37 protein-coding genes (1 of these 37 only partly in view) are annotated in these 57,671 nt (G+C 45.0%); 17 read left to right on the top strand and 20 right to left on the bottom strand.

Annotation, left to right across the window (positions count from 1 at the left end; translation table 11 throughout):
- The 7 genes from HMPREF2794_RS25455 to HMPREF2794_RS25425 all read right to left on the bottom strand — a co-directional run.
- Positions 1 to 334, bottom strand: the beginning of a protein-coding gene (locus HMPREF2794_RS25455) for a DUF4836 family protein (protein WP_029425354.1). Its footprint begins 1,214 nt before the window's first position; only the first 334 of its 1,548 coding nucleotides appear in the window; its start codon is at positions 332 to 334; its stop codon lies beyond the left edge, outside the window.
- A gap of 21 nt (positions 335 to 355) precedes the next feature.
- On the bottom strand, positions 356 to 1,054 hold the full coding sequence (locus tag HMPREF2794_RS25450) for a 16S rRNA (uracil(1498)-N(3))-methyltransferase (protein WP_010536924.1): 699 nt from the start codon (positions 1,052 to 1,054) through the stop codon (positions 356 to 358).
- A 6-nt stretch (positions 1,055 to 1,060) separates the two neighbouring features.
- Positions 1,061 to 1,672, bottom strand: a complete 612-nt coding sequence (locus tag HMPREF2794_RS25445) for a bifunctional nuclease family protein (protein WP_010536925.1) — start codon at positions 1,670 to 1,672, stop codon at positions 1,061 to 1,063.
- A gap of 13 nt (positions 1,673 to 1,685) precedes the next feature.
- Complete coding sequence (locus tag HMPREF2794_RS25440) at positions 1,686 to 2,936, bottom strand: nucleoside permease (protein ID WP_010536926.1); 1,251 nt, start codon at positions 2,934 to 2,936, stop codon at positions 1,686 to 1,688.
- Between the two features lie 378 nt (positions 2,937 to 3,314).
- Entirely contained in the window at positions 3,315 to 4,493 is a 1,179-nt protein-coding gene (locus HMPREF2794_RS25435) for a class I SAM-dependent rRNA methyltransferase (protein WP_070753045.1), read from the bottom strand.
- Positions 4,494 to 4,590: 97 nt separating this feature from the next.
- On the bottom strand, positions 4,591 to 5,241 hold the full coding sequence (locus HMPREF2794_RS25430) for a 3'-5' exonuclease (RefSeq protein ID WP_010536928.1): 651 nt from the start codon (positions 5,239 to 5,241) through the stop codon (positions 4,591 to 4,593).
- A 6-nt stretch (positions 5,242 to 5,247) separates the two neighbouring features.
- Positions 5,248 to 5,940, bottom strand: a complete 693-nt coding sequence (locus HMPREF2794_RS25425) for a DUF5063 domain-containing protein (protein ID WP_055270161.1) — start codon at positions 5,938 to 5,940, stop codon at positions 5,248 to 5,250.
- A gap of 121 nt (positions 5,941 to 6,061) precedes the next feature.
- Between HMPREF2794_RS25425 and HMPREF2794_RS25420 the strand changes: the two genes are divergently transcribed.
- Genes HMPREF2794_RS25420 through trxB form a run of 3 tightly spaced genes read left to right on the top strand, consistent with a single transcriptional unit; the run spans position 6,062 to position 10,235 of the window.
- Positions 6,062 to 8,557 carry a DNA translocase FtsK gene (locus HMPREF2794_RS25420; protein WP_055270159.1) on the top strand — a complete coding sequence of 832 codons (2,496 nt, stop codon included), beginning with the start codon at positions 6,062 to 6,064 and terminating at the stop codon, positions 8,555 to 8,557.
- Positions 8,558 to 8,576: 19 nt separating this feature from the next.
- A complete protein-coding gene (locus HMPREF2794_RS25415; protein ID WP_070753043.1) occupies positions 8,577 to 9,224 on the top strand; it encodes an outer membrane lipoprotein periplasmic chaperone LolA1 in 648 nt (215 codons plus the stop codon).
- A gap of 60 nt (positions 9,225 to 9,284) precedes the next feature.
- On the top strand, positions 9,285 to 10,235 hold the full coding sequence (trxB, locus tag HMPREF2794_RS25410; RefSeq protein WP_010536932.1) for a thioredoxin-disulfide reductase: 951 nt from the start codon (positions 9,285 to 9,287) through the stop codon (positions 10,233 to 10,235).
- A 132-nt stretch (positions 10,236 to 10,367) separates the two neighbouring features.
- Here the strand turns inward: trxB and HMPREF2794_RS25405 are convergent, their stop codons facing one another.
- The 4 genes from HMPREF2794_RS25405 to HMPREF2794_RS29180 all read right to left on the bottom strand — a co-directional run bounded on the left by HMPREF2794_RS25405 (position 10,368) and on the right by HMPREF2794_RS29180 (position 16,653).
- On the bottom strand, positions 10,368 to 12,797 hold the full coding sequence (locus HMPREF2794_RS25405; RefSeq protein WP_055270155.1) for a beta-N-acetylhexosaminidase: 2,430 nt from the start codon (positions 12,795 to 12,797) through the stop codon (positions 10,368 to 10,370).
- A 157-nt stretch (positions 12,798 to 12,954) separates the two neighbouring features.
- A complete protein-coding gene (locus HMPREF2794_RS25400; RefSeq protein WP_010536934.1) occupies positions 12,955 to 13,656 on the bottom strand; it encodes a Crp/Fnr family transcriptional regulator in 702 nt (233 codons plus the stop codon).
- A 117-nt stretch (positions 13,657 to 13,773) separates the two neighbouring features.
- Entirely contained in the window at positions 13,774 to 15,963 is a 2,190-nt protein-coding gene (locus HMPREF2794_RS25395; protein ID WP_010536935.1) for a glutamine synthetase III family protein, read from the bottom strand.
- Between the two features lie 180 nt (positions 15,964 to 16,143).
- Positions 16,144 to 16,653: a hypothetical protein gene (locus HMPREF2794_RS29180; protein WP_070753041.1), complete on the bottom strand. Its 510-nt coding sequence runs from the start codon at positions 16,651 to 16,653 to the stop codon at positions 16,144 to 16,146.
- 930 nt (positions 16,654 to 17,583) lie between these two features.
- On the opposite strand from HMPREF2794_RS29180, the gene HMPREF2794_RS25385 reads away from it, so the two are divergent.
- Both HMPREF2794_RS25385 and HMPREF2794_RS25380 read left to right on the top strand, forming a co-directional pair.
- Positions 17,584 to 19,743 (top strand): DUF5686 family protein, encoded by a 2,160-nt coding sequence (locus tag HMPREF2794_RS25385; protein ID WP_070753055.1) that lies wholly within the window; start codon positions 17,584 to 17,586, stop codon positions 19,741 to 19,743.
- A 204-nt stretch (positions 19,744 to 19,947) separates the two neighbouring features.
- Entirely contained in the window at positions 19,948 to 21,081 is a 1,134-nt protein-coding gene (locus tag HMPREF2794_RS25380; RefSeq protein ID WP_070753039.1) for a retron St85 family RNA-directed DNA polymerase, read from the top strand.
- Positions 21,082 to 21,122: 41 nt separating this feature from the next.
- Here the strand turns inward: HMPREF2794_RS25380 and HMPREF2794_RS25375 are convergent, their stop codons facing one another.
- Positions 21,123 to 26,996: a DUF3320 domain-containing protein gene (locus HMPREF2794_RS25375; RefSeq protein ID WP_070753037.1), complete on the bottom strand. Its 5,874-nt coding sequence runs from the start codon at positions 26,994 to 26,996 to the stop codon at positions 21,123 to 21,125.
- A gap of 168 nt (positions 26,997 to 27,164) precedes the next feature.
- Between HMPREF2794_RS25375 and rpsA the strand changes: the two genes are divergently transcribed.
- From rpsA to HMPREF2794_RS25350, 5 genes are all read left to right on the top strand, one after another.
- The gene (rpsA, locus tag HMPREF2794_RS25370) at positions 27,165 to 28,961 is read left to right on the top strand and encodes a 30S ribosomal protein S1 (RefSeq protein WP_010536940.1); all 1,797 of its coding nucleotides are present in this window, start codon (positions 27,165 to 27,167) and stop codon (positions 28,959 to 28,961) included.
- A gap of 106 nt (positions 28,962 to 29,067) precedes the next feature.
- Positions 29,068 to 30,006 carry a ribonuclease Z gene (locus tag HMPREF2794_RS25365; protein ID WP_029425355.1) on the top strand — a complete coding sequence of 313 codons (939 nt, stop codon included), beginning with the start codon at positions 29,068 to 29,070 and terminating at the stop codon, positions 30,004 to 30,006.
- A gap of 38 nt (positions 30,007 to 30,044) precedes the next feature.
- The gene (locus HMPREF2794_RS25360) at positions 30,045 to 30,596 is read left to right on the top strand and encodes an RNA polymerase sigma factor (protein WP_010536942.1); all 552 of its coding nucleotides are present in this window, start codon (positions 30,045 to 30,047) and stop codon (positions 30,594 to 30,596) included.
- Positions 30,597 to 30,643: 47 nt separating this feature from the next.
- Positions 30,644 to 31,030, top strand: a complete 387-nt coding sequence (locus tag HMPREF2794_RS25355) for a hypothetical protein (RefSeq protein WP_029425356.1) — start codon at positions 30,644 to 30,646, stop codon at positions 31,028 to 31,030.
- A 28-nt stretch (positions 31,031 to 31,058) separates the two neighbouring features.
- Positions 31,059 to 31,526: a hypothetical protein gene (locus HMPREF2794_RS25350; RefSeq protein ID WP_029425358.1), complete on the top strand. Its 468-nt coding sequence runs from the start codon at positions 31,059 to 31,061 to the stop codon at positions 31,524 to 31,526.
- Positions 31,527 to 31,730: 204 nt separating this feature from the next.
- Here the strand turns inward: HMPREF2794_RS25350 and mazG are convergent, their stop codons facing one another.
- Together mazG and HMPREF2794_RS25340 are read right to left on the bottom strand one after the other, a co-directional pair.
- Entirely contained in the window at positions 31,731 to 32,519 is a 789-nt protein-coding gene (gene mazG / locus HMPREF2794_RS25345) for a nucleoside triphosphate pyrophosphohydrolase (protein ID WP_008764515.1), read from the bottom strand.
- 104 nt (positions 32,520 to 32,623) lie between these two features.
- A complete protein-coding gene (locus tag HMPREF2794_RS25340) occupies positions 32,624 to 33,691 on the bottom strand; it encodes a DUF3810 domain-containing protein (protein ID WP_010536945.1) in 1,068 nt (355 codons plus the stop codon).
- A 91-nt stretch (positions 33,692 to 33,782) separates the two neighbouring features.
- Here HMPREF2794_RS25340 and HMPREF2794_RS25335 point away from each other — a divergent pair, with 91 nt between their 5' ends.
- The 3 genes from HMPREF2794_RS25335 (at position 33,783) to HMPREF2794_RS25325 (ending at position 39,137) form a co-directional block, all read left to right on the top strand.
- Positions 33,783 to 34,421: a hypothetical protein gene (locus HMPREF2794_RS25335; protein WP_070753035.1), complete on the top strand. Its 639-nt coding sequence runs from the start codon at positions 33,783 to 33,785 to the stop codon at positions 34,419 to 34,421.
- A 64-nt stretch (positions 34,422 to 34,485) separates the two neighbouring features.
- Positions 34,486 to 37,125: a valine--tRNA ligase gene (locus HMPREF2794_RS25330; protein ID WP_055270149.1), complete on the top strand. Its 2,640-nt coding sequence runs from the start codon at positions 34,486 to 34,488 to the stop codon at positions 37,123 to 37,125.
- Between the two features lie 116 nt (positions 37,126 to 37,241).
- Complete coding sequence (locus HMPREF2794_RS25325; RefSeq protein WP_070753033.1) at positions 37,242 to 39,137, top strand: sensor histidine kinase; 1,896 nt, start codon at positions 37,242 to 37,244, stop codon at positions 39,135 to 39,137.
- A gap of 367 nt (positions 39,138 to 39,504) precedes the next feature.
- Here the strand turns inward: HMPREF2794_RS25325 and HMPREF2794_RS25320 are convergent, their stop codons facing one another.
- The gene (locus tag HMPREF2794_RS25320) at positions 39,505 to 40,080 is read right to left on the bottom strand and encodes an RNA polymerase sigma-70 factor (protein WP_010536949.1); all 576 of its coding nucleotides are present in this window, start codon (positions 40,078 to 40,080) and stop codon (positions 39,505 to 39,507) included.
- A gap of 129 nt (positions 40,081 to 40,209) precedes the next feature.
- Between HMPREF2794_RS25320 and HMPREF2794_RS25315 the strand changes: the two genes are divergently transcribed.
- The 4 genes from HMPREF2794_RS25315 to HMPREF2794_RS25300 all read left to right on the top strand — a co-directional run bounded on the left by HMPREF2794_RS25315 (position 40,210) and on the right by HMPREF2794_RS25300 (position 49,290).
- Positions 40,210 to 41,238, top strand: coding sequence for a FecR family protein (locus HMPREF2794_RS25315; RefSeq protein WP_010536950.1), 1,029 nt, complete (start codon positions 40,210 to 40,212; stop codon positions 41,236 to 41,238).
- 237 nt (positions 41,239 to 41,475) lie between these two features.
- Positions 41,476 to 44,934 carry a TonB-dependent receptor gene (locus HMPREF2794_RS25310; RefSeq protein ID WP_010536951.1) on the top strand — a complete coding sequence of 1,153 codons (3,459 nt, stop codon included), beginning with the start codon at positions 41,476 to 41,478 and terminating at the stop codon, positions 44,932 to 44,934.
- A 13-nt stretch (positions 44,935 to 44,947) separates the two neighbouring features.
- Entirely contained in the window at positions 44,948 to 46,855 is a 1,908-nt protein-coding gene (locus tag HMPREF2794_RS25305) for a RagB/SusD family nutrient uptake outer membrane protein (RefSeq protein WP_055270181.1), read from the top strand.
- A 230-nt stretch (positions 46,856 to 47,085) separates the two neighbouring features.
- Complete coding sequence (locus tag HMPREF2794_RS25300; protein ID WP_070753053.1) at positions 47,086 to 49,290, top strand: alpha-N-acetylglucosaminidase; 2,205 nt, start codon at positions 47,086 to 47,088, stop codon at positions 49,288 to 49,290.
- A 101-nt stretch (positions 49,291 to 49,391) separates the two neighbouring features.
- On the opposite strand, the gene HMPREF2794_RS25295 is transcribed toward HMPREF2794_RS25300, so the two are convergent.
- The 5 genes from HMPREF2794_RS25295 to HMPREF2794_RS25275 all read right to left on the bottom strand — a co-directional run bounded on the left by HMPREF2794_RS25295 (position 49,392) and on the right by HMPREF2794_RS25275 (position 57,398).
- Complete coding sequence (locus HMPREF2794_RS25295; RefSeq protein WP_010536954.1) at positions 49,392 to 49,838, bottom strand: hypothetical protein; 447 nt, start codon at positions 49,836 to 49,838, stop codon at positions 49,392 to 49,394.
- A gap of 61 nt (positions 49,839 to 49,899) precedes the next feature.
- Positions 49,900 to 51,009 (bottom strand): DUF6340 family protein, encoded by a 1,110-nt coding sequence (locus HMPREF2794_RS25290; protein WP_010536955.1) that lies wholly within the window; start codon positions 51,007 to 51,009, stop codon positions 49,900 to 49,902.
- Between the two features lie 121 nt (positions 51,010 to 51,130).
- The gene (gene secA, locus HMPREF2794_RS25285) at positions 51,131 to 54,454 is read right to left on the bottom strand and encodes a preprotein translocase subunit SecA (protein ID WP_010536956.1); all 3,324 of its coding nucleotides are present in this window, start codon (positions 54,452 to 54,454) and stop codon (positions 51,131 to 51,133) included.
- A 182-nt stretch (positions 54,455 to 54,636) separates the two neighbouring features.
- Entirely contained in the window at positions 54,637 to 56,211 is a 1,575-nt protein-coding gene (locus HMPREF2794_RS25280; protein WP_070753031.1) for an alkaline phosphatase family protein, read from the bottom strand.
- On the bottom strand, positions 56,211 to 57,398 hold the full coding sequence (locus HMPREF2794_RS25275) for a lipoprotein N-acyltransferase Lnb (protein ID WP_055270139.1): 1,188 nt from the start codon (positions 57,396 to 57,398) through the stop codon (positions 56,211 to 56,213). The genes HMPREF2794_RS25280 and HMPREF2794_RS25275 overlap by 1 nt, the downstream gene beginning before the upstream one ends.
- Positions 57,399 to 57,671: the final 273 nt, after the last annotated feature.

Genomic DNA, 57,671 nt, shown 5'->3' with positions numbered 1-57,671 from the left:
ATACGCCACCGGAAATCTGGGGAGAGCTAAAGATATAGATCGGTGCTTCCGGATCTAAACCGGATGCTCCCGGGTTGTTTATCACTTTCTCCAGTTGTTGGAAAGTTGCGGCATTCATTCCGCTCTTCAGTGCTTCCAGCAGTTTCTGTTTAGCAGCTTCATTCTCTTTGTCATTCATCCCCGCCTTATTGGCCAGCGATTTCAAATCAATAGAGGCAACAGCCGTAGCATCTGCCGGTATTACGTTCGTATATTCCGTTTGTTTGGAACATGCTGCCAAAAACACCATCAGTACTGCCAGTACCGAGAGCCGTGAAATCATTTTCTTTGCCATACTCATACTATTTAAAAGTTATTATTGATTCAATAAGTTGATTGTGTGGCAAGCCACCAACGCTGCTGTCTCTGTTCGAAGCCGTGATTTTCCCAAGCTAATGGGAGTGAATCCGCATTCGATAGCTTTTTTCACTTCCTCTTCACTGAAGTCTCCTTCGGGACCGATCAGAACGAGAGCGTCTTCTCCTGCTTTCAGTATATTTTTCAGCAGAGGTTTTTCACCTTCATAACAGTGTGCAATGAATTTCTGTCCTTTGAACTCTTGTGTGATGAATTTGTCGAAATCCGTCATTTCGTTGAGCTTAGGCAGGCGGGCCTTGAGCGACTGTTTGATGGCCGATATCAGAATCTTTTCGATTCGTTCGGCTTTAATCACTTTGCGTTCGGAGAAACGGCAGTTGAGAAATGTCAGTTCATCAAATCCGATTTCCGTAGCTTTCTCTGCAAACCATTCATTGCGATCCATATTTTTGGTTGGTGCCATAGCAATGTGCAGATGGCATGGCCAAAGCGGTTCCTGAAATATTGTTTCTTTGATGGCTACAAGGCAACGCTTGTTGGTTGCAACCGTGATTTCGGCTTGATAGAAATACCCCTTACCGTCAGTGAGAGTGATTTCGTCTCCGATACCCAACCGCAGTACACGGGTACAGTGTTGTGCTTCCTCTTCCGGAAGTTCGTTGCTTATCTGTATATCGGGAGTATAAAATACGTGCATAATTGATTACTGGTTTTGATTTCTGGAATTGATCCGGTCGCGTATTTTGGCGGCCAGTTCATAATTCTCGTCTTTTATCGCTTGCTCCAAGGCTTCTTCGAGTGACATGGAAGTGACGTTGCGAGGCAGGTTCCGCTTTTTTTCATCTTCCGGTTCTCCCTCATCGTCTTCATCGTCAAATTCCTCCGGGTGCCTTCTTTCTTCGTTTGAGATGTGCAGACATTCCTGTTCAAGAATAGACTCATAAATGAGGATTGGGCATTCGGCACGGACAGCCAGAGCTACAGCATCTGAGGTACGCGTGTCAATACGTATAATTTCTTCGTCTTTTTTTAAGTAGATGTAAGAGTAGAAAATACCATCTTTTGCTTTGTAAATCAATACGCGAAGCAAACTGGCTCCCAGCACACCAAGAGTTGTCATAAACAGATCGTGTGTCAGGGGGCGGGGAGTTTTAATTCTTTTCAGATACAAGGCGGTTGCCTGAGCTTCGGCGGGACCGATGATGATAGGCAATTGCCGTTCACCGTCCACTTCGCCCAACAGCATGGCAAAGGCACCTACTTGCGCTTGGCTATTTGTGATATTTAAAACTTGTAATTCTACTTTTTTGTCCATTGTTCTTTATTACTTAATTTACTTTACTCTCTCGTTGGTGTTTGTACTTGAATACCAGAGCAAACAGGATGCCGATCACCAGTGCATATGCCGCAAAGATAAACCAGATGTCCGGCCATTCACGACTTATCAGTTTACCATCAGCATATACTGAGAAAGCGTCTACGACAGCACCGCTGGCATATCCTCCGATGATAGCGCCCAGTCCGTTGGTCATCATAAAGAATAATCCCTGAGCACTGGCACGTATGGAGGAGCTGGTTTCTTGTTCAACAAACAACGAACCGGAAATATTGAAGAAGTCGAACGCCATTCCATACACGATCATGGAAAGAATCAGCATCCACAGACCGGAGCCCGGATCACCGAAGCCGAACAGTCCGAAACGGAATACCCAGGCAAACATACTGATCAGCATCACTTGCTTGATACCAAAATGTCTCAGGAAGAATGGTATAGCGAGAATAAATAATGTTTCAGACATTTGTGAGATGGACAATAGGATCACCGAATGTTTCACTCCGAAGGAATCTGCAAACTCCGGAATATTGGCAAAACTGCCCAGGAAAAGGTCACCATATGTATTGGTGATTTGCAATGCTGCTCCTAAAAGCATGGAGAACAGGAAGAAAATAGCCATTTTCTTTCTTTTGAATAATACGAAAGCATCCAGCCCGAAGGAAGAGAGCAATGTTTTCTTTTCTGTTTTGGCAGGCTTGCATGCTGGCAGGGTAAAAGCATACAATCCCAGTAATAGTGCCGACGCACCGCCTACATAGAGTTGTGCGCTGGAGTTCTTGAATCCGGTAAGGTCTACTGCCCACATGGCGCAGATGAAACCGATGGTTCCCCATACGCGGATGGGAGGGAAGTCCTTGATCAGGTCACATTTATATTGTTCCAGTGCATTATACGAAACGGTATTAGCTAACGATAAGGTAGGCATATATACCAATAAGTTGAGCAGCATCGCCCAATACATCTGGTCGTAACTTGTAGCGGTGGAGGCGTAGAAAAGGCAGGCAGCCCCTGCGATGTGGCAAAGTCCGTATAAACGTTCAGCATTGAACCACTTATCGGCGATGATACCAATGATGCCGGGCATAACTAAAGAGGCAATACCCATGGTGGCGAAGATGGCACCGATCTGCCCTCCTTCGAAGTGGAGTTCTCGTCCCATGTAACCTCCCAGTGAAATTAACCATGAACCCCATACAAAGAATTGCAGGAAGTTCATAATGATCAAACGAACTTTTATACTCATGACTTTTCTAATTTGTGTTTCTCTTTTTCGTTAATAATAGATGCAAATATAATATTTTCGTTGATTGGGTGAGCAAGTTAATCGATAAAAAGGGGATAAAAAAGCCATAAATGCGAAGAATGATGAGGAATTGCCGGTAAAAAGTGGAAAGGGAGTAGGTATATAAAAAAAAGAAGGCTATCTATCCCAGACAGCCAATCTTTATTAACCTTAAATCTAATACCATGAAAAACACAGTGCAAATATAGAGCATTTTATGTTATAAAACATAATGAATTGCCGAAAATCTTCTATTTGTTAACTCTAATTAACTTTGAAGCTATTCTTTTTCTGTTATTCGCTCCTGAATAAGTAAGTTTCATGGCATTTATATCTGCATTACTCTACATAGAGTACCAGTCCCTTCAGGTATTCTCCTTCCGGGTGGTATATGTTAACCGGATGGTCGGCAGGTTGTGTGAGTTGGTGCAGGATACGTACGCTACGTCCTGACATGGCAGCGGCAGTAAATACTGCTGTGCGGAAATTGTCCTTGGTCACTACCTGTGAACAGGAGAATGTAAACAGGATGCCGCCCGGTTTGATTTTCTCGAATGCTTTGGTATTCAGTTTCCGGTAACCTTGCAAGGCATTCCGCAAAGCATCTTTATGCTTGGCAAATGCAGGAGGGTCGAGAATTATCAAATTATATTGGTCGCCCATACGGTCGAGATACTTGAAGGCATCTTCGGCAAAAGCTTCGTGGCGAAGATCACCGGGGAAGTTCAGTTCTACGTTCTTGTTAGTCAGATCGATTGCTTTGGCGGAGCTGTCCACGGAATGTACCAGTTTCGCGCCTCCACGCATGGCGTAGAAAGAAAAGCCACCGGTATAGCAGAACATATTCAGTACTGAACGGTCTTTAGCATAATGCTCCAGCAGTGAGCGGTTTTCGCGTTGGTCTACGAAGAATCCCGTTTTCTGCCCTTTCAGCCAGTCTACGTGGAATTTCAAACCATACTCTTGTGCGATATTATCACTGCTTCCTCCTTTAAGGAAACCGTTTTCGGGGAAAAGGTCTGCCTTGAAAGGTAGTGTGGTTTCTGATTTATAATAGATATTCTCAATCTTGTCACCCATTACTTCCGACAGGGCTTCGGCGATAGTCATGCGGTCTACATGCATTCCTGCGGAGTGCGCTTGCATGACGGCAGTCCGGGCATAAATGTCGATGACCAGTCCGGGCAGGTTATCTCCTTCACCATGTACGAGACGATAGGTGTTATTGGTCGGATTGACTGCGATACCGATACCGCAGCGCATCTCGTAGGCGATCTGTAGTTTACGTTTCCAGAAATCGTGGTCGATAGGTTCCTGACGGAAAGAAAGCACACGTACGGCAATACTTCCGATCTGAAAATGTCCTTCGGCTATAAATTCCTTTTTTGAAGTGTATACTTCTACAACTTCACCTTCTTCGGGTTCTCCATCGAAACGAGCGATTGCTCCGGAGAAAATCCAGGGGTGAAATCTTTTTAAAGACTCTTCTTTGCCGGGTTTGAGGTATACTTTATGCATGTTATTAAAATTTCAGTTTTCTCTCCGGTCCTCGAAAAAAAGGAGTGGAGATAGTGCTATTTGATCAGTTATTAATTAGTCTTCTATCGGTTATTTATCAGCGATTGGCGAGGGAGCTTGCGTTAACCTCTTCTTCTGCAGGGAGGCTTTCGACCTCATAGTTGCCGGTTCGTTTCAGTTCCTGCAGCAGATTATAGATATTGAGGCAGGCCCAGGCGTCGGTCGCTGCATATTGTTTCTGTCCGTCACTTAGTACGTCTGCTTCCCAGTTGGACAGCCGTTGTGATTTGGAAATCTTTTCTTTAAACAGGATTGCGTAAATCTTTTGCAGGCTTTTGTCCTGTATGCCGAACTGGCGGACATAGTCCTGCAGTTCGATGCAGCTCTGTTGGGTGAAAGGCGCACGTTTGTGCAGCATCATAAAATCATCTTTGAGTGACAATCCTACTTTAATGACAGCCGGATTCTCCAGCAGGTCAACCAAAGGTTGGGTAAGTCCCGTCATGTTGAGGCGGAACAGGAAACAGCATTCGTCCGAGGAAATCTGGAGGAGTGCTACCTTATGACTTTGCCCTTTGGTGAAGGATGGACGCGTTTCGCTATCGATACCCAGTATTGGTTGGGATTTCAGGTAGGCTACCGCTTTTTCTGTTTCCGCTTCCGACTGGATAACATGGATCCGTCCCGGAAAAACAGTTTTCGGGAGTTCCTTTAGTTCGTCTTTATTTATACTTCTTCTTACTATCATTTTCGTTTATTCGTCATCACGACAATGGCAGCTGTCGTCATGACAGTGGCATTCGTCGTCGTGGCAGTGACAACCGTCTTCGTGACTGTGGTCGTGACAATGACATCCGTCTTCTTCACAACAATAGTCGTCATCGCTTAGTTCGTTATTCTCTTCTTCGTTGTCCTCTTCGTCATTTTCATCCTGCTGGTTATATTTCACATCGTGAAGGGCGCGCAGGGTGTTTACCAGTTTCTGTCCCCACAGCAGACCGAAGTTTTCCTGGCAGATGGCCAACGAGTCGTTCATGGTTTCGTTCAGTCCCAGTTGGAAGACGAAAATAAAATCTTTGATATCCTGATAGATATCTGCCAAATCTTCCGAGATGGATTTCTTGATAGGCTGGTCGCTGTATACCATATCCTGTACGAAAACATCCAGATAATCATCCTTCTCTCCCATCAGTCCTGCCAGATTTATGCGTAGAATCTCATACGTTTCCTCCGTTACATACGTTTCGGGTGCCTCGTCTCCGATTGTTTCACACTTCGGAAGCAAGGATGCTTTGAGATAGAGCAAGGGAAGTATTTTTAAAGACGTGTCGACAAAAGCTTTGCGCTTCATGTGTTCGGCACGTTCGAGGAATGCGCAAAATTCGGCGGCTACCGTTACGAACTCGATCACATTCTTTTCAAATATCGTTTGGCTTTCTTTTTCCATAATCAGATTGATTTGAATCGCAAAGGTAAGAAAAAGGATTGAATGAGAGTAGCGCTCGTTATTTTTTTATTATTTTTGCGGCTTATAATACGGATTCCAATTTATTAAAGAATAAAGACTCATGGCAAAAAAGAAAATAGATAAGGAGGCTGAACGCGCTCCGTCTTCTCCAGGAAAGATTGTATCAATTTTTAAGAATGAAACCATTCATTTTGTAATTGGATTGATGCTGGTGATCTTTTCTGTTTATCTTTTGTTGGCTTTTTCTTCCTTCTTCTTTACGGGGGCAGCCGACCAAAGTATTATCGACAGCGGCAATTCTGCAGACCTGGCAGCTGTTAATAACAATGTAAAAAACTATGCTGGATCTCGTGGAGCACAGTTGGCTAGTTATCTGATCAATGACTGCTTTGGCATATCTTCATTCTTTATCCTTGTCTTTCTGGCAGTGGCAGGATTGAAGTTGATGCGGGTACGCATTGTCCGCTTATGGAAATGGTTTATCGGTTGTACATTATTATTGGTGTGGTTCTCCGTGTTTTTCGGGTTCGCCCTGATGGATCATTATCAGGATTCTTTCATCTATCTGGGAGGTATGCACGGTTATAATGTAAGCCGTTGGTTGGTTTCGCAGGTGGGAGTTCCCGGTGTGTGGATGATTTTGCTGATAACGGCAGTCTGCTTCTTTATATATGTAAGTGCACGAACGGTTATCTGGCTGCGCAAGCTCTTTGCTTTGAGTTTCTTGAAACGTCAGAAGAAAGAAGAGGAAAAAGTGGCAGCGACAGAAGGAACGCAGGAATTTACAACCTCGCAACCACAGGAAGTTGAATTCAATCTGAAACGTACTTATAAACAAACACCTCCTCCTGCTCCTGTGATGGACATACAGGCAGAGGAACCGAAAGAAGAATCTCCGGTGAACGAACCGGAACCGGACGAGGAACTTCCTTCTGCTGATGAAGGGGAAGGAGTGACTATGGTCTTTGAACCGACTGTGGCTGATACGGTTACTCCTGCGCCTCAGGACGAATTGCCGGGTGAGGATGAACCCGGGTTTCAGGTAGAGACGGCTGCGACCGAAGAAGAATATCAGGGACCGGAACAGGAACCTTATAATCCGATGAAGGATCTGGAAAACTATCGTTTCCCGACAATCGATCTGATGAAGCATTTTGAGAATGACGATCCGACGATTGATATGGACGAACAGAATGCGAATAAAGACCGTATCATTAATACTTTGCGCAGCTTTGGTATTGAAATCAGTACGATCAAGGCAACGGTAGGGCCTACGGTGACTCTGTATGAAATTACCCCCGAACAAGGAGTACGTATTTCGAAGATTCGTGGTTTGGAAGATGATATCGCATTGAGTCTGTCGGCAGATGGCATTCGTATCATTGCTCCGATACCGGGTAAGGGAACCATCGGTATTGAAGTACCGAACAAGAATCCGAAGATTGTATCCGGTCAAAGCGTGATCGGAAGCAAGAAGTTTCAGGAATCCAAGTTCGATTTGCCGATTGTACTGGGTAAGACGATTACAAACGAAGTCTTTATGTTCGACCTTTGCAAGATGCCGCATGTATTGGTGGCAGGTGCTACCGGTCAGGGTAAGTCTGTTGGTTTGAATGCAATCATTACCTCCTTATTATATAAGAAGCATCCGGCTGAACTGAAATTTGTCCTGGTCGATCCGAAGAAGGTGGAGTTCAGCATTTACTCTGTCATTGAAAATCATTTCCTGGCCAAACTTCCCGATGGAGGTGAGCCAATTATTACCGACGTAACGAAGGTAGTGCAAACGCTGAATTCGGTTTGTGTGGAGATGGATACACGCTATGACCTCTTGAAGATGGCTCATGTGCGTAATGTCAAGGAATATAATGAGAAGTTTATCAACCGTCGCCTGAATCCGGAGAAAGGACATAAGTTTATGCCATATATCGTAGTGGTAATTGACGAGTTCGGAGATTTGATTATGACTGCCGGTAAGGAAGTCGAACTTCCGATTGCACGTATCGCTCAGTTAGCACGTGCGGTCGGCATTCACATGATCATCGCTACGCAGCGCCCGACGACGAATATCATTACGGGTACGATCAAGGCGAACTTCCCGGCACGTATTGCGTTCCGTGTATCTGCCATGATGGACTCCCGTACGATTCTTGACCGTCCGGGTGCGAACCGCCTGATTGGTAAGGGCGATATGCTCTTCCTGCAAGGTGCCGATCCGGTGCGTGTGCAGTGTGCCTTTATCGATACACCGGAAGTGGAGGAGATCACGAAGTTTATTGCCCGTCAGCAGAGCTATCCTACACCGTTCTTCCTGCCCGAATATGTGACCGAAGACAGTGGCAGTGAAGTGGGGGATATTGATATGGGACGTCTCGACCCGTTGTTTGAAGATGCGGCTCGTCTGGTGGTCATCCATCAGCAAGGTTCCACTTCGTTAATTCAACGTAAATTTGCTATCGGCTACAATCGCGCCGGACGTATCATGGATCAGCTTGAAAAAGCCGGAATTGTCGGGCCTACCCAGGGGAGCAAGGCGCGTGATGTACTGTGTATCGACGAGAATGACCTCGAAATGCGTTTGAACAATTTACAATAACAGATCGTTTATTAATCAAATGAGAAAATACATTTTTAGTGTTTTAATAGCTTTACTGTCACTGCCTGTGATTGCTCAACAACAGCAGTCGCAGGCTAAAGCTGTTCTTGAGAAGACAGCCGAAGCATTTAAGAAAGCCAGTGGTGTTAGAGCTGATTTTACATTGAAGGCACTCAATGATGGTCGTCTGGAAGGACGGGAGAACGGTGTTATCCAGTTGAAAGGCGAGAAATTCATGTTGAAGACTTCCGAAACGACCACTTGGTTTGATGGAAAAACGCAGTGGAGTTATATGGTAAGGAATGATGAAGTGAATGTCAGTACCCCTACTCAGGAAGAGTTGCAGCAGATCAATCCGTATACATTTCTTTATATGTATCAGAAAGGATTCTCTTATAAGCTGGGAACAGTGAAGACGTTTCAGGGAAAAGCTGTCTGGGAAGTGGTTCTGACTGCTAATGATAAGAAGCAAGAGTTGGAAAGTATTACTCTTTATGTGACGAAGAATGCGTATGAACCTGTTTGCATCCAACTTCAGCAACGTGGCCAGAAGACACGTAATGAGATTACCGTGACGGCTTATCAGACCGGACTGGATTATGCAGACGATGTTTTCACTTTCGACAGAAAAGCGTATCCGACTGCGGAAGTGATAGACTTGAGATAATATGTTTTTTGAACAGGAGATAAGATATCTGGAATAATAAAACGATAATATAACAATAAAATGGCAGAAATAGAAAAAGTAAAATGCCTGATTATAGGCTCGGGACCTGCCGGCTATACGGCAGCGATCTATGCAGGACGTGCTAACCTTTGTCCGGTGCTTTATGAAGGATTGCAGCCCGGCGGTCAGTTGACAACTACTACGGACGTGGAGAACTTCCCCGGTTATCCGGAAGGAATCAGTGGTCCGCAGTTGATGGAAGATTTGCGTGCACAAGCCAGCCGTTTCGGAACAGATGTTCGTTTTGGTATTGCGACGGCGGCAGATTTAAGCAAAGCTCCTTATAAAATAACGATTGATGGTGACAAGGTGATTGAGACAGAAGCATTGATCATCTCCACCGGCGCTACGGCTAAATATCTGGGACTGGAAGATGAAAAGAAATATGCCGGCATGGGAGTCAGTGCTTGTGCTACGTGTGACGGATTTTTCTATCGTAAGAAAGTCGTTGCAGTCGTTGGCGGTGGCGATACAGCTTGTGAGGAAGCTATTTATCTGGCCGGTCTGGCATCCAAAGTTTATCTGGTGGTCCGCAAACCTTATTTGCGCGCATCGAAGATTATGCAGGAACGTGTGCAGAAGCACGAAAAGATTGAAGTACTTTTCGAACATAATGTAGTCGGCCTGTTTGGTGACAATGGAGTGGAAGGTATGAATGTTGTGAAGCGCTGGGGTGAAGCGGACGAAGAACGTTACAGTTTGCCTATCGACGGATTCTTCCTGGCTATTGGGCACAAACCGAATTCAGATATATTCAAAGAATACATTGATACCGATGAGGTAGGTTACATTATTACGGACGGCGACAGCCCCCGTACAAAAGTTCCCGGAGTATTTGCTGCAGGAGATGTGGCTGATCCGCATTATCGTCAGGCTATTACAGCGGCAGGAAGTGGCTGTAAGGCTGCTATTGAAGCGGAACGTTATCTTTCTGCAAAAGGAATCATCTAAAGATATCACAGGCGGAACGCGGAATGCGTTGCACTGTATAAATAAGCACTGAATAAATAAAAAAACGGTGGACATTAGCAATAAGCTGAATGTCCACCGTTTTTTTATATCATTTTATATCTATCACAAGCATTAATATGCTTCGATTTCATCTATCCACAATTCGGCAGGGATAACTTCCGGACCGTTGTTCTTTTCGAAATTGACGCCATTGCGTAACGTACCGCCATTCTTGATCTTTACTTTCAGGAAAGTGGCTTGTGCCGGTTCAAATTCAATAGAGTCGGTGAATGCGATTCTTCCTGTTTCCGGACAATCATGTTTCAAGGTCTTTTCTGCTATTTGTGTATATTGCTGGCCGTCGGCAGATACTTCTACAGCGATTCCTCCGGCAGGGAGCATTCTCATGGCAGGATTGAACAAAGAACCGAAGATGACTTTGCTTACCTCTGTCGGCTTGTCCAGATTGACGATAAATTCAAGGTCTTTTCCTTCGACGATAGCAAAGCTGGACCAAGGAGTATAAGAGGCATTGTTCCCTCTTTTTCCATTCGTCAGACCGAAAGTGGTCGGGTCGGCTCCTAATACATCGTTTTCGCCGAATATATCTCCCGTCCATCCCATTGCATAATTAACGGTAAATGGTTTTCCAGCCAGCAGATTGCCATACAATGGTTTGTGGGTTACTTTGCCCAACATCTTGCCGTCTTTGAAGGCAGCGGCTTTCAAGTCAATGTTTCCTTCAAGCACGAAAGGCTGTTCATACAGTGCAGAGCCGTTCGTCGGTTCGCTGCCGTCTGTGGTATATCTGATTTCCGCATTCGGATAGAATGTTTCCAGCAATACCATCAGAGGACCGTTTTTATCTGCATGTGTATTTACGTTTACATCGAAAAAGTTGAGACAAGGCTTGGTATCCATTACTTCCAGACGTTCAAACTCCGTGACCATGCGTTCGCAGAAGCTCTTCCAGTTTTTGTTGGCATCCAGTGTCCATCCTGTCTCTGCGATAGCCATTGCACGTGGGAATGCCTGGTAATCTACACGGTCCGAGGTCTTCATGTATTCTCTCCAGAGGTTACCTTGCATACCGATGATATGCTTCTTTACCAGTTCGTCGGCATCATCCGGAACCGGATTGTAGCTATAAGTCTTTTTCAGCGTAGTGTATCCGCCGATAGTAGTCGGGGCGATTTCCGGATCTTCCTGATAGAAGTCCAGATAAGCATAAGGCATAGGGGCCATGATTGCATTGTGTCCTGCTTTGGCAGCATTCATTCCGCCTTCCACACCGCGCCATGACAAAACGGTGGCGTTCGGTGCCAGACCACCTTCCAGAATTTCATCCCAGCCGATGATATTTCGTCCTTTACCGTTCAGGTATTTCTCCATCCGGGTGACGAAGTAACTTTGCAGTTTATCTTCTTTGCTGTGTTTCACTCCGTCCACTTTGCTGGGAGTCACATCATCTTTCAATCCCAACTGGCGAATCAGCTGCTGGCAGAAAGCACTGTTCTTCCAAGCCGTCTTGGGGCATTCGTCCCCTCCGATATGAATGTACTCACTCGGGAATAATTCGACTACCTCATCCATTACTCCTTCGAAGAATTTGAAAGTAGTCTCGCTCGGACAGAATACCTGTTCGAACACGCCCCATGTAGGACATACCTTGTAGGTCTGTGTAGAGTCGCATGACAATTCCGGATAAGCAGCGAGAGCTGCCAGTGCATGTCCCGGCATTTCTATTTCGGGAATTACATTGATATATTTGCTGGCCGCATAAGCTACGACCTCTTTAATCTGCTCCTGTGTATAATACCCTCCATGCTCTATACCGTCAAATACTTGCGGGTAGTTTACATAATAATAGTCTACCAGCGTCTTTTCCCGCTTGGAGCCGATTTCTGTCAGTTTCGGATATTTCTTGATTTCGATTCTCCATCCCTGATCGTCCGTCAGATGCCAGTGGAAGACGTTCATTTTGTTCATAGCCAACAGGTCGATAAACTTGTAGATATATTCTATCGGTGCGTAATGACGGCAGACGTCCAGCATCAGTCCGCGGTGTACAAAGCGCGGGGCGTCTTCGATTTCTACAGCAGGGACAGACCAGTCGGCCTTTTTGTTCAGTTTCTTTCCGTAGACGGCAGGAGGAAGAAGCTGATAAATAGTCTGCACACCATAGAAAAAGCCATTTGGCTGTGAAGCGGTGACCGTAATGAGGGTAGGGGTGACCGAAAGCCTGTAAGCTTCTTTGGGCATATCTTCCTGTACTACAAAGCTGATGGCAGGCTTTCCGTCTGCACTTTCCGCTTCCGTCAGAGAGATTCCGGCAGTCTGTTTCAACTGTTCGGCAAAACCGTCAGCTACCTTTTTCACTTCCGAGGCATCGGACGGTGTGACCAGCCGGACTTGCTTGTTCAGCTCAAAACGGCCTTCCTTGGGGACAAGCTGATTGGGTTGAGGAACGATGTTGTACTCGTTCGTGGTTTCTTTTGGCTTCTGACAACTGGGGGCAATCATGAGTAAGGATAAAAGAAGAAGGGAAATGCTTTTCTTCATGGTCTGAAATTTGTGTTAAGTTATTAATATATTGACAGGGCAAATGTACTTGTTTAATTGATAAGTTCCAATAATATATAAATAAAAAAGCCGGTGTGATGAACGCCGGCTTCCAGTTAAAGTTTCAGATAACTTTTATTATCGTATCAGGTTTGTTTTATCCTATTTTGCTTATTTTCTTGAGCTTTTCTTCTTCGATGATTTTGATTTTTCTTCCGTCGATGGTGATCAGGCGTTCTGTTGCAAACTGTGACAAGGTACGGATGGCGTTTGAGGTAGTCATGTTCGACAGATTGGCAAGGTCTTCACGGGAAAGATAAATACTCAGTGTCGATCCGTCTTCTTCCAGGCCATAGCTTTCTTTGAGGAAAATCAGTGATTCTGCCAGGCGTCCGCGGATATGTTTCTGTGTCAGGCTGACGGTACGTTCGTCGGAGATGCCCAGATCAATAGAAAGCTGGCGGATAAAAAACATGGCTAAATCATTGTTCTGAGCGACTAGCGTGGTAATGGCAGTCATGGGGATGAGACAGACAACAGAGGGTTCAAAAGCGGCGGCAGCAGTGACGAAGTCTTCCTTTGCGAAGTAGGCACGGTACGCAAAGTACTCCCGCTGTTTGATCATGCGGATAATCTGGCTTCTACCTCCTACACCATCTTTGAAAATTTTGACTTTGCCGGTAATGAGGCACATCAAATGAGAGGGAGTTTCCCCTTCGCAATAAATGGTTTCGTTCTTTTTGTAGGTCTGTATCGTATAATTGTTCATCAGAAACTCCCTTTGTTCATTATTCAAAGGAGCTAACAGATCGGATAACGGTTCCGAAATATCGATGTCTGACATGTTCATTTTTACCATGGGTGCTACAAAACTGTGTTATACAGCACAAAAGTAGAAAGAAAAAATGAGAAAATGAACGAAACTATAAAAAGATTGCACAAAAGCAGGTTCTTTCGTGCAATCTTGAGGACTTTTTTATTTGGTGAACAATAGTTCTCTGTACTTAGGCAGCGGCCATATTTCGTCATCCACTTCCATTTCCAGATGATCGATGTGATCGCGGATTTTATCGAGGTAAGGACGTACCTTTTCTTCGTATTCGAATGCCCTTTCTTTGTAGTTGTCTTTGTGGTTGGCTACTTTCCGGGCTTCGGTCATTTCCCGTACCAGTACTTTGATAGAGGTCACACGGTGCGAGATTTCGCGGATCAGTTCTTTGCGGTCGGCGCTCAATACTTCAAATTCTTCGGGAGAGAAGATTTCTTTCATTTTGCACAGATTTTCGAGCAGCCGGTTCTGGTAGGTGACAGCAGTCGGTACGATGTGGTTGATGGCAAGGTCGCCCAATACACGTCCCTCGATTTGTACCTTCATGGTGTATTTTTCCAGTTCCACTTCCAGTCGGCTGTTGAGTTCGGTTTCGTTGAAGATACGTTCGCCGATCAGTACAGATTTCGATTGGTTGTCTACGTAGTGCATCAAGGCTTCCGGCACGTGGCAGATGTTGGTCAGTCCGCGACGGGCGGCTTCCTGTTTCCATTCTTCGGAGTAGCCGTCTCCTTCAAAGCGGATGGCTTCGGAGGCGATGATCGTTTCTTTCAGCAGGCGGAAGATAGCCTCGTCTTTTCCTACCCCTTCTTCCATCAGTTTTTCTACTGATGCGCGGAATTCGTTCAGCTGGTTTGCCATGGCAGCGTTGATGGCGATCATGGCTGCGGCACAGTTGGAGGAAGAGCCGGCGGCACGGAACTCAAAGCGGTTTCCGGTGAAGGCAAAAGGAGAAGTACGGTTACGGTCGGTGGTATCGAGCAGAATTTCCGGGATACGTCCGATTCCCAGTTTCAGCGTTGTCTTTTCTTCCGGTGTCATCTTCTCGTTACCTACCTGACGCACGATTTCGTCGAGTGTTGCTGAGAGTTGTGAGCCCAAGAAGCAGGAAAGGATGGCGGGAGGAGCTTCGTTGGCTCCCAGGCGGTAGCTGTTGCTGGCGCTCATGATGGAGGCGCGAAGTAAATCTTGGTTCTTATATACCATCATCAGTACATTCACCAGGAAGGTGAGGAACAGCATGTTTCCTTTCGGGTTCTTTCCGGGAGCAAACAGGTTGATGCCGGTGTCTGTGCAGAGCGACCAGTTGTTATGTTTGCCTGAGCCGTTTACGCTGCTATAAGGCTTTTCGTGCAGTAGTACGTTGAAATGATGTTTGCGTGCGATACGCTTCATCAGATCCATGACAAGCTGGTTATGGTCGTTTGCCAGGTTACAGTTTTCGAAGATAGGGGCCAGTTCGAACTGGTTGGGAGCTACTTCGTTGTGACGGGTTTTGGCAGGAATACCCAGTTTGTGGCATTCGATTTCGAGTTCCTTCATGAATGCCGTGACCCGTGGAGGAATAGAGCCGAAATAGTGGTCTTCCAGCTGTTGGTCTTTGGCAGAAGAGTGTCCCATTAAAGTACGTCCGGTCAGGCAAAGGTCGGGACGTGCGTTATATAAGGAGGAGTCTACGAGAAAATATTCCTGTTCCCATCCTAAGTTGGTAAATACGCGTGTTACGTTCTTGTCGAATAGCTGGCAGACTTCCGTAGCGGCTTTGTCTACAGCGGCAAGTGCTTTCAGAAGCGGAGTTTTGTAGTCCAGTGCTTCGCCCGTATAAGAGATAAAAATCGTGGGAATACAAAGTGTGGTATCTACCACGAATGCCGGAGAAGAAACGTCCCATGCAGTGTATCCGCGAGCTTCGAAGGTATTACGGATACCGCCGTTAGGGAAAGAAGAGGCATCCGGTTCTTGCTGAATCAGCAGTTTTCCGGAGAATCGTTCGATCACTCCGCCGTCTTCGCCAAACTCGATAAATCCATCATGTTTTTCAGCTGTTCCGTCTGTCAGAGGCTGGAACCAGTGGGTGTAGTGTGTGACGTTGAGCGACTTAGCCCAGCTCTTCATGCCGTTGGCAATCAGGTCGGCTATTTCACGGCTGATCGGTGTACCTTTTTCGATCGCATCGGTAACTGCCTTATAGGCTTCTTTCGGAAGATACTCTTGCATCTTCTTGCGGTCGAATACATGGCTACCATAATAATCTGAGAGTTTGTTGGAAGGGGCACTGACTTCCAACGGCTTCCGGTTGGAAAGTTCTTGTAAAGCGTAAAATCTCATTTTTGACATAAATAGTCCTCTTTTTATCGGTTGATGGCGCAAAATTATATGTTTTTTCTGAAAGTACCCCTATTTTTAAGGGGGTATTTTCAGAAAATAGACTGTTTTCTGAAAGATACCCCCTCTTTGTTGGGTTGGTTTATCTCTGAATCACCTTTTGCTCATCACGGTTTTTTTGATTATGGCCCATTAAGGGATGGTTTTCATTATTTCCTGTTGTTCATTCTCCTTTTTCTGTCGTTCGATTTCTGTAGCCATCTGTTTGACTAAAATTTCTACCTGCATATAATGCTTGTTCATGTTTCTGTATAGTAGCTTCATTGCAGGACTGTCCATAGCCATTTGGGTGAGGAATTGTAAATGCTTTCCCATCGAGGCGTTCATTTGCATACGTGTTTTTTTGTTTAAGTCGTCTTGTAGGGAGTAAGCACCGCATGAGAGCAGGATTTCCGGTATACCATCATCCCAGGCATGCATGGTGAGGTGAGTGAGTGCTCCCACAATTTTTTTCAAGTCTTTCAGAAGAATGTTTAAGAGTTCGAATTCGGTACGGTTTGCGGAGCAGGAATTCGGGTTCAGAAGGAGGGCGAATTTGAGGTAGAAGTCCTTTAATTCTCCGTTAGGAACAACAAATGCATTTTGGGGAGTTTGTGCGATGCTTCCCACCGTTGGTTGAACGGCAACTTGTTCTGTTTCCATAATGATGATTATGAGTATGTGGTAGGCGAAGATTTTCTAAAATAATAAGAGCGGTTCCGCCTTTCCCGTTGCATTTCACCAGAAGGCAGTAGATGCATTAACATTCTACACGGGGGTACGGAACCGCCATATAGAATGAACGTAAACGGACATAAAAATGCCCGCCACGGAAATTGGCAGGTTTACCCGCCTTCTGGTATGAAATGCATTACAAAGGTACTATATTTTTCTTTTTTGGCAAGAATAAAGTGAAAAATAAGAGACAAGTAAGAGTAACTTTAATACAGTGTAGTTCCAAGACTAGTTTCAACCGATGAAACAAAGTGTTTCATGCCTTGGAACAAAGTGTTTCAAGCAATGAAACAAAGTGTTTCGTACGGTGAAACAAAGTGTTTCAAGCGTTTGAAACTATTTGAAACACCTGTCGAAGTTCTCTGAAGCACCTATCTACCTGATTAACTTGACCATAGCTACTGTTTTGCTTAACCTGTTCTTTCAGGAAGTACTAAATCATTTTTCAGTCAAGAATACATGAGTCATCAGCTATTAACGCCTGATTTTTCGATTGTTAATAACTGACATGTCAATCATTAATAGTTGACACATCAAGCGTTAACATGCTGTCAATCAATAGATAGTATAAGAAATATGTTGTAAAGTGTGATAATGCAGAGTGAGAGCAACTGCTTGCTCTCACTCTGCTACCATCGGATCTCTCATAACTGAAATACCGATGAATAAAGGAATGTAGAGCGATAGTTAGAGCATGAGAGCAAAACTCATGTTAAATTGATTGGGAGAGAAATCTGATATTTTCTCCGCTAACTCTTTTTTGCAGCTTAATTCCCTTGCTTTTCGATATTCTTTTTTATATTTGCCTACAATAAACAGGAGATACGACGATTGAAATATAAGATATTGATAGGATGTATGTTGTGCTTGTTCTCTTTTATTCCGAAGGGGGCAGCTAATCTTGTTCTCAATCCTTATACCAGTCAGGAGATATCTGCTGATTCCATCATCGAACGTGTCATGACTTTTGCCCCTTCTTATGAAAGTATCGTGAGTGACTATCGCGCGAACCTATATATAAAGGGCAAGATGAATATTCAGAAGAAGAATTTCATTCTCCGGTATGTACCTTCGATGTTTCGCTTGCAGAAAGGAGTACGCGAGTATCTGCTTGAAACGTACAGCGACCTGCATTATACAGCCCCCAATATCTATGATCAGAAAGTAAAGGCGTCGCAAGGTACCGTGAGAGGGAACAGGGGCTTGCCGGGACTGCTCGAATATTTTAATGTCAATATCTATTCGTCCTCCCTCCTCAACGATGAACGCTTGCTGTCACCGCTTGCCAAAAACGGAAAGAAGTATTATAAATACCGGATTGACAGCGTGATGGGTGACCCTAATAATCTCGATTACCGGATACGCTTCATTCCCCGTACCAAGAGCGATCAGCTGGTGGGCGGCTATATGATTGTCAGCAGCAATGTATGGAGCGTGCGGGAAATACGCTTTTCGGGACGGTCGGAACTGATCACGTTCACTTGTTGGATCAAGATGGGGGAAGTGGGAAAGAAAGACGAGTTTCTTCCGGTGCGTTATGATGTCGAAGCCCTTTTTAAGTTTCTGGGAAACAAGGTAGACGGCAACTATACCGCTTCGCTGGACTATAAATCTATCGAACTGAAAGAAAGAAAAGTACGGAAGAAAGAAAAGAAGAAGTATAATCTGTCGGAGTCGTTTTCCCTGCAATGCGATACAAATGCTTATAAGACAGATGCTTCTACATTCGGAGTGTTGCGTCCCATCCCTTTGAGTGAGGGCGAAAAGCAACTTTATAAAGACTATATGTACAGACGCGATACCGTGTCGGTACAGCGGAAATCCAAGAGTCAGGCTTTCTGGGGAACAATGGGGGACCTGATGGTGGAAGATTATAAATTCAATCTGTCCAATATCGGGAGTGTCCGTTTCTCACCGTTTATCAATCCGCTGTTGTTCAGTTATAGCGGAAGCAATGGATTATCTTACCGGCAAGACTTCCGTTACAACCGGATTTTCAGAGGAGACAAGTGGCTCCGTATCGTGCCCAAGCTGGGTTATAACTTTACACGGAAAGAATTCTACTGGTCGTTGAATGCCGACTTCGAATACTGGCCGCAGAAGCGGGGCTTCTTCCGGCTGAGTGTAGGTAATGGTAACCGCATCTATAGCAGTAAGATGCTGGATGAACTGAAAGCGATGCCGGATAGTATTTTTAATTTCGACCTCATTCATCTGGACTATTTCAAAGACTTGTATTTCAACTTCCGTCATAGTTTTGAAATAATCAACGGACTGGATATCAGTCTCGGTTTTTCGGCACATAAGAGAACAGCCGTCGAGAAGTCCCGCTTCGTGATTACGGGAGACTATCCGATGCCTCCTCCGGAATTTATGGAACGGTTCAGAAATACCTATATCAGTTTCGCCCCGCGCATCCGTGTAGAATGGACTCCGGCGCTTTATTACTATATGAACGGAAAACGTAAAATCAATCTGCGTTCTGACTATCCGACATTTTCGGTAGATTACGAACGGGGAATAGAGGGAGTATTCAAGAGTACCGGAGAGTATGAACGGGTGGAGTTCGACCTTCAACATAAGATTCAGCTGGGATTGATGCGAAATATTTATTACCGTTTCGGATTCGGAGCATTCACCAATCAGGATGAACTGTATTTTGTCGACTTTGCCAATTTTGCCCGGCACAACCTTCCTGTCGGGTGGAATGATGAAATCGGCGGTGTGTTTCAGGTGCTCGACGGACGTTGGTATAACTCCTCCCGCCGTTACGTACGCGGACACTTCACTTATGAAGCCCCTTTTCTGATTCTCCGCCATCTGATGAAATATACCCGCTATGTGCAGAACGAACGTCTTTATATCAGTGCACTGTCTATGCCGCATCTCCAGCCCTATCTGGAATTGGGGTATGGTATCGGTACGCATATCTTTGATGTGGGAGTTTTCGTCAGCAGTGAAAACTGGAAATTCAGCGGGATAGGATGTAAATTTACTTTCGAGTTGTTCAACCGATAGTTTTTCCTCTCAACTATTGCATAGTGTGCAGAAAATACATATCTTTGTAAGGAAGAGGATGAGGAAAAATTTAGCAGAAAAGAGGTGTAGTCGCCTCGCAGGCACAGGTATTTTCCTGGAAAATAAATCTCTGGTATAAATACCTCTATTTATTTTAGTAAAATCTCATCCTCTTCCTCTCCTTTTTATATATGCAGCAACAAGATGGACGGACTTCTAATTACGATACTGATTGTGACCGGTTTTCTGGTTTATAAAATGATTTCTTCGAGCCGGAAACAGGAAGGATACAAGAGATGGAAAGCAACAGGCAGCGGTGATACTGCAAACGAAGAAACTGCCGGAAACAAATGGAAACATGGTGCATGGCTCAGGCATGCTTTGGGAGTAACCACTCCTAAAGCGAGAACGTATCCTGTATTTGATGAAGAGGCGGTGGTGTGGTGTGCCGGTTTGCTGGGAGTAGAGGCGGTGAGATTGAAGGAAATACTGCAAGATGTCTCTTCCCATTATCGGGAATTCTGGATAAGAAAGCGGAAAGGGGGATACCGTATGATCTCTGCTCCGGACAAAGAACTGAAATCTATTCAGGATACTATTTATCACCGTATATTGCTGCCCGTCAATGTGCATCCCGTCGCTACCGGATTCCGGCGTCAGCATTCCATTGTCGATAATGTCCGCCCCCATCTGGGGAAACGATGTGTCCTGAAGACGGATATTCACGATTTCTTTCTTTCTATACGCAGTCCGAGGGTGAAGCAAACCTTCGAAAATATAGGTTATCCTAAGAATATATCGAAGGTGTTGGGTGAGTTGTGTTGCAGGCGCCGGCATCTGCCGCAAGGAGCGTCCACCAGTCCGGCATTGAGTAATATCATTGCTTATGAGATGGATCGGAAACTGGCGGCGATGGCAGAGGAATTCGGGCTGGCTTATACTCGCTATGCCGACGACCTTACCTTTTCGGGCGATGTTTTTCCGAAAGAACAGGTGCTTGTCCGGGTCAAAGAAATCATCAGGGAAGAGAAGTTTGAGCCGAATCACGAGAAAACCCGTTTCCTGAATGAGTATGACAGGAAGATTATCACAGGTATCTCTGTCAGTTCGGGTGTGAAGCTGACCATCCCTAAAGCCAGAAAACGGGAGATTCGCAAGAATGTCTATTTCATTCTGACAAAAGGGCTGGTAGAACATCAGCGAAGAATCGGCTCTCATGATCCTGCCTATCTGAAGCGGTTGATAGGAACGCTTTGCTATTGGCGTTCCATAGAACCGGACAATACTTATGTATCCGATTCTATTGCTGCTTTGAAACGCTTGCAAAAGGGGGATTGACAGATGGTGACGATCGGTTGTGTTTCACATGCTGTGCTGTCTTAACCGATGATTGTTATCCGTCCGCTTTCCACTTTAGCGTACTTTCTTTTCACTGCCTCCTGAATGCCTCTTTGCATGGATGCTTCGATGTTTGATCCCATACGGGGGAATCCGAATAGTTTGGCACAGGCTTTGGCCAGGTCCGGAAGGGGCAGGCTGACGGAGTCGGTCAGTACGTATTTCACTGCATTTGCGATTTCTTCCGGGGGCAGGTCTGTAGCTGCACGATTGGAATCGGTACGAAACTGTGAATAAGTTCGGTATTGTGCTTCGTCCAGCCACAGGAAGTCGATCCCGTTATGTCTGCTACGGTAAAAGTTCAGCCTGCGTATAAGGGCATCCAGGTGAGAACCGGTTTGGGACATGCGTGATATTCCCCATGCAGCGTTTATCTTTTGGCAGATCAGGGATTGGCTGATCGGGGCTTCGTTTTCCATGATTCTTTTGATTTGAGAGAGGAGTATAGGGATACTTCTTTCAAAAAAGAAATCTGTTGCCTGGTATTGCCCTGCGGTTAATTCAGTTTCCTGATACACAACTTTTCGTTTTTTGTATCTGTCTTCTTTGATGGCGGCGGCAAGACTGAATGCGAGTTGTTTTTTGGAGATGGCAGGATATGCCGCTTTGAGAATCTCCGGTTTCGCCGTGTCTTTTTGTTCTTCCGTCCGGACAGTTTCTTCTTCGTTCTCCTGATTGCTGTCCGCATGCTGTGAGATTCTTCTTCGTAGGGTTGCAATTACTTCATCTGGTTTTTCCCACCAGTCCATCGTCCATATACGGCAGATGTCCCATCCAAGCGCTTTCAGTACATTGTTTTGAACAATTTCCCGGTCGCGCGCTGTTTTGGTACGTTTGTAGTTCTTTCCGTCACAAATGATACCTAACCGGTAACTGGACGGATTTTGAGGATCGACAATACCTATATCGATCTTATATCCGGAGCAACCTATATCCGTATGTACGGTATATCCTAAAGAACGCAGCTTGTCGGCAATAATCTTCTCGATGGAAGTCTCTTCATCCGGGAGATAGATATTGCTGGAGGTATTCAGCGGGTGTTTCATCCCTTTCTCCGCATATTCAAGAAAACGTTTTAGTCCGGCTACTCCGATGGAGGAGGTCCGGTTTAAATCAATCATATCCGATCTCAGTGTGGAGAAGATGATCATTTCATATCGGGCACGGGAGACGGCTACGTTCAGTCGTCTTTCACCTCCCGCCCGGTTCAACGGACCGAAGTTCATGCTGACGCGCCCTTCGGCATCCGGGCCATAACCGACAGAGAACAGTATTACATCCCGTTCGTCTCCCTGCACATTTTCGAGGTTTTTGATAAACAGAGGCTCTTCACATTCCAGTGCAAAGGTTTCCAGTTCGGGGTGGAAGATGAAGAGATCGGATAATAAATCTTCAATCAATGCCTGCTGGACTACGCTGAAAGTGACTACGCCTATACTCTTCTTTCTTAACTCTTCGCTTCTTAGCCTCCTTGCTATTTCGTCTACTACGGCTTGTGCTTCCGCTTGGTTCTGGCGTGATTTTCCTTTGTCATAATAACCGTCGACAGCAATCCTTCTTACTTTCGACTCGATATTGTCCGGAGACGGGAAAGTCATAAGTTTATTGTCGTAGTATTCGGAGTTACTGAAAGCAATCAGGCTTTCGTGTTTGCTCCGATAATGCCACAGCAGGTATTTGGAAGGGATTGACAGGGCGAGGCAGTCGTCAAGAATACTTTCCAGATCCTCCATCTCGATATTGTCTTCGTCAACGGTATTGACGGAGAAGAAGCTGGTGGGCGGCATCTGCTTGGGGTCGCCTACGATGACCACATTCTTTCCCCGGGCGATGGCGCCTACTGCTTCGTAAGTCGGCATCTGTGAAGCTTCGTCGAAGACGATCAGATCGAACTTTTCCGCGTCGGTGTCAATATATTGGGCAACAGATATGGGACTCATCAACATGCAGGGACACATACGTGGCAATAAGGTCGGAATCTGGTCGAATAGTTTCCGGATGGATATGCCGCGCGCATTGTTGCGTATGTTCTTTTGCAATATTCCGACCTCTGAGCTCTGGATAGCTTCGTGGGTAAAGGATGGAATGTTGGACGCCAGTTTGGCAAACAACTCCTTCTTGGTAATGTTCTCAAAGTTGGCGGATACTTGTTTGTATTTGGCTATAATATCGTTGAATATCTTGCCGTTGAATAATTCCAGTGTCGGTTCTTTGCCAATGATATAGCGAGTGGCGGTTTGGTAGAAACTTTTGCGGAAGCCACTCAGGAGCAGGTTTGTAGGGATATTCTTTTCCTTATACTTTTCTGCGATGAATCCGAGGCCCAGTTCGTTCAGTTTGCCTGAAGCTTGCTGCCATTGATACCAGTCTTTGAGTTTATCCAGATTCTCTTTCCATGTTCCGGCTTTCTGCAAAGCGATGTTTGTCCAGTCGGCAGAGTTTGCGTAAAGTGACTCTGCGGCTATACCCAAAGTGCCGGAGAGCTGTTGCTCGGTGGCTGTAAGCGCTTCGGACAGCTGATACAATTCATTGAGGGAATGGGAATGAATATCTTTGAATGTCCGGATACCTTCCGTCAGTTGCAACGCTAAGTTCTGTTTGATCCGGGATGTTTTTGCCACATCTTTCGAATAACTTAGCAACAGGGAATGGAGGGAAGACATTTCACAGATAATCTGATTGATCGTTTCCCATTCTTCGTCTCTCCCGAATCTTCCGAACAGGGAAGGTAGCTTGGCGACGTATTTGTCTGTAAATTCCAGTTCCTCCCGATAACGGATGACCTGATGGAGCAGAGGGTTGACGGCCTCCGGCTTTACCGGCCTCAGAGCATACGCACGAAGCTCCTTGATAATCTTCCTTTGTCCGAAATATCTAGGGAGGAACCATTGGGCGGATACACGATTCCATTCGGCCAACATAGGACCGGCATTTATTTTTAGGATCTCTTTGGTGAATCCGTTTTCTATTGCTGCTTTGACTTCGTCGCGTTTCTTGCCGTGTTCCGCGACTTTCCGGTACTCTTCCAGTGTTTCATTCAATAAAGGAGTGGTCAGCAGTTCGGGCGTGAGTTCCGGAATATCGAGTATCTTTCGGATAATGGCGGCGATTATTTCGAAATCCTTGCGGGTAGGATGAATATCCGTGTCTTTCAGTAAAACGGAAAAGACAGATAGTTTCAATTGTATGGCAGTCAGCAAGCCGATGAAAGTCGTGAGCGTTTGTGCCGCTTCTTCTTTGAGGGCAGACGAATATTCGTGAATAGTGATTCCTGTCAGCGGATGAAGATACGGGTGTCCGCAGGCATTGGCAGTTCTTACCAAAGACTCGACGGCATCTTCCCAATGTGAGAATTTATCTTTATCCAATGTATTCAGATAAGATAATGGAATATGGAAGTAAGGCTCGGTATCTATGGACTGGTAATGGATGATAGCATCATACAGCGAAAGTCCGAAAGGATATTCCTTGTGTAAGGCTTCGATATACTTATTGAGTTCTGTCCGTAACAGAAGCAGACGTTCGGCCTCTTTCCGGAACTCTTCGGGAGCGGTTTGCCGGATGATTTCACTTGTTGCTTTGAGTTGCGAGATAACGGTGGACTTCTTCGTCTTGTTGGAGTGAATTTCCAGACAGAACGGGGCAAGTCCTATGGCTGCCAGCCTGTTTTGGACGACGGAGAGGGCTGCCATCTTTTCGGCAACAAACAATACGCGCTTCCCTTTATAAAGTGCATTGGCGATAATGTTCGTGATTGTCTGGGACTTTCCGGTTCCCGGAGGTCCGTGCAGGATAAAAGTCTTGTCGTGTACAGCCTCGTAGATTGCTTCCAGCTGAGACGAATCGGCAATGATGGGCAGTACGATATCTGCCGGAGATAACTGTCGGTCCAAGTAGGTGGCATCCATCTCCTCCGTGACTGCATCCCATTCGATCTTTCCGTTGATGAGGCTGGAGACGATTTTGTTTTGGACCAGTTTGGGAGCATTGTTGTGGATGTCGTTCCACATGATGAACTTGTTGAACGAGAAGATACCCAGAATAGCCTGTTCTTCCACATCCCATTTACGCTGATTCTTGATGCAATGCCGGATGATGGAGTAAATCAGCTTGACGTTGACTCCACTTTCGTCAGCCGGAAGCGGATCGAGTCCCGGCACGGAGATACCGAAGTTTTGGCGAAGCATTTCCAATAAGGTAATGTTCATCATCGTTTCCTCTTCCCGCGAACGAATCACATACCCTTTGGCGGCTGACTTGCGAATGATTTCAACCGGCAGCAGCAATATCGGTGCATAGCGGGGACGTTCGCTGGAGGGAGTTTCGTACCATTTCAGAAGACCGAGAGCCAGGTAAAGCGTGTTGGCCCCGTTCTCTTCGATAGAGGTACGGGACGAACGGTACAGGTGGGTCAGTGCCTTACCTAAATCATTCTCCGGTAAATAAAAACGTAACCTTTTCTGTGAAAGCTCCGAATTTACAAAATCGGTAATCGGATCAGATGCCGGTATGGATGAGTAGATGCCAAATTCCATTACCGGATTTTCCCATTCGGCTGGACGGTGGAGGATACGAAATTCATCCCCTTCCGCTAACGCATCTTCCAGACAGGCAAGGTTTGCCGGAATCAGCTGAAGCGTGTTTTTGGTAATCCGGATGTTCAGCAAGTTGTTGCGCAAACTTAGATCCAGTAGACTTCTTTCCCAAAGCAGTTGCTTGGTGAGAACCGGTTGGGTTTCGCTGCCCGACAAGTCATACGGATTCACGCTTTGCGGGGTAGCATGCGTTGTATTCCTATAAAAATTCTCTTCCTTTTCTTCTTTTATTTCCCAGATTTGTCCGTTTAACACCCGCTGGGGGATAGGGCGGATTCCCGAATGTCTGGCTCTTCTGACATCGATTGCAAGGATGAAATTTCCCGAATCGCTTAGTTTGCCGTCGGCACTTTTCACAGCATTGTCGAAACCGGTATTGTACCCCATACTCATGCAGGTGGTTTCTACCAGAGTGATGTCATAGATTCCTTCGGCTGTCCGTTTAGTCAGTAAAGATACATCATCGATGGTAGCGTCCGGAAAGGTTTCCGGCACCAGCCAGCCACCAGCAAAAGCATGTCCTTTGGTGATGACGATGAGAGCATTCAGTCCTATGGATTCGAGACAGGAAGCGTATAGCAATGCCATGTCGAGACAGGTTCCGAGCTTTTGTGCCAGTATGGAATCTGTCAGGCGGACACGCTGCCCGTGTTCTTCGAAACTGGCAGGAACAGTACTGTAGATAATCTGCTGTTCGGTGAGGGCGGTGTAGATAGCTGCCATTTGCTTTCTCACACGGTCCGGGTTACGGCTTTGATATTCGTCCAGCGACGGTGTTCCGGTCCATTGTTCCAGAATGGCGGCGGCCCTTTTGATAACAGGAGCAAGCACGGCATGATTGGGCGTGATGAATGCAGCCAGCATTTCAGGGAATATATTGATTCCGCCCCATTGGTCGTATGCCAGTATGTCGATAGGATATGTCTGGGTAAAGATCAGTTCCGCTTCGGAGCGGATTTCTATTTTCAGGCTTCCGGACATACGCTCGGTCAGTTGGGCGAAATAATTGGCGGACAGGAGAAGGCTGAATGACTGCAGGCACACGGAATCATTGGCAGGAATTGCTTCTACAGCCACAGGGGTGATATTGCCGAAGTCGGGTTCGGCAGTTATTAGCACCTGAATGTCTCTGAATGGCTCGGACGTCATGTTTTCAATCGAAAGCCGGTGGATGACCGATACTTTATTTTGCTGCATCGCGAAGTTTATAAGTGGCAGATAATCAAACTGCACCTTGATTTTGTCCAATGTTCCGTTCATGTCCGTAGTAATATAATGTTAGATTTGCAATATTACAAAAAATACGAATATGTTCCTCTTTTCTTTTGCTATTCTTTTGTCGGTCAAGAAAATATTTCTACCTTTGCGCCCGATTTATAGATAATATAATGTCTTATTCAATTAAAGTATTAAACAATTTATTTATTAATGGAAAACTTAAAGAACGTAGCTCCTATTGAAGACTTCAACTGGGATGCTTATGAAAACGGTGAAGCTGTAACAAGCGCAAGCCACGAAGAACTTGAAAAAGCTTACGACGGTACGCTTAACAAGGTGAACGACCGTGAGGTTGTTGACGGAACCGTAATCGCAATGAACAAGCGTGAAGTAGTTGTGAACATCGGTTACAAATCAGACGGTATCATTCCTTTGAATGAGTTCCGTTACAATCCGGACCTGAAGGTGGGTGATACTGTAGAAGTATACATCGAAAACCAGGAAGACAAAAAAGGACAACTCGTTCTGTCACACAGAAAAGCCCGCGCTACTCGTTCTTGGGATCGCGTTAACGCTGCTCTGGAAAATGAAGAAATTATCAAGGGATTCATCAAGTGCCGCACAAAGGGTGGTATGATCGTAGACGTATTCGGAATCGAAGCATTCTTGCCGGGTTCTCAGATCGACGTTAAACCGATCCGTGACTATGATGTATTCGTTGGCAAAACAATGGAATTCAAAGTGGTTAAGATCAACCAGGAATTCAAAAACGTTGTTGTATCTCACAAAGCTCTTATCGAAGCTGAACTGGAACAACAGAAGAAAGAAATTATCGGCAAGCTCGAAAAAGGACAGGTTCTTGAAGGAACTGTTAAGAATATCACCTCTTACGGTGTGTTCATCGACTTGGGTGGCGTAGACGGTTTGATCCACATCACAGACCTTTCTTGGGGCCGCGTTAGCGATCCGAAAGAAGTGGTTGAACTGGATCAGAAGCTCAACGTTGTTATCCTTGACTTCGATGACGAAAAGAAACGTATCGCTCTTGGCTTGAAGCAATTGACTCCGCACCCATGGGATGCACTTGACACTGACTTGAAGGTAGGTGACAAGGTGAAAGGTAAAGTTGTTGTGATGGCTGACTACGGTGCATTCATCGAAATTGCTCCAGGCGTAGAAGGTCTGATCCACGTATCAGAAATGTCTTGGAGCCAGCACCTGCGTTCTGCTCAGGACTTCATGAAGGTGGGCGACGAAGTAGAAGCTGTAGTCTTGACTTTGGACCGCGAAGAACGTAAGATGTCTTTGGGTATCAAACAACTGAAACAAGATCCATGGGAAACGATCGAAGAGAAGTATCCTGTAGGTTCCAAGCATACTGCAAAAGTACGTAACTTCACTAACTTCGGTGTATTCGTAGAAATCGAAGAAGGTGTTGACGGCTTGATCCACATCTCTGACCTTTCTTGGACTAAGAAAGTGAAACACCCGTCAGAATTTACTCAGATCGGTGCTGACATCGAAGTTCAGGTACTGGAAATCGACAAAGAAAACCGTCGTTTGAGCTTGGGTCACAAACAACTCGAAGAAAATCCTTGGGATGTATTCGAAACAGTATTCACTGTAGGCTCTGTACACGAAGGTACTATCATCGAAATGTTGGATAAGGGTGCTGTTGTAGCTCTTCCTTACGGTGTAGAAGGTTTCGCAACTCCGAAACACCTTGTAAAAGAAGACGGTTCACAAGCTCAGTTGGATGAGAAACTTGAATTCAAAGTAATCGAGTTCAACAAAGACGCTAAGAGAATCATCCTGTCTCACAGCCGTATCTTCGAAGATGTAGCTAAGGCTGAAGAAAGAGCAGAAAAGAAAGCTGCTTCTGGTGCTAAGAAGTCTTCTAACAAGAGAGAAGATGCTCCGATGATCCAGAACCAGGCTGCTTCAACTACGCTGGGCGACATCGACGCTTTGGCTGCTTTGAAGGAACAGTTGGAAGGAAAGAAATAATTCTTATTTCTATATAATGGAAAAGCGCTCCGGTGATCGGGGCGCTTTTTTTTGTTTGCCCCATGATAGCGCAAATATCAAAAAACTTGTGTACATTTGTGCCGCTATGGAGAAATTTGAACTACATATACTTGGATGCGGTTCTGCTTTGCCCACCACTCGCCATTTTGCGACATCGCAGGTTGTGAACTTGCGTGAAAAGCTTTTTATGATTGACTGTGGGGAAGGGGCTCAGATGCAGTTGCGCCGTTCTCGCCTGAAGTTTTCCCGTCTGAATCATATCTTTATTTCTCATCTTCATGGCGATCATTGTTTTGGTTTGCCGGGACTGATCTCTACCTTCGGACTGTTGGGACGAACGGCAGATTTACATATTCATTCACCTAAAGGACTGGAAGAACTGTTTGCCCCATTACTCTCTTTCTTTTGCAAAACACTGGCCTATAAAGTCTTTTTTCATGAGTTTGAGACAAAGCAACCGGCACTGATTTATGACGACCGTTCGGTGAGTGTGACTACCATCCCTCTGAAGCACCGCATTCCTTGTTGCGGCTTTCTTTTTGAGGAAAAGCAACGTCCCAATCATATAATCAGAGATATGGTAGACTTCTACAAGGTACCTGTCTACGAACTGAACCGAATTAAAAACGGAGCTGATTTTGTGACTCCCGAAGGAGAAGTCATTCCGAATCACCGCTTGACCCGTCCGTCTGCTCCCGCACGAAAATATGCGTATTGCTCCGACACAATTTACCGACCTGAGATTGTGGATCAGATAAAGGGGGTAGACCTTCTTTTTCACGAAGCAACTTTTGCGCAGACTGAGCAGGCACGGGCGAAGGAAACCCACCATACAACGGCTGCGCAAGCTGCACAGATGGCATTGAATGCCGAAGTGAAACAATTAGTAATCGGACATTTTTCCGCACGCTATGAGGATGAAACTGTGTTGTTGAATGAAGCAGCGGCCATCTTTCCCCAAACAATTTTAGCAAGAGAAAATATGTGTATTGAACTCGAAGGAGGAGCGGTACATGAGAAGTAAAAGAAAAACCATAAATAAACATACAGATACGAGAGATTATGACCCCTTATAACGAACGTGAAGTTCTGAAACTCCTTCAGGAGGAGAGTACGCAGCGGAAAGGATTTGAGTTGATTGTGGCGCAATACAGCGAGCAGTTATACTGGCAAATCCGCCGGATGGTACTATCGCATGAAGATGCGAACGATCTTCTGCAAAATACCTTCATTAAGGCATGGACGAATATTGATTATTTCCGTGCCGAGGCGAAGCTGTCTACGTGGCTCTACCGTATCGCGCTGAATGAATGTCTTACTTTTCTGAACAGGCAGCGTGCTACAACGATGGTGGCTATTGACGACCCCGAGGCAGTAGTTGTGCAGAAGCTGGAGAGTGATCCGTACTATTCGGGCGACCAGGTGCAGATGCTATTGCAGAAAGCATTGCTGACTTTGCCCGAGAAACAGCGGATGGTGTTCAACCTGAAGTATTATCAGGAAATGAAGTACGAGGATATGTCAGAGATCTTCGGGACTTCGGTCGGAGCCCTGAAAGCCTCCTATCACCATGCCGTGAAGAAAATAGAGAAGTTTTTGGAAGAAGTAGATTAAACCTTTTAAAGCAGACATTGTCTAATCAAAAGAGAGGAGAAAAACGTATGAAAGAAGAAGATACCCTATTGAAGAAAATCGGAAAGGAGCATTCCTTCAAAGTGCCCGACGGTTACTTTGAAAATCTGACTTCAGAGGTGATGAACAAACTTCCTGAAAAAGAGAAAGTCGTTTTCAAGGAAGAGCCTGTTTCGACATGGACGAGATTGAAACCATTATTCTATATGGCGGCTATGTTTGTAGGAGCTGCCCTGATTATCCGGGTGGCGTCGTCAGACCATAAACCGGCAGCAGATGATATAACGGTGGCAGTAACGGCTATGGAGACGGATACGGAACAAGTATCCGACGAGATGATTGATGTAGCGTTGGACCGTGCGATGTTGGATGATTATTCGTTATACGTCTATCTGAGTGACGCGAGTGTAGAATGATTTATTAAAACAGATTGAATAATAGAAAATGAGAAAACTAATCACTTTAATCGTTTTGTTATGTGGCTTTATGCCTGTTCTTTGGGCTGCCGATGGATGTGACCAGCATTTGTCCCGTGAGGAATTCCGGAATAAACAGAAAGCGTTTATTATTGGGCAGGCCGGATTAACAAAGGAAGAGGCTGCCAAATTCTTCCCGGTTTATTTTGAACTGCAGGAGAAGAAGAAGAAACTGAACGATGAATCGTGGAGTTTGATGCGTCAAGGTAAAGACGATAAAACAACAGAAGCCCAGTACGAAGAAATTGTAGCAAAGGTATGTGACAACCGTATCGCTGCCGACCGTCTTGATAAGTCTTATCTGGACCGGTTTAAAAAGATACTTTCCAACAAGAAGATATACCTCGTTCAACGTGCGGAGATGCGTTTCCATCGGGAAATGCTGAAAGGCATGAACCGCAATGACGGAGGAAATGACCCGAAAAGAAAGAAATAAAACGGAGGCTCTGTTGGGATGAAACAGACGCTCTGTCAGAGTAAATCAGAGGCTCTATTCTATGCGGATAGAGCCTCTGATTTTTGTTTCCGGATGAATTGTTAGCTTACCTTTGTTGTTTTACTAAAAGAATAGACTGCTGGAAGTGGGAATAACAGAGTTTGGACACGTATTATATCCGTTTCATAAGGAAGGAGGATGGGGTTACAGTCCTTTTTTCTTAGCTTCGTTCCAAATAGCGTCCATCTCCTCAAGAGACATATCTTTCAGGTTTTTCCCTTCTTTAATCGTATGTTCCTCCAGGTAGTTGAAACGGCGGATGAACTTTTGATTGGTTAGTTCCAAAGCATTGTCCGGATTGATTTTGTAGAGGCGTGCCGCATTGATGAGGCTGAACATGACGTCGCCGAATTCGGCTTCTGCTTTCTCTTTGTCCATATTGGCTACTTCTGCCTGGAATTCTCCGATTTCTTCTTTTACCTTATCCCATACCTGTTCCCGTTCTTCCCAGTCGAAACCTACATTGCGGGCTTTGTCCTGAATGCGGTAAGCCTTGATGAGTGAAGGGAGTGCAGCTGGAACACCGCTTAATACACTTTTGTTTCCGTCTTTTTCTTTCAGTTTCAGCTGTTCCCAGTTTTCGGATACCTGTCCGGCAGTCTCAGCTTTTACTTCTCCGAATACGTGAGGATGGCGGAAAATCAGTTTGTCGCACAACTTGTCACAGACATCTTTAATGTCGAAGTCACCTGTCTCCGAACCGATCTTTGCATAGAATGCTACGTGCAGCAGCACATCTCCCAACTCCTTGCAAATATCTTTTTTGTCATCCCTCATCAAGGCATCACAAAGTTCGTAAGTCTCTTCTATAGTGTTGGGGCGCAGACTTTCGTTCGTCTGCTTGCGGTCCCACGGACATTTGACCCGAAGCTCATCGAGGATGTCCAGAAAGCGGCCGAAGGCTTCCATCTGTTCTTCTCTTGTATGTATCATTCCTTTGATTTTTTTATAAATAATGTTGCAAAGATAATGCTTCCTTGTCTTTTATAGCCTTAATCGGTACGAAAACAAAAGCAAGGGAGTTAATAAAAGTCTTTTTATTGGTCTGATGCGGTTTTCGCTTTCCATACTTGATACGAAATCAACAGCCCGATCACTTCCGAATAGTTTTTTCTTCCGCTTTCTATTTTGTTTCCTTTCAGGTAGAGGTCGTATATCCAGTTTTGAACATCACCGATCAACGGACTGTATTTAGCCATCCAGTATTCCTGATTCTTTTTCGCCAGTTCTATAATCTCCGGTCGGATACGGTTGATTATATCGGCGTATTCTTTTTCACTCAGCAGCCGTCGGGCGTTCCCCAGTACATGATTCAGAATCGAGAAGTAGCCGCTGAAACGGATTCCCTTTATTTGTGAACGGGTACAAACCTGATAGGCATAAAAATTGGCCTCTGCCTCGCTCGAAATTCCCAGTAGATGAGCCAGTTCGTGAGTGTACGTTGCCGGATAGTTGATGGGGAGCAAGTCTCCGTTTAAAGTGAATTCGCAGAAGAAAGGCCCCATGCTTCCCGTCACTCCGACCATTGATATGAATGGGGTGAATATCATCGTCTTGACCCGTGGATTGGGAAATGGAGGGCGGTGTACTCCCAGGCTGTCGCTTAATTGATTGTAAAGTTTGACAGCTTCGTCACGTACCTGTTCCTCATGGATTCCTTTTACGGGAACAAACGAACTGTTCAGTGAGTCGATATAGTTATCCACAAACTCTTGAAAAATCTCCGGTGTGTAAGCTGTATAAGGAATATGCGTACGCTGGTAAAAGTTTGGCTGCGAATAGTTTAACCCCCACGCGAGGTAGAACCATACGTAAACCCATAACAGATATTCTCCGTCACGCAGCAGAATCCTCTTCCACGGCAGTTTCTTGCGGATACGGGCATAAAATGGATAAACGATGACTCCCGTGATACTCCCGAAAATAAATAAATCCCCTATGGCAAAAGGGAATAAGTTGGAGAAGAATGACAAAACGCGGGAGATGACAGGATAAACGGTTTGTGAATACAGGTTTCCCAAAGCGGGAATCGATTGTGTCATCCATACCAGAAGCAGCAGTACTCCCAGGGGTATATATCTAATTATCAGTTTCCGTTTCATCATCCGTGCAGATTTTAGTCAACAAAAATATGCATTAAATAAACGTCACGCGAAAAAATACCTCTATATTTGCAAAAAAACTGTTAAACGAAAGATGGCTACCGTAGAAGAAATTGAAAAGTATTGCCGGAATTGCGTGTCACGTGATTTCGTGAATGGGAAAGGGCTTGTTTGCAAACGTACCAGAGAGCTTCCTGACTTTGACGAAGAATGCGAAAACTTCGAGAAGGATGAAGAACTGTTGAAGATAGCTCCTCCCAAGCCCGACGACTTTCCGGTGTCAATGACGGAAGAAGAACTTCTCGCCGAAGAAAATCTTCCCAAAGGAGTGCTGTATGCATCCGTCGCGTGTATCTTGGGGGCGGTGGCATGGAGTCTCATCTCCGTTTCTACAGGTCTTCAGATGGGGTATATGGCTATCGGAGTCGGATTTCTGGTCGGTTTCGCCATGCGGCAGGGGAAGGGGATACGTCCCGTTTTCGGTATTTTGGGAGCGGTACTGGCATTGATCAGTTGTGTGTTGGGTGATTTCTTATCCATCATCGGCTTTGCTGCTAAGGATTATGATATGACGTTTTTCGAAGTGCTGGCGGGAGTCGATTATGGCGAAATCTTTTCTGTCATGGTGAAGAATGTGGTGTCGATGTCCGCCTTATTTTATGGAATTGCTGTTTATGAGGGATATAAATTATCTTTCCGGGCACAGAAACATCCTGTGGGTGGCAAGATTTGAATTAAAATTATTAATTTTGCAGCCGTTATTTTTTGAATATACATTATCATATACATAAAGAAACATGGAATTAGCAAGTAAGTACAATCCCGCTGACGTGGAGGGAAAGTGGTACCAGTATTGGCTGGAACACCGTTTATTCAGTTCGAAACCCGATGGTCGTGAACCTTACACCATCGTCATTCCGCCCCCGAACGTCACCGGTGTGTTGCACATGGGACACATGCTTAATAATACCATTCAGGATATTTTGGTTCGTCGTGCCCGTATGGAAGGCAAGAATGCCTGCTGGGTGCCGGGAACTGATCACGCTTCCATCGCTACCGAAGCAAAAGTTGTAAACAAACTTGCTGCCCAGGGCATCAAGAAGACAGACCTGACCCGTGATGAGTTCCTGAAACATGCCTGGGACTGGACAGAAGAGCACGGAGGCATTATCCTGAAGCAACTCCGCAAATTGGGTGCATCCTGTGACTGGGACCGTACCGCCTTTACTATGGATGAGGAACGCAGCAAAAGCGTATTGAAAGTATTTGTAGACCTGTACAACAAAGGATTGATTTACCGTGGTGTCCGTATGGTAAACTGGGACCCGAAAGCGTTGACTGCCCTTTCCGACGAAGAAGTGATCTACAAGGAAGAGCACGGAAAACTGTTCTATCTCCGCTATAAGGTGGAAGGTGATCCGGAAGGCCGCTATGCAGTAGTAGCAACGACCCGCCCCGAAACAATCATGGGCGATACGGCAATGTGCATCAACCCCAACGACCCCAAGAACGCATGGCTGAAAGGAAAGAAAGTAATCGTTCCGTTGGTAAACCGTGTTATCCCTGTCATCGAAGACGATTATGTGGACATTGAGTTCGGTACCGGTTGTCTGAAAGTAACTCCGGCCCATGACGTAAATGACTATATGTTGGGTGAAAAGTATAATCTGCCCAGCATCGACATCTTCAACGATAACGGGACTTTGAGCGAAGCTGCCGGGTTATATATCGGTATGGATCGTTTCGACGTCCGCAAGCAGATTGAGAAAGACCTCGATGCTGCCGGATTGCTCGAAAAGACAGAAGCCTACACAAATAAAGTAGGTTACTCAGAGCGTACCAATGTAGTGATCGAACCGAAATTGTCTATGCAGTGGTTCCTCAAAATGCAGCATTTTGCCGATATGGCATTGCCTCCGGTAATGAACGATGAGTTGAAATTCTATCCTGCCAAATATAAGAATACATACCGGCACTGGATGGAGAACATCAAAGACTGGTGTATCAGCCGCCAGTTGTGGTGGGGACATCGTATTCCTGCTTACTTCCTGCCGGAAGGTGGCTATGTGGTAGCCGCCACTCCCGAAGAAGCGCTGGCTAAAGCCAAAGAGAAAACAGGAAACGCCGCTTTGACGATGGATGATCTTCGTCAGGACGAAGACTGTCTGGATACTTGGTTCTCTTCCTGGTTGTGGCCTATCTCCCTGTTTGACGGAATCAATCATCCGGGTAACGAGGAAATCAGCTATTACTATCCGACCAGCGACCTGGTGACCGGACCGGATATCATCTTCTTCTGGGTGGCACGTATGATCATGGCGGGTTACGAATATGAAGGAAAGATGCCGTTCAAGAACGTTTACTTTACAGGGATCGTTCGCGACAAACTGGGACGTAAGATGTCCAAGTCACTCGGCAACTCACCCGACCCGTTGGAACTGATCGACAAATATGGTGCTGACGGTGTCCGTATGGGAATGATGCTGGCAGCTCCCGCCGGAAACGATATTCTTTTTGACGACGCGCTCTGCGAACAGGGACGTAACTTCTGCAGTAAGATATGGAACGCCTTCCGTCTGATCAAGGGCTGGACGGTTGACGATAATATTCAGGCTCCGGATGCCGCTAAACTGGCTGTCCACTGGTTTGAATCCAAACAGAACGAGGTAGCTGCCGAAGTAGCGGACTTGTTCAGCAAATACCGTCTGAGCGAAGCATTGATGGCTGTTTATAAATTATTCTGGGATGAATTCTCTTCCTGGTATCTGGAAATGATTAAACCGGCTTACGGACAGGGAATTGACCGTACCACTTATGACGCTACTCTCTGCTTCCTCGATAACCTGTTGCATCTGCTTCATCCGTTTATGCCGTTCATCACAGAAGAATTGTGGCAACAGATGTACGAACGTAATGCGGAAGAAGGAGAAAGTCTGATGGTAAGTGCATTGAGCATGGATACTTATGTAGACACCGCATTCGTTGCACAGTTTGAAGTTGTCAAGGGAGTTATCAGTAATATCCGCAGCATCCGTCTGCAAAAGAACATAGCTCAGAAAGAACCGCTTGATTTGCAGGTGCTGGGTGAAAATCCGGTTGCAGAGTTCAATGCGGTGATCCAGAAGATGTGTAACCTTTCTTCTATCACAGTGGTAGAGAGCAAGGTGGAAGGTGCTTCTTCCTTCATGGTAGGAACTACCGAATACGCTGTGCCATTGGGCAACATGATTGATGTAGAAGCCGAAATCGCCCGTATGGAAGCTGAACTGAAACATAAGGAAGGATTCCTGCAAGGTGTATTGAAGAAACTCAGCAATGAGAAATTTGTCAATAATGCCCCTGCAGCCGTTCTCGAAATGGAACGTAAGAAGCAGGCCGATGCGGAAAGTATCATCAGTTCTTTGAAAGAAAGCATCGCAGCTTTAAAAAAGGCATAATGAACTGATACATAAAAATATGTAATGGAGAGGCATCCCGATAGATTTGGGATGCCTTTCTTTTTAAAAGATAAAAATAATACTATCTTTGCTTCCACTTTTAATCACACAGCAAAATGAAACAATTACTGCGAATATGCTTAACAGGTGCGTTCTTTCTTCTTTTCGAAGGACTCCTTTCCCCTATGTTGGCAGATAATGGGAAATCAGATAAAGAAATATTAGTTTTGAATTCTATTAACTTCAACCTTCCCTGGGCCAAAAACTTCTATTGGTATGTGCACGATGTTCTTCAGGAACAGGGAATAACCGCCAGAGCGGAATCATTGTCTGTCCCGGCCTTGCAGGATACGATGGAGGTAAATGCGGTCATCGAGCATCTGCGTCAGAAATATCCGCTTCCTCCTGCCGCTATTGTGATAATTGGCGATCCGGGCTGGATTGTCTGCCGTCCTTTATTTGACGACCTGTGGAAAGATGTTCCGGTGATCATAACGAACTCCCGTGACCGCCTGCCTGCTACCTTGGATATTCTGCTCTCTCATGCCCCGTTGAATGAGACCAACAGCGTCCCCGCCCAAGAGTGGAGAAAAGGCTACAACCTGACTACCCTGAAACAGCATTACTATGTGAAGGAAACCGTTGAACTGATCTATAGCCTGATACCTGATATGGATCGCCTGGCATTTATCTCGGACGACCGCTACATCAGTGAAGAAACCCGCGGAGACGTGAAAGAAGCTGTTGAAAAGCATTTCCCAAACCTGCCTTTAGAATTGCTTTCTACCATTCACTTGTCAACAGAAATGCTTCTGGACACCTTGCGCAGCTATAAAGCAAACACCGGAATTATTTATTATTCATGGTTTGAGTCGCATAATAAAGAAGATAATAATTATCTTTTTGATCATATTCAGGAGATTATCACCAATTTTACGTCCTCTCCCTTGTTCCTGCTTTCTTCCGAAGACTTGTCCAATAATACTTTTGCAGGAGGCTATTACGTTTCTGCAGAATCATTCGGCGATTCCTTGCTTGAAATTATTGGCCGTGTGCTGCATGGAGAACAGGCGGAGGACATTCCCGAAAGTATAGGAGGAAAGGCGAGTGCCTACCTCTGTTATCCGGTGCTGGAATCCTACAATATTCCCTATCACCTTTATCCCGAACGAGCTGTTTATGTCAACGAACCTAAAAGTATATTTCATCAATACTGCGTTGAAATCCTTTCCTGTTCCATTTTCCTTCTTATTTTGATAGCAGCGATCACCTATTATATACGTATTCTTCGCAAGGCATACACTCGTCTGAGTGAGGCAATGGAAAAGGCGGAGCAGGCGAATCAGTTGAAATCCGCCTTTCTGGCTAATATGAGTCATGAAATCCGCACTCCGTTGAATGCGATTGTCGGCTTCTCGAATATGTTGCCGGATATAGAAGATCGTAAGGAGATGCGCGAATATGCAGACATCATCGAAACAAATACCGACTTGCTTCTTCAACTGATCAATGATATTCTGGACATGTCCAAAATCGAAGCCGGCACTTTTGACTTCTGCCCTTCATTGATAGATGTCAATCAGACAATGGAAGAAATTGAACAGAGTATGAGGCTTCGCTTGAAAAAAGAAACTGTCACTCTTACTTTTATCGAACGTCTGCCGGAATGTACCCTTTATACAGATAAGAATCGTTTGATACAACTGATTTCCAATTTTGTCATCAATGCTATTAAATTTACTCAGACAGGTTCTATCAGAATGGGATATCGTCTGAAGGATGCCGATACAATTTGCTTTTATGTCTCGGATACAGGCTGCGGCATGTCGGAAGAGCAATGCAAGCATGTATTCGAAAGGTTTGTGAAATACAATCCTTTTGTTCAGGGAACAGGTTTGGGACTTTCCATTTGTCAGATGATTATCGATCGCTTAGGAGGGACGATTGGAGTTGAATCAGAGGAAAACAAAGGTTCTACTTTCTGGTTTACGCTGCCTTATCGGCAAGAATAGGATTGTATCTGTCTTCTTATCCTTTATGATTGTTTGTTTTATGTATTGCAGACTTCCAAGATTTTGGTCAGCTTATTACGATGAGACAATATTCTCAATCCAATGAGAAAAGATTCTCACTGCGATGAGAAAAAGTTCTCGCTGTGGTGAGAAAAAATTCTCATCATGATGAGAATGGTTGAGAATTTATGATCTGTATCAGCTTGTACTATAGATAAATACAGATTTACTACTTTCTGTTTTATAGCTTTAATTGATAGAGCAAAAAAGAACTTTACCTAAAAAGAGACCGTTTTTCTCTATTTAGTTAAAGGATGGTATAGGTTTAATAGGTACGAATCCAATTTATTGGAAGAAGTCACTTATATTAAGGAAATAGTAAAGGAAGCAGCAATGGCAGATAGTCTTTTAAATCGATGCGTAATTGTTTGAGTGCTTGCTGAATACGATAATCTACAGTCTTTGGAGACACTTCCAATGTTTCTGCAATTTCTTTGTAGCTCATATCCCGGAAACGATGCATAACAAATGCTTGCCGGTAATTTTCCGGTAATGCAGTAACCGCCTCTTCAATACGTTTGGTTAGCTCTTTAATTTGATAGAAGTCCATATCCTGTATCATCTCTTGCATTTCTTCATAGAAACGCGTATCAGCACGTTTGATGGCATCAATGTGTGCAAGCTTATTTAAAGCCTTGTGATGTACCATTTTAAAGAGATAAGAACTTAATGATGATTCAATAATTAGGTTTTCCCGGTTTTCCCATATCCATAGAAGGGAGTCTTGCACAATTTCTTCTGCATCGTGGAAGTCAACATATTTATGACCATAGGCACATAGCACTGCATAGTATTGCCTGAATAGCGTTTCAAAGGCTTTTAGGCCTCCACGCTGTATTTCAGATAATTGAGGGTCATTCCTCTTTATGTGTACTTCCTTCATTTATTAAATTCTAATTTACTGCAAATATAGCTTTTTTATAATAAAATAAAGATTTTCTGAAAAAAATAAGGTTTTCGTTTAGGAATGTCATGGTTTGGTCTTGTCATATAATAAAAGGTAGAATAAAGGATGAAAGAATTAGATAATAATAGAATAGAAGAATTGCTTCCTCGTTATTGTGAGGGGAGGCTGAGCGAGGAGGAACGTCTGGAAGTGGAAGCGTGGATAGATGAGTCGGAGGAGAATAAACGAGTTGCTACTCAGACTTTTGCCCTTTATTTGGCTGTGGACACGGTTCAGGTAATGAAGAAAGTTGATACGGAGAAAGCTTTACTGAAAGTAAAGGGAAAAATGTCGGACCGTGAAGTGAGAAGGACAGTGTGGTGGGAGTGGACACAACGTGCTGCTGCAATTCTGTTTATTCCGCTTCTTACCTTATTTATATGGCAGAACTGGAAAGGGGATACCGGTGAGGTAGCGGAGATGATGGAAGTTAAGACCAGTCCTGGAATGACAACTTCGTTGACATTACCCGATGGTACAATTGTTTATTTAAATTCGGAATCTTCTTTGTCTTATCCTTCTCGCTTTAATGGAGATTTCCGTAAAGTGACGTTGAGTGGTGAAGCATACTTTGAAGTGGCCAAAGATCCGGAAAAGAAATTTATCCTTTCTACTACACATCAATCACAGATAGAAGTATTGGGTACATGTTTCAATGTGGAAGCATATGAACAGAATACAGAGGTTATTACAACTTTGATTGAAGGAAAAGTAGATTTTATGTTCGAGAAAGATGCTGGGGTGAAACACGTGTTCTTATCTCCAAGAGAGAAGTTGGTGTATGATTCGGAGACTGATAAAGTCCGCCTTTATAAAACTTCGGGAAAATCAGAGTTGGCTTGGAAAGATGGAGAAGTTGTTCTTGATAATACACCTTTGGAAGAAGCTTTATGGATGTTGGAAAAAAGATATAGTGTGAAATTTGTTATTAAGAACGAAAAACTGAAGAATAGTTCGTTTACGGGAACCTTTACAAATCAACGTTTGGAGAAGATCCTGGAATATTTTAAAGTATCCTCCAAAATACGTTGGCAACATATCAATGATGATAAGGATGGAAGTGACAGAAAAAAAGAGATAATAGAAATTTATTGATTAACCTTTAACAATTTAATAGTATGAAAGCAAAACTTACCTAGAAAAAAGTATGGGAAGATTTTGGCAGATCTCCCCATACTAAAATGAATCAATTGAAAATGCTTGTTGGCAGACAAGCATAGTTAACTCATTTTCAACTTAAATCAATACAAAATTATGCAAAACAATTTTAGCATCCAAGTTTTAAGGGTGGTAAAGTCTTTTTGGCTAACCTCGAAAAAAATCCCACGTACTATGAGACTGGTTATTTTATTCTTATTTTGTTTTGTCGGATTAACTAATGCGACAGATAGTTATGCTCAATCTGCAAAGGTTACGATGAATGTACGTAATCAGACAGTTGAGGATGTATTAAGAGCGATAGAGAAGCAAACAGAATTTAGTTTCTTCTACAACAATGCTCATATAAATTTGAAACGGTTGGTGACAATCTCCGCTAACCGTAATGATATCTTTAAAGTTCTTGACGAAGTATTTAAAAATACGAGTGTAGAATATAAGGTAATAGATAAAAAGATCATTCTGTCCACGGAGTTGGCATCTGTCGAACAGGCGCATCAGGAAAAGGTAAAAGTAAGCGGACGAGTAGTGGATGCGGCAGGTGAACCGGTAATCGGTGCTAGTGTGATAGAAAAAGGCTCTACCAATGGCACGATCACTGATATGGACGGTAATTTTATCTTGAATGTTGGTTCAAAAGACGCCATTCTTGAAATCTCTTATATTGGTTATCAAGGACAGTCCCTGAAAGTAACTCCGGGAAAGACGCTGTCGGTAGTCTTGAAAGAAGACACACAGAGTCTGGACGAAGTGGTAGTAGTTGGTTTTGGCGTACAGAAGAAAGCGAACCTGACCGGCGCGGTATCTCAAGTAAAGATGGATGATGTACTGGGGAGCCGTCCTGTTGTCAATGCCATGAGTGCTTTGCAGGGTGCGATGCCGGGACTTCAGATTACTCCTAATAATGATGCTGCCGGTCCGGGACAGAGCAAATCATTCAATATTCGTGGTACGACTTCCATCAATGGCGGTGGTCCGTTGGTGTTGATAGATAATGTTCCGGGGGATATCGATATGTTGAATCCCGAAGATATCGAAAGTGTTTCTGTGTTGAAAGATGCCGCCTCGGCCGCTATCTATGGTGCGCGTGCCGCTTTCGGTGTAATACTTGTGACTACAAAGAAGGCGAAGAAAGGCGACGGGTTTCATGTCAATTATAATAATAATTTTGGTTTTCAGAGTTCTATCAATCGTCCGGAACAGGCTGACGGGCTGGAGTGGATGCAGGCTTACCTGGACGGCGAGTTCAATGCCGGTAAATACTACACCGGGCAAGATATCAAAACTTGGATGAACTACCTGACCGAATATCGTAAGAATCCGGGTAAATTCCAGACTACCGGAGACGGAGTATATGTAGACCCGGAAACAGGATTGAATTATTACCTGAATGAGAAAGACCTGTATGCCAATATGCTTGATGATTACGGTTTTCTGCAAGCACATAATGTGTCATTGAGCGGTGGTACTGATAAGCTGGCTTATCGTCTGTCCCTTGGCTATAATAGCGAGCAAGGTATTTTGATCACCGATAAAGACCGCTACAAACGTTTGTCGGGTAGTGCCTATATTTCTGCCGAAATCACCTCGTGGCTGACTCAGTCTGTAGATATACGCTATGCTCAGAGTGACAAGAATATGCCTGTAACTTCGGATAAGACCGGATTGTATGATATGCGTTTGCCGGTTGTATATCCCGAAGGTTCCCTGACTTTGCCTGACGGCACCAGCCTGATGACGAATACGCCTTCCAACGTTTTGAGAATGGCAACGGATAACAATACAATCAGAGACAATGCCCGTATCCTGTCAAAAACGGTATTGAAACCATTGAAAGGGCTTGAAGTGGCATTCGAATATACATTTGACAAGACATGGAGTAATCAGAATGTGAATAAGGCTTCCATTGATTATACAACGGTTGAGCTGGCAAAAATACAGACTGCCACTACTTCTTCTCTGGAGACGACTCACCAAAGTACTGATTATAATGCCATCAACCTGTATGCTAATTATAGATATTCATGGAATGACACGCATAACTTGTCATTAATGGGCGGCTTCAACCAGGAATCCAGTGACTGGAAGAAATTGTATACTTATTCTTATGATATGATTAACGAGAAGTATCCGTCACATAGTACGGCTACCGGTGAGAATAAGGTTATTACAGATGATCATCGCGTGTATACCGTGCGTGGTGCTTTCTATCGTGTTAATTATGATTATAAAGGCAAATATTTGTTTGAGACCAATGGTCGTTATGACGGCTCGTCTAAATTCCCGAAGAAAAATCGTTTCGGTTTCTTCCCTTCTGTATCTGTGGGTTGGAACATTGCCCGCGAGAACTTTATGAAACCGGTTGCAGGTGACTGGCTAAGCGATCTGAAACTTCGCGGAACCTGGGGACAAATAGGTAATCAAGGCATTGACCCTTATAAATTTGTTCCGACCATGTCGCAAGTGGAAAAGAAGGATGTGGCATGGCTGGTGAATGGAGCGAAGCCGCTGACTTTGAATGCTCCGGGACTGGTCAGTGATAGTTTTACTTGGGAAACGGTAGAAACATTGGACTTTGGTTTTGATATAACTGCCTTGAACGGACGTCTGCAAAGTACTTTCGACTGGTATCGCCGTGATACGAAAGATATGCTTGCTCCGGGAGCTGAGTTGCCGTCAGTGGTAGGTGCTTCCGCACCTTTGCAGAATACCGCCGACTTGCGTACGAAAGGCTGGGAATTGTCATTGACCTGGAGAGATAGAATCGGTGCATGGGGCTATAATGTAGGCTTCAATCTTTATGACTCTAAAACAGTCGTTACCAAATACCATAATGAATCCAAGATTATCCTGAAAAGTGATGGCACGAATAATTATTATGAAGGATATGAAATCGGTTCTATCTGGGGTTATGTAACGGATGGTTACTATACAGCCGATGACTTTGAAGATACAAATACCTGGAAATTGAAAGAAGGAGTGGTGACAGTGGATGGAGTAAGTCCGCGTCCCGGCGACATCAAGTACCAGAATTTGCGTGATGATGAATCGAGTACGAATCGTATTGATACGGGAGACGGAACCTTTGACAATCCGGGAGACCGCAAGATAATCGGTAATAACTCTTTGCGTTTGCAGTATGGTATAAATCTGGGAGTCAATTACAAAGGATTTGATCTGAGTGTTTTGCTGCAAGGAGTAGGTAAACGTGATGTATGGATCAGTGATGCACGCCGCTGGCCGTTTAATTCCGGACAGTTTGGTTCACTCTTTAAAGACCAGCTGGATTATTGGAAACCGGTAGATTCTGCCAATGGTGACTGGACGGCAGCCAATCCGAATGCGGAATATTTCCGTATTTACGGGCAAGGAAACAACTCCGGTTACAATACACGTGCGCAAACGAAGTATCTGATGAATGGTTCTTATCTGCGTGTCAAGAATGTGACTTTGAGTTATAATTTTCCGAAGAGCTGGTTGGCACCTATTACATTAACGAGTTTGAAAGCGTTCGTAAGTTGTGAGAACCTTCACACATTTACTAAGCTGATGAAGGGTTATGACCCGGAACGCCTGTCTTGGGGATATCCTTTCTATCGTACGATTTCTTTTGGTTTTAATGTTACTCTTTAATTTAGAATTGGTTATGAAAAAAATAATATATACTATGCTTGCGGCAGCAGCTATCGGATTTACTTCATGCAACGATAGTTTTATGGAACGCTATCCGGATACTTCGTTGACGGAGCAGACAGTGTTCAGTAATTATAATACTTTCAAGACCTATGCCTGGGGATTATATGGAGTATTTACAAATACTAATATCCTGCGTATTCCCGGAACAAACGGAGCCTATGCCAGTGCCACATCCTATACAAGCGATATTTATGCAGGTTATCTGATGCGTCGTCAGGGTGACGGTAATCCGTATGCTTTTCAGAATGTATCCAGTTCGTCATCGGGCAATGGATGGGCATTCAGTTTCGTCTATCGGGTCAATGTCATGTTGGCAAATATCGATAACTCAGGGATGACGGATGCGGACAAGGAGCATTGGCGTTCGGTGGGATATTTTTTCCGTGCCTATTATTATTCGGAACTGATAGCTCGTTTTGGTGATGTGCCTTGGGTAGATCGTGTACTGGGTGATTCGGATAAGGAAATAGCATATGGTCCCCGTACACCTCGCAAAGAAGTTGCCGATCATGTATTGAACGATTTGATATACGCTGAAGAGCATATAAAAGAAGAAGGTGACGGTGAAAATACGATCAATGTGCATGTTGTCCGTGCTCTTCTTTCCCGTTTCTGCCTTTTTGAAGGTACATGGCGTAAATATCATGCTTTGGGGGACGAAGATAAGTACTTTGATGCTTGTATCACTTATTCCAAGAAACTGATGGATTCTTATCCCGAACTGAACAGTGATTGGGGAGAGATGCTGACATCTGACCTGAAAGGAATGAAAGGCATCATTCTGTATAAGGAATATGTAGAAAAAGAACTGACAAATTATGTACTGACGCATGTTGAACGGACATCCACCCATAATGTGGAAATGCCGCAACACATCATCGACATGTATCTTTGTAAAGATGGTAAAACGATTCATAACAGCTCGGAATATGAATGGTCGCAGGACGGGGATAATAGTATGAATGCTACTTTCCGCAATCGTGACCTTCGTCTGCTGGAGACTGTAGCTCCCCCTTATAAGGTGATCCCAAGTGCCGATAATACCAGTTGGGAGTATACTTCTGATCCCAAGGACCGTGAGTTTATGGATATCATGGGCATTACCCGTTACACAGGTTTCGGGGGCGGAAATGGGGAAGCCGGTAAACATAAAGTGTTCCCATTGATGAACTGGTCTGCTGCTATATTGAAAGGAATGCCTCACTTCTTCACCAACAATGGCGGACAAGGTTTCCTCGTAGCCCGTAGCGGTAACTATGTGTACAGATACTATAATGTATGGGACAATTCGAAAGAGAATGAAGGGACCTCAGATGTACCTTTGTTCAAGATTGATGAAGTGATGTTGAATTATGCCGAGGCTAAATTTGAAAAAGGTGGTACAGGTGCCGAAGGCTTCAATCAGACTGTTGCTGATCTTACTATCAATAAGTTACGCGATCGGGTGGGAGTTGCCCATATGAAAGTGGCCGAGATAAATGCCGGATTTGATCCGAAGCGCGACCAGACCGTAGACCCTGTATTGTGGGAGATTCGTCGCGAGCGCATAGTAGAATTGATGGGCGAAGGATTTGGATTCTACGATGTGCGCCGTTGGAAAAAAGCACCTTGGTTTATCAATAAGATACAGTATGGTCAATGGGCTACTAAAGAGCAGATTGGCGATTCCGGACAGTTTGTTGATCTTGAAAAAGGATACGCCGATACAACAGGAAAGAAAGAAGGTTTTATCTATATGTATAATGATCCTTTGGTAGCAGGTAAAGGTTGGTTAGATAAGTATTATCTGTATCAGGTGCCTACTAATGAAATCGCATTAAACCCAGAACTGGCCCCCAATAATCCGGGATGGGAGTAATAATTAACTGAAACACAAATTGAAAGAAGATGTGCAAATAACTGTTTGCCACATCTTCTTTCTTTATTAGAGCCAATGCTATATCTTTCCGACTTTTCATATATTGGAGGTTATTTTATGTGTATCAGTATAAAAGAACTATATTTTATTTTCAGTAATCGGAAATTTGAAATATATTTAGGGGTTCAAATGCTCAAACACATTTGATGACCCTTAAAAAAATAATGACTATGAACATGCGTCTTCTATTACTTTTATTATTTGGTTCTGTTGTTATGTATACAAGTTGCCGATCTACGTCTGCTCCAATCGATTCATTGGCAGCACGTGTGACGGAGAATACGTCGAAAGATCAAATCCTTTTCCGGTTGGTTATTGATGAAGCCGATCCGGCAAAGGACTACTTTGAGATAGACTCCAAGGATGACAAAGTACTGATAACCGGGAACTCTGATCTCTCACTGGCTACAGGCTTGAATTGGTACCTGAAATATGTGGCAGGTATTCATCTTTCGTGGAATAATCCCTCGCAGAAATTGCCGGAAGTACTGCCTCTGCCTCAAAAGAAAATCCGACAGACAACGGCTATGAAGAATCGATATTACCTGAATTACTGTACCTATTCCTACTCCATGGCTTTCTGGGACTGGGAACGCTGGGAGAAAGAAATAGACTGGATGGCGATGCACGGCATCAATATGCCTTTGAGTATAACAGGGATGGAGGTTGTCTGGTATAATTTGCTGAAGCGTATCGGATATACGACGGAGGAGATCAATGAGTTTATTTCCGGTCCTGCCTTTATGGCATGGTGGCAGATGAATAATCTGGAAGGATGGGGCGGCCCGAATCCCGACAGTTGGTATCGGCAACAGGAAGCACTGCAAAAGAAGATCATTGCCCGAATGAGGGAGCTGGGCATTGAACCGGTATTCCCCGGATATGCAGGAATGGTCCCCCGTAATATCGGAGAGAAACTGGGATATCAGATTGCCGATCCCGGTAAATGGTGCGGTTTCCCTCGTCCGGCTTTTCTTTCTACGGAAGATGAACATTTCGATTCATTTGCTGCCATGTATTATGAGGAGTTGGAGAAACTGTACGGAAAAGCAAAGTATTACAGTATGGACCCCTTTCATGAAGGAGGAAATACGGAAGGAGTAGACTTGGCAAAGGCGGGAACTTCTATTATGGGTGCTATGAAGAAAGCGAATCCGGAGGCTGTGTGGGTGATGCAGGCATGGCAGGCGAATCCGCGGGAAGCGATGGTCAACACGCTCGATTCCGGTGATTTGCTGGTACTGGATTTGTATAGTGAAAAGCTACCGCAATGGGGTGATCCGGAGTCGATGTGGTATCGGGAGAAAGGCTTTGGAAAACATGACTGGCTTTATTGTATGCTGCTTAACTTTGGCGGTAATGTCGGTCTGCACGGACGGATGGAGCAGTTGGTGAATGGATATTATAACGCCTGTGCACATATCAACGGGAAAACATTGCGGGGGGTAGGAGCTACCCCGGAAGGAATAGAGAACAATCCGATGATGTTTGAATTGCTGTATGAGCTTCCCTGGCGGGAAGAACGATTCTCACCGGACATATGGTTGCAAGGATATCTGAAGGCGCGTTATGGAGATGATTTGTCGCCGGAAGTAACAGAAGCGTGGCGTGCGTTGGAGCATACTGTTTATAATGCTCCGAAGAATTATCAGGGAGAAGGTACAGTCGAATCTCTGTTATGTGCCCGTCCGGGATTTCATTTGGACAGAACATCAACCTGGGGATATGCCAAGTTATTCTATTCACCTGACTCAACAGCGAAAGCAGCTCAGCTACTACTTTCTGTCGCAGATCGGTATAAAGGAAATAATAACTTTGAATATGATCTGGTGGACATCGTACGTCAGAGTCTGGCAGATAAGGCGAATGTATTGCTTGAAGAAATCTCCCAAAGTTATGACCGGAAAGACAAGGATAGCTTCAGAAAGCAGACACAACAATTTTTAGGATTGATATTATCTCAAGACAGTTTACTGTCCACCCGAAAAGAGTTCTCTGTATCTTCATGGTTATCTGCTGCCCGTTCCTTGGGAACTACAGAAGAAGAAAAGAAACTTTATGAATGGAATGCTTCTGCACTGATCACCGTTTGGGGTGACAGTATAGCTGCCAATCAAGGAGGTCTGCATGATTATTCCCATCGGGAATGGAGTGGCCTTTTGAAAGACTTGTACTATCAACGTTGGAATACCTTCTTTGAACAGAAACAGCAGGAACTGGACGGTAAACTCGATAAATCTACGGCAGAACCGATCCACTTCTATGGCATGGAGAAAGCATGGGCGGAGAAAAGTAAAACTGTCGATGTATCCGGCAAGAACGGACCATCTGTGATTGAGACGGCAAAGACCGTGTATCGGTCAGCAGTTGAATGAGCCGCCTCCTGTAGAGCTCTTACATATAACTTTAAATAAATAATCGGAAGTAAAAGGGATTGCCTGTTTACTTCCGATTATTCTTATATGGTTATGATTATTTATTTCTCCAGCAAATTCTTTAGAAACTCATCCAACTCTTTGTCCAGCCCTTTCAGTAATTCATCATCCACCAGTATCGTATCGTCATCTACCAACAACAATTCGGCAACAGTTTCCTTGTCTTCATCTACCAATACGAATGAATACGGTTTCAGTATCGTTATTTTTTCAAAGTCGCCCGCCTCTTTCATTCGGCATAGGATACTTTTCAGGCTTGGCTCCACATTCTCCATGAAATCATCCCCATCGTAAGTCGCCCACTCTTCAATCATCACATTTGCCAGTTCCTCATCATCGTCGTTAAAAATAGTGAGTTGTCCCGATGTTTGGTCCGGTTGTAAATGAATATCGGTTACGGCTGTCTGGTCGCAGCCACATACATATTTGCCGACTGCCTTTTGGATAGCCGATTCGATGGTAGATAGAGATTGTTGGCTCAGTTTCATAGGTTCTTCCTTTTTGTTACCTCAAAGGTATAAAAAAAATAATAATCAATGCATGATTTCCTTAAAAATCATCATTAAATCGTTCCATTTGCATTTTTAGCTTGGGTAATTGGCTGTTACGCTCCTTCAATTCGTTTGCATAAAGGGTTGTCATATAATAATTCGGCACATCATCGATGGTAGCATACGTAGCATTTTCGGCAATGTTTTTCTTGTCTACTTTTTGAGCAAGTTGCTGTGCTTTGACTGCCCATTCTTCTGCCTGTGCGAGGCTGTCCTTCATCTCGTAATATACTGCGATGTTAAGTGCGGCTTTCATCTTTTTTTTGTCCTTCTTGGTTCCGTCGTACACCTGTTTCCAGAGCTCGTAGGCTCTGTCCCATGAGTTTTCGCGTACAAAGATGGCTGCGTCACGCATCTGTACCGAACCGCCCGTGTACAGGTATCGTTTGCTCGTCTTCCAGAGAGGCAGCAGTTGTTTGACGGGAATAGTTCCTGCAAATTCAGAAGCTTCCCGCAACATCTGCGCGTCCGGAATCATGTGTGCAAATGTTTCTGTTACCGTTTCTCCGTATTCTTCCCAGAAGATACTGTCGGTCGGATGCAGCGTAGTCATCGGTTTGCTGCGTGAAGGCAGATATACTTTGACCGTCGGGTAGGCTTTTACATCCACTGTACCCAGATAGCAGTTAAAATCACGGATGTAACGCACCGTTTTAGTCGCTTTGAATTGCAGGTTCTCCATGGCGATGATACAGTCCACTCCCAAGTCTGATGCCAGCTGTTGGACTTCCTCCTGACTCAACGTACTTTCGCGTGGAAACTTATCATTAGCCCGTAAGGCGGAATCACAGATCACCACTACATCGAAATAGTTCTGATGAGCGATTTCTTCAGCCAGTGATTCGGCTGCAATCTTAACATTGCCATTTGCATAGGCTGTGGCATGACTGATTTCGGGGACATTTTCCTTAGGCTTTTCGGTTTGTGTGATCAGCTTGTTATCCGGTTCGGTGCTGGTGTTATTCACGATAGCCACTTTGCGGAGCTGAGAAGGAAAAGTCATGTCTCCGGGCTGCATGTAGTCAATAGAAATCTGCTCCAGGCTCTGACAGCTGCCGAGCGCTAACAATAGCAGAGAAACCAATGCCAGTGAATAGAATTTTGCCATAGTCTTGATATCTTTAGTAGTTTAAGCAAAAGTAGTATTTTGAATGAATAAAAGAAAGCCTCAAACAGTTTTTAACCGTTTGAGGCTTTCTTTTAGATTATAATCTTACACCGGACTGCTGTCAAGCATTCTGTCCGTGGCAGTTTTTATACTTCTTACCGCTTCCGCATGGACAAGGATCATTACGTCCTACTGTCTTTTCCGCACGGATCGGTTCGCGTCTTTGTTGCTCGCGAGTATCCTGACTGGCAGCAGCCTGTTGGTTCGGATCGCTCAGATCTTGCTTCTGCTCACGATACTTGCTCATATCCTGACGCTGCTCGGGAGCTGCCTGACGTACTTCTACACGGCGTGGGGCCTGTTGCTCGTCTGCCGGAGCTTCCTGTACAGGGATCTGTCCACGCATCAGAATAGAGATAGTCTGGTTGTTGATCTTGTTCACCATAGCGTCAAACAACGTTACGGATTCCAGCTTGTAGATCAACAGCGGGTCTTTCTGTTCGTAGCTTGCGTTCTGTACAGAGTGTTTCAACTCATCGAGTTCACGCAGGTTTTCTTTCCATGCTTCGTCGATAACGTGCAGCAGGATTGATTTCTCGAACGATTTCACCACTTCTTTTGATTCGGACTCGTAAGCAGCTTTCAGATTACAAGAGATATTGTACATCCGTTTTCCGTCTGTGATAGGAATCAGAATGTTTTCGTACATATGTCCCTGGTTTTCGTATACTTGCTTGATGACCGGATTAGCGATTTGTGCCAGACGCTCCGTTTTGCGTTTGAAGTTCTCCATGGCAATGTTGAATGTCTTTTCTGCCAGAGTATCCTTCTTTTCATTGCGGAATTCTTCTTCAGTGAACGGAGTTTCCATAGCCAATGTCTGGAGCAGTTCCATCTGACAACCTTCGTAGTCGTTATTCTCGATTGCATTCGCGCAACGGTCCCAGATCATATTTACGATATCCATACCGATACGTTCGCCCATCAGAGCGTGGCGACGCTTGGTGTAAACAACGGTACGTTGCTTGTTCATCACGTCATCGTATTCCAACAGACGTTTACGGATACCGAAGTTGTTTTCTTCCACCTTCTTCTGTGCACGTTCGATAGAGTTGGAGATCATCTTGTGCTCGATCATTTCGCCTTCCTGGAAACCGAGTTTGTCCATTACGCTGGCAATACGGTCGGAAGAGAACAGACGCATCAGGTCATCTTCCAGTGACACGAAGAATACAGAAGAACCGGGGTCACCCTGACGTCCTGCACGACCACGCAACTGGCGGTCTACACGACGGGATTCGTGACGTTCCGTACCGATAATGGCCAAACCGCCCGCGGCTTTTACTTCCGGGCTCAGCTTGATGTCGGTACCACGACCTGCCATGTTGGTAGCGATAGTTACTGCGCAACTGAAACCGGCTTTTGCTACGATCTCAGCTTCTTTCTGGTGCAGCTTCGCATTCAATACGCTGTGCTCGATCTTACGCATGGTAAGCATTTTGCTCAGCATTTCGGAGATTTCTACCGAAGTCGTACCCACCAGTACCGGACGTCCTGCCTGTACCAGTTTTTCGATTTCTTCGATAACGGCTTTATACTTTTCGCGTTTGGTCTTGTACACGCGGTCATTCATATCTTTACGTGCGATCGGGCGGTTAGTCGGGATAACGACTACATCCAGCTTGTAGATGTCCCAGAGTTCGCCTGCTTCCGTTTCGGCAGTACCGGTCATACCGGACAGCTTGTGATACATACGGAAGTAGTTCTGCAAAGTGATCGTGGCGAAAGTCTGTGTGGCAGCTTCTACTTTCACACGTTCTTTTGCTTCGATTGCCTGGTGCAATCCGTCGGAGTAGCGGCGACCTTCCATGATACGTCCGGTCTGTTCGTCTACAATTTTCACCTGTCCGTCGATAACAACGTATTCGTCATCTTTTTCGAACATCGTGTAAGCCTTCAGCAACTGGTTGATGGTATGTACGCGTTCCGATTTGATAGCGTAGTTGGTCAGCAGCTCATCTTTCTTTTCCAACAGTTGTTCGTTGGTCAGATTTTGATTTTCCAGTTCGGAAAGTTGTGCGGCAATATCCGGAAGAACAAACAGCGTCGGGTCTTCAGAGTTACCGGTGATCAGGTCGATACCTTTATCTGTCAGGTCTACACTGTTCAGTTTTTCTTCGATGACGAAGTACAACGGCTCAGTCACTTCGTGCATACGCTTGTTGTTCTGCTCCATGTAGATCTCTTCGGTCTTCAGCATACCGGCTTTGATACCTTGTTCACTGAGGAACTTGATCAATGCCTTGTTCTTCGGCAGACACTTGTGGCTACGATAAAGAGCAAGGAATCCTTCTTCCACTTCCTTCTTGTCGTTGGAGGCGATCAGGCGTTTTGCTTCGGACAGGTATTTGGTAGCAAGCACTTTTTGAGCTTCCACCAAGCGTTCTACCAGCGGGCGAAGTTGTTCGAACAGTTGGTCGTCACCTTTCGGCACCGGACCGGAAATAATCAACGGAGTACGGGCGTCGTCAATCAATACGGAGTCAACCTCATCGACGATGGCATAGTTGTGTGGGCGTTGTACAAGGTCTTTCGGGCTGATTGCCATGTTGTCACGCAGGTAGTCGAAACCAAATTCATTGTTTGTACCGAATGTGATATCAGCCAGATATGCCTGTCGACGAGCATCGGAGTTCGGCTGATGGCGGTCGATACAATCTACGCTGAGGCCGTGGAACATATAAAGCGGGCCCATCCATTCGGAGTCACGTTTGGCGAGGTAATCGTTCACGGTTACCACATGCACGCCGTTTCCGGTCAATGCGTTCAGGAATACCGGGAGGGTAGCTACCAGTGTTTTACCTTCACCTGTTGCCATTTCCGCAATCTTACCTTTGTGCAGAACGACACCACCGAACAGCTGTACATCGTAATGAACCATGTTCCATGTCATATCGTTACCACCCGCTATCCAGTGATTCTGGTAGATGGCTTTATCGCCTTCGATACGTACAAAATCTTTTGTAGCAGCCAGATGGCGGTCGAATTCAGTCGCAGTTACTACGATTTCTTCGTTTTCTGCAAATCGTTTGGCAGTTGCCTTGACGATAGAGAAAGCTACGGGCAACACTTCGTCCAGTGCTTTCTCGTATTTTTCGAGAATTTCTTTCTCTATCTTATCTATTTGTGCAAAGATGTCTTCGCGGTCTTCCAGTTCTGTGTTTTCAACGCTCGCTTTGAGTTCTTCCACTTTTGCGCGTTCGTTAGCCGCCGACTCATAGATATATTTTTTGAGTTCTTCCGTTTTGGCACGGAGGGCGTCGTTGTCCAGTGCTTCAATCTCCGGATAGGCAGCTTTGATCTTTTCTACCCAGGGCTTGATTTCTTTCATGTCTCGCGTGGATTTGTTTCCGAAAATCGAGCTTAAAATTTCATTAAATCCCATGTTATATTATTTAGTTTATTATTATTTCTTGATTGTCTGCACGGCATTTTTTTCACTTTCCGGGAAAGAGGAACGGCATAAACCTGTTGCCAAGCTGTGCAGAGTGATTATAAAATCCGCGCAAAGTTACATTAAAATGCTGATTTATTTATGTTTTGCGCATGGTTTTTGTGAGGAATCTTTTACCGAAGATCGGTAATAGGGGCAGAAGAAGAGGCATTGGGAGCCCGGATGCGCATGAAATGAGCCAGTGTAGGCGCAATATGGTCAATGGTTACAGGGGTCTGAATAATGGCCGGTTTCACGGAATGTCCCATGAAGATCAGCGGTGCGGGGATATAGGAGTGGCGTACCACCTTGTTTTCATTGCCGTTTTCGCTGACAATGGTCCATCCCGGCAATACATCGATTACGAGGTCGCCGGAACGTTTGCGGTGATAGCCGTTACGTATTCTGTATATTTCCGGAGTCCATGAACCCAGGAGAAGCCGATAGGCGGAATATGCCTCGTTTACTCCACTGAACTGCATCAGGAAGTCGGCGGACTTTTCCTGCACTTCTGTCTGGTTCAGTTGCTTTTGTTCCAGTAGTTTATGGTTCAGGTATATTTGCTGGTCATGATAGGCTTCTACATATTTCCCTTCTCCGTAAGTAGCCATCAGAAACATGTTCAGCAATGCGGTGCAGCGGTTGAGATGGAACTCTCCGGTCGGTATTTTGTACAATCCCGAATCGGTTGATTCGCTGTCCGTATATCCGGTGGAAGTGACAAAAATAAGTACATTTTGCAGGCCTACTTTCTTGTCGAGCAGGTCAAGCAGGTTGGCAATGCTGCGGTCGAGGCGTACATACGTATCCTGAATTTCCATGGCGCACTCTTGTACGGACTTGTGTGCATAGTTGCCGGCATAGTAAGTAAGTGCCAATAAGTCAGTAATGTCATCCATGCCGACCGAACCTTTTCCGATTGCTTCTTCGGCGAGGGCGTTTACTTCATCGTTGACGAATGGGCTGGTGATGAAGCGGCGGAACTTATTGTTACGGTCGTCATCAAATTTATATTTGAATACCACATCCCGCCAATCTGGCAGAAAAGTGTACATGCCACGTGGAAAAACAGGTTCCCATGTGACACTGGAGATGCGGGAGTCGATGGCTTGGCGGTCGTTATATTGGCTTGCCCACCAGGGGAATTCGCCATAATAGGTCGTTCCGCTCCATTTGCCGGTTGTGGGGTTGATCCAGAATGCTCCGTTTCCTGCATGTCCGGCAGCGAAGATGGCTGCGTCGCAGTAAGGGGCGATGGCGTATACGAGACCTTTGCCTTGTGTCGCTATTTTCAGCTCGTCGGCAATGGTAGAGGTTAATAATTTCGTCGGGGCACAGGTCTGATCGGTATAATATCCCATGAAGGCCGGGTCGTCCGTACTGTTGACAGTGCGCAGGGTGGAGACGTCCATCCATCGGTTCGAGATAATTCCATTGACGGAAGGGGTCGATCCGCTGTAGATGGCTGCCATGGCAGAGGCACGGTCTACGCCGCTGAATGTATATTCTGCATTGTGGAATACTCTTCCCTCTTTCCAGAGCCGTTTGAAGCCTCTTTCGCCGTAGAGTGACGAGAAGGCTTCCAGATAGTCCGTACGCAGTTGGTCAATCGTGAGCCCTACCACAAGTTTAGGGGCAGTAGGCAACGACTGAGCTTGTAGCCCGGTGAAGGTCAATACGGTAATCAGGGAAGTGAGTAGTCCTTTCATTATTTCTTTTTAGAGGTCAAAATCAAATTGCTCGCTGAACGTATCAGCAAACAGAGTGCCAAAGGTACAACAGCAAAGTCAAATCTTTGCGGAATTAGTGGAAAAAGCACTATAAAAAGTGTTAAAACGATCAAATTCAATGTCAGATACCAGCATTTCTTCCCTTTTCGGACACAATAAATGATGTATGGAAGAAAAAGAAGCTGTCCCGGATGGAAGACCAGTAACAGGAAATTGGAGCTGACAGCGGGGTGTTCGGAGAACAGTGCCAGAAAAGCCAGCACACAACCTACGATGCCTGCGGTGCCGAACAACACCAGATCAACTCCCCACAGTCCCGTTCTTTTGCGGAGACTGTAAATGGTTGCCGCTGCGGTAAGTATGAAAAGAAGGAGAGAGCATTGCAGTGGGGTGGGCATCCAGCCGCCTTCTTCTTCATCGGAGACAGCGTCTACGATCAGTGCTTTGTCGGATACGAGCGGACGCTGAATGGAGTCATTGGCAATCTGGGCACCTGCGAAAGCATCCATCAGATAAAAGGGGGCAAACATCATTTGACGCTGCGTGATAGGCCGGTCTGCTTCGCTTCCGATGCAGAGGTCGATGCCGAAGCGGGCCCACGGGTGCCCTTTGCAATATTGATGCACGATGTCACGGAAGGAGCGTGAGCCGTCTTGGGACTCAGACGGATAAATCACCTTTCCGATGATGCTTTCCTCTATTTTATCGCGCGGTCGGGTGGCACAGTTGTCGTAGAAGAAGTTATAACGGTATACCCGGTTTTCGGGGCGGTAATTTTCTTGTAGCAATCGGATCAGTTCTGCTTTTTCTTCCTTGCTCAGGTTGAGTGTTTGTTGCCAGACACTGCGCCCGTCAAAAGCATATTCGGCGGCAAAGTGAGCGTAATCGGTGGCTCCGAGCTGGTAGTCTGTCTCGCCTAATGAAAAACGGAATATGAAATTCGGGGTGTTGAAACTGAATAACCCGTAGTTGAATACGGCGTCGATTCCGTTGGCTGGATCTTCGTAGCGGATGGCAGTATGACCGAACAGGGAGTATATTTCTTCTCCGGGGGCGCAAGTCAGCAGACTGAGTCGGATAGAGTCGTTACCGTTGGCAGTTGTTTGTCCAAAGGGCAGGAGCAACAGGAAAAAAAGTAAAAGTATATATAAATTAGGCCGTTTCATGAAAGGACTTGTTTTATTTTGGCAGCGAATATACGAAGAATAGTTGGATTCGAAAAATAGAGCCTTCGTTTTGTCTGAACAGAGGCTCTGACCGGGGCAAATGGAGCCTCTGTTTGGGTGAAATGGAGGCTCTGTTTTCTGGTGGATAGCACGAGGAAAAGCCGCCCATACAACCGCCCCATTTTCAGCCTTTGTAACTAGTTGTATGATAGTGGATTATTGGCTTTTGAAAAATGATGCCGCCCATACACCCGCCCATATATTATTAATAAA

This window comes from Bacteroides sp. HMSC067B03 (assembly GCF_001811315.1).
Lineage (GTDB): Bacteria > Bacteroidota > Bacteroidia > Bacteroidales > Bacteroidaceae > Bacteroides > Bacteroides faecis.
Note: the sequence above shows the minus strand (reverse complement) of the source record. Positions and strands in the feature narration are given on the sequence as shown.

Bases quoted from the DNA above. Each gene is read 5' to 3' on its own strand.
- HMPREF2794_RS25350 (WP_029425358.1), top strand. From the start codon at position 31,059: ATGAGAAAACTAATCACTTTAATCGTTTTGTTATGTGGCTTTATGCCT.
- rpsA (WP_010536940.1), top strand. From the start codon at position 27,165: ATGGAAAACTTAAAGAACGTAGCTCCTATTGAAGACTTCAACTGGGAT.
- HMPREF2794_RS25430 (WP_010536928.1), bottom strand. From the start codon at position 5,241: ATGATAGTAAGAAGAAGTATAAATAAAGACGAACTAAAGGAACTCCCG.
- HMPREF2794_RS25305 (WP_055270181.1), top strand. From the start codon at position 44,948: ATGAAAAAAATAATATATACTATGCTTGCGGCAGCAGCTATCGGATTT.
- HMPREF2794_RS25275 (WP_055270139.1), bottom strand. From the start codon at position 57,398: ATGAAACGGCCTAATTTATATATACTTTTACTTTTTTTCCTGTTGCTC.
- HMPREF2794_RS25360 (WP_010536942.1), top strand. From the start codon at position 30,045: ATGACCCCTTATAACGAACGTGAAGTTCTGAAACTCCTTCAGGAGGAG.
- secA (WP_010536956.1), bottom strand. From the start codon at position 54,454: ATGGGATTTAATGAAATTTTAAGCTCGATTTTCGGAAACAAATCCACG.
- HMPREF2794_RS25315 (WP_010536950.1), top strand. From the start codon at position 40,210: ATGAAAGAATTAGATAATAATAGAATAGAAGAATTGCTTCCTCGTTAT.
- HMPREF2794_RS25415 (WP_070753043.1), top strand. From the start codon at position 8,577: ATGAGAAAATACATTTTTAGTGTTTTAATAGCTTTACTGTCACTGCCT.
- HMPREF2794_RS25445 (WP_010536925.1), bottom strand. From the start codon at position 1,672: ATGGACAAAAAAGTAGAATTACAAGTTTTAAATATCACAAATAGCCAA.
- HMPREF2794_RS25405 (WP_055270155.1), bottom strand. From the start codon at position 12,797: ATGAAGAAAAGCATTTCCCTTCTTCTTTTATCCTTACTCATGATTGCC.
- HMPREF2794_RS25310 (WP_010536951.1), top strand. From the start codon at position 41,476: ATGAGACTGGTTATTTTATTCTTATTTTGTTTTGTCGGATTAACTAAT.
- trxB (WP_010536932.1), top strand. From the start codon at position 9,285: ATGGCAGAAATAGAAAAAGTAAAATGCCTGATTATAGGCTCGGGACCT.
- HMPREF2794_RS25425 (WP_055270161.1), bottom strand. From the start codon at position 5,940: ATGGAAAAAGAAAGCCAAACGATATTTGAAAAGAATGTGATCGAGTTC.
- HMPREF2794_RS25325 (WP_070753033.1), top strand. From the start codon at position 37,242: ATGAAACAATTACTGCGAATATGCTTAACAGGTGCGTTCTTTCTTCTT.
- HMPREF2794_RS25330 (WP_055270149.1), top strand. From the start codon at position 34,486: ATGGAATTAGCAAGTAAGTACAATCCCGCTGACGTGGAGGGAAAGTGG.
- HMPREF2794_RS25300 (WP_070753053.1), top strand. From the start codon at position 47,086: ATGAACATGCGTCTTCTATTACTTTTATTATTTGGTTCTGTTGTTATG.
- HMPREF2794_RS29180 (WP_070753041.1), bottom strand. From the start codon at position 16,653: ATGGAAACAGAACAAGTTGCCGTTCAACCAACGGTGGGAAGCATCGCA.
- HMPREF2794_RS25420 (WP_055270159.1), top strand. From the start codon at position 6,062: ATGGCAAAAAAGAAAATAGATAAGGAGGCTGAACGCGCTCCGTCTTCT.
- HMPREF2794_RS25340 (WP_010536945.1), bottom strand. From the start codon at position 33,691: ATGATGAAACGGAAACTGATAATTAGATATATACCCCTGGGAGTACTG.
- HMPREF2794_RS25450 (WP_010536924.1), bottom strand. From the start codon at position 1,054: ATGCACGTATTTTATACTCCCGATATACAGATAAGCAACGAACTTCCG.
- HMPREF2794_RS25395 (WP_010536935.1), bottom strand. From the start codon at position 15,963: ATGTCAAAAATGAGATTTTACGCTTTACAAGAACTTTCCAACCGGAAG.
- HMPREF2794_RS25335 (WP_070753035.1), top strand. From the start codon at position 33,783: ATGGCTACCGTAGAAGAAATTGAAAAGTATTGCCGGAATTGCGTGTCA.
- HMPREF2794_RS25355 (WP_029425356.1), top strand. From the start codon at position 30,644: ATGAAAGAAGAAGATACCCTATTGAAGAAAATCGGAAAGGAGCATTCC.
- HMPREF2794_RS25375 (WP_070753037.1), bottom strand. From the start codon at position 26,996: ATGAACGGAACATTGGACAAAATCAAGGTGCAGTTTGATTATCTGCCA.
- HMPREF2794_RS25440 (WP_010536926.1), bottom strand. From the start codon at position 2,936: ATGAGTATAAAAGTTCGTTTGATCATTATGAACTTCCTGCAATTCTTT.
- HMPREF2794_RS25400 (WP_010536934.1), bottom strand. From the start codon at position 13,656: ATGGTAAAAATGAACATGTCAGACATCGATATTTCGGAACCGTTATCC.
- HMPREF2794_RS25320 (WP_010536949.1), bottom strand. From the start codon at position 40,080: ATGAAGGAAGTACACATAAAGAGGAATGACCCTCAATTATCTGAAATA.
- HMPREF2794_RS25435 (WP_070753045.1), bottom strand. From the start codon at position 4,493: ATGCATAAAGTATACCTCAAACCCGGCAAAGAAGAGTCTTTAAAAAGA.
- HMPREF2794_RS25295 (WP_010536954.1), bottom strand. From the start codon at position 49,838: ATGAAACTGAGCCAACAATCTCTATCTACCATCGAATCGGCTATCCAA.
- HMPREF2794_RS25385 (WP_070753055.1), top strand. From the start codon at position 17,584: ATGTTGTGCTTGTTCTCTTTTATTCCGAAGGGGGCAGCTAATCTTGTT.
- HMPREF2794_RS25290 (WP_010536955.1), bottom strand. From the start codon at position 51,009: ATGGCAAAATTCTATTCACTGGCATTGGTTTCTCTGCTATTGTTAGCG.
- mazG (WP_008764515.1), bottom strand. From the start codon at position 32,519: ATGATACATACAAGAGAAGAACAGATGGAAGCCTTCGGCCGCTTTCTG.
- HMPREF2794_RS25280 (WP_070753031.1), bottom strand. From the start codon at position 56,211: ATGAAAGGACTACTCACTTCCCTGATTACCGTATTGACCTTCACCGGG.
- HMPREF2794_RS25365 (WP_029425355.1), top strand. From the start codon at position 29,068: ATGGAGAAATTTGAACTACATATACTTGGATGCGGTTCTGCTTTGCCC.
- HMPREF2794_RS25380 (WP_070753039.1), top strand. From the start codon at position 19,948: ATGGACGGACTTCTAATTACGATACTGATTGTGACCGGTTTTCTGGTT.